The sequence below is a fragment of the Frederiksenia canicola genome, assembly GCF_011455495.1.
GTDB classification, from domain to species: Bacteria; Pseudomonadota; Gammaproteobacteria; order Enterobacterales; family Pasteurellaceae; genus Frederiksenia; species Frederiksenia canicola.
In genome coordinates this window covers 1,903,156-1,960,826 of the sequence record NZ_CP015029.1, presented here as the reverse complement: position 1 = coordinate 1,960,826, position 57,671 = coordinate 1,903,156, and the positions used below count along the sequence as shown (strand labels likewise).

Sequence of the window (57,671 nt, the reverse complement as noted above, 5' to 3'; positions counted from 1 at the left end):
CTCTCGCAAGCAAAGTAGAAGCCCTTCTCGGCATTTCAAACGGCGATGGCGCAATACCACGCCCGTTTCAATCGGAATTTGGTAGCGGTAGAGTTCAGCGGTTTTCATGGGCAAATTTATTGAAAAAAGAATATGGCTTCACAGTATAATATCGGACGAGTTCTGAAAGATAGGTTTAATCATGAAAAAATATTTTGTGTTGCTAAGTATCTGCTGTTCTGTGGAAGCCTTGGCAAATCATGCAAGCTGTTTAGCCGCAGCCTATTCTGCCGTGGAAAAGGTTGATGAACAAACGATTCAATTTGCAAACGGTCAGCAGATGAAAATCGGTGAGAAATCGTCTTTACCTTTTAGTCAGCTATTACAGAATGCCACATTGGCCGATCAGCTTTCGCAGCGTTATCCATTAACATTCAGTGTGCCGAAGCAATATCAAGATGCAGGACGAATTCGTAATGAATTGTTTTTTAAGCATTTATATGGATTTAACCAACAGGAGATCAAGAAGAATCTGGTTTCTGTATATTGGGCTCCAAGCAAATCATCAGTGCAATTTAATCGAAACAATGGAGCGAGTGAGCAGTTACAAAAAGTCGGCAATGAAATTGCTCAGTACCCTGATCTAATCAGCTATGTGAATAAATCATTAGGCAGTTTTCATTTTCGAAAAATTGCAGGCACTACTCGGCTTAGTACGCATAGTTTTGGCATTGCAATTGATTTCCAACTTCCAAAGCCGTTACATAAATATTGGCGTTGGGATGGGTGTAAATCAGAAGATCAGCCTTGCCCTTTTCCAAACGTATTGATGGAAGACGAAAAACTGAAACGAATTGTGATGATTTTTGAAAAACACGGCTTCATTTGGGGTGGGAAATGGGCAAGTTATGATTCAGTGCATTTTGAATATCGCCCAGAGCTACTGATTGCAGCATGTCGGTAGAGAGAAAGCCTTAAAGAGACTTTAAGGCTATTTTTCTTTTAACGGTTAACCATTTCTTCTAACTCACTTTGCAATTCGAGCCATTCCATTTCGACTGCTTCAAGCTGTTTTTTCGTGTCTACTTGTTTGGTGAGCGTTTCTGTCAATTTGGCTTTGTTTTCCGCTTCGTAAAGCTCAGGGCTGGCGAGAGCGGTTTCCAGATCAGCTAAGCAAGCGGTCAGTTTTTCCAGATTGTTTTCCAACTGCGTCAGTTTTTTGCGTAGTGGTGCTGCTTGTTGGCGACGTTCGGCTTCAAGGCGTTTTTGCTCTTTGCGAGTCGCGGCGGAATTATCGTGACAAGCGGTCAGTTCCACTGAATTTTTTGCAAATTCCGCTTTTTTGCTACTTTCAAGCAAGGCATTTTGTTCGTTCAGCCATTTTTGGTAGTCGTCTAAATCGCCTTTAAATTCATCCACTTTGCCATCGTGAACCAGATAAAATTCATTCACGGTGCTGCGTAGCAAATGGCGGTCGTGGGAAACAATCACCAGCGAGCCTTCATATTGGGTGAGGGCTTCGGTCAGGGCTTGACGCATCTCCAAATCCAAGTGGTTAGTTGGTTCGTCAAGCAGCAGTAAATTCGGGCGTTGCCATACAATTAACGCCAGTACCAAACGGGCTTTTTCACCGCCTGAAAATGATTTTACCGCTTGTTTGACTTTATCGCCGTGGAAATCAAAGCCGCCGAGATAGTTTCGCAGCTCTTGTTCCGTTTGTTGGGGTGCAAGGCGAGCGAGATGCCACAAGGCACTTTCCTCGGCTCGCAACGTATCGAGCTGATGTTGGGCGAAGTAGCCAAGCTGCACGCCCTTGGCAAGTTGTGTCTGCCCGGATTGTGCATCAATTTCCCCTGCGAGCAGTTTGATCAAGGTTGATTTCCCAGCTCCATTGCGACCGAGCAAACCGATGCGAGAACCGGGGACTAAATTGAGCTTGACTGAGTGCAATACCGTGCGTCCATCATAGCCCGCACTGACTTTTTCCATTGATAGCAGTGGGCTTGGTAGCGAAAGTGGTTCACGGAAACTGAACGAGAATGGACTGTCGGCGTAAGCGGGGGCAATCAGTTCCATTTTTTCCAAGGCTTTCACACGGCTTTGTGCTTGTTTTGCCTTACTCGCTTTCGCTTTAAAGCGATCGATAAAACGCTGTAAATGAGTAATTTTTTGCTGCTGTTGCTGATAAGCAGATTGCTGTTGAGCCAGTTTGGTTGCTCGTTGAATTTCAAAAGATGAATAATTGCCCGTGTAATCGTTCAATTTATACTGTTCGATATGCAGCACGCGATCGATAATTGGATCGAGAAAGTCACGGTCGTGGGAAATCAGCAACAGCGTGCCACGATAATTTGTCAGCCAACGTTCAAGCCAAATCACCGCATCTAAATCCAAGTGGTTGGTGGGTTCGTCTAACAGTAATAAATCTGAACGACAAATCAACGCTTGAGCGAGGTTTAGCCGCATTCGCCAACCGCCCGAAAAAGATTTCACTGGCAGTGATAGCTGTTCTGTGGCAAACCCTAAGCCGTTGAGTAAGGTGGCAGCACGGGCGTGGATTGTCCAGGCATCAATGGTGTCGAGCTGAGCGTGCAGGATCGCGATCAAATTGCCGTCATTGTTGGCATTGGCTTCAGCAAGTTGAGCATTTAAGGCGGTGTATTCTCGATCGCCTTGAATGACATAATCAATCGCCGAAATATCTAGTGCGGGTGTTTCTTGATTCACCCATGCCAACGCCCAGTTGTGCGGATATTTCGCTTCGCCACCTTCCGCACTCATCTCTTTTTTAAGTAGGGATAGTAATGAGGACTTGCCACAGCCATTTTTGCCGACCAGCCCCACTTTTTGCCCCGTATGAATAGTGGCATTCGCATTTTCGAGCAAAACCGTTTGCCCACGTTTTAAAGTTAAATCAGTAAAGAAAATCATTGAAAATTGACGTTTGTTTATAAGGTTAAATTAAGGCACAATAACCGCATTTGACAAAGACAAGGAAAATCTATGTTTGACTCATTAGTGGTACAGTTTGTGGTACTTTGGGCGGTCATCGACCCGATTGGTTCCATTCCTGTCTATTTGGCCAAAACGATCGGACTTTCGCCAGATGATCGCCGTAAAATCGCCCGTAATGCGGTTGTGATTGCGGCGGGGATTTTACTCTTTTTCTTAGTAATGGGACAATGGTTACTTGAGGCGATGCAAATTCCGCTCTCAGCCTTCCAGATCGCGGGCGGATTGGTGCTGTTGCTGTTTGCGTTGTCGATGATTTTTGGCGAAAGTAAGCCCGACCAAGAAATTAAAATGAAAAGCAATTTGAGCGAATTGGCGGTGTATCCCCTTGCGGTGCCATCTATCGCTTCCCCTGGGGCGATGATGGCGGTAGTGCTTTTGACCGACAACCACCGCTATAATTTAGGTGAACAGTTCGTCACCGCAGGGATTATGTTGGCCATTTTGTTGATTGCCTACCTGCTATTTCTCATCGCAAACCGTATTCAACACTTAATTGGCAATGCGGGAGCGGCGATTATCAGTCGGGTAATGGGCTTGATTTTGTGTGCTGTGGCGATCAACAACATCTTGCTCGGCTTGCGAGATTTTGTGCAGCAGATGTCAGCTGTCGCATCATAACCTATAGGTGGGGAGATATTCCCCACGACAAGCGGTCAGATTTCAGAAAAATATTGCAAATGTGAATCGGCGGACAGATAAGTCCGAACCGACTAGAACGAGAATTCATTATGTCCCTACTTTCTTTATCCCAAGCCCTTGAGCAGATGCTCAAGGCATTGCCGAAGCCGACGGAAACTGAAACGTTACCGTTGAGCCAAGTAGCAAATCGTGTGTTGGCGGAGGCGGTTTATTCGCCGATCAATGTGCCCAGTTTTGATAATTCTGCGATGGACGGCTATGCGGTCAATTTGCAACATTTCAGCGAAAACCAACCGCTTGTGGTAGCGGGCAAAGCCTTTGCAGGGCTGCCATTTACCCAGCCGATCTCTTCAGGGCAATGTGTGCGGATTATGACTGGAGCAAAAATCCCCGAGGGCTGTGATGCGGTGATTATGCAAGAAGACAGCGTGCAAAACGCCGATGGCTCAGTCAGTTTCACTCGTACACCAAAGCCGAACGAAAACATTCGACGAGCAGGCGAAGATGTGCAACAAGGGGCGTTAGTATTGGCGGAAGGCACGCCATTGAGTGTGGTAACTCTGCCACTATTGGCATCGCTGGGAATTACCGGTGTGACCGTTTTCCGCCGCTTGAAAGTGGCGATTTTATCAACGGGCGATGAATTAGTCAGCGTAGGTGAGCCGTTGCAAGACGGGCAAATTTACGACACCAATCGCTTTACCGTCCGTTTATTGTTGGAAAAATTGCATTGTGAGGTGATCGATTACGGCATTTTGCCCGACGATCCTGCTTTATTTGAACAAACCTTCACCGAAGCTCAAAACCAAGCAGATGTGCTGATTACCAGTGGTGGTGTGTCGGTCGGTGAAGCGGATTTTACCAAAACGGTGCTGGAAAAACTCGGTAAAATCGGCTTCTGGAAAATCGCAATGAAGCCAGGCAAACCGTTCGCATTTGGCAAATTGCAAAATGCTTACTTCTTCGGTTTGCCAGGCAATCCCGTTTCTGCCTTGGTTACCTTTTATCAGTTAGTGCAACCTGCGTTAATGAAACTCTCAGGCTTGAATGCCGATAGAATTGCAAATTTCTCGCCAAATCTGACCGCTTGTAGTGCCGAAAACTTGAAAAAAGCCGTCGGCCGCCAAGATTTCCAACGGGGATTTTATTACGCTAACGAAAACGGTGAATTAGAAGTCCGAACCGTTGGCAACCAAAGCTCACATATTTTCAGTGCATTCCATGACAGCAACTGTTTTATCGTACTGGAACAGATGCGTGGCAATGTTGAAAAAGGCGAAAAAGTGATTATTCAGCCGTTTAACAATTTATTAAAATAAAATCCGATGAAAAATAGTGCCCGTGTCTAACGGGTGCTTTTGCTATTAATAAGGCACTCGTCACAGACGATCGCCAGCAAAATAAAAGGAATAACAATGAATACCCTCAAAATCGGCGATCTCGCCCCTGAATTTACGTTGTTGGATCAAAATAATTCTTCCGTTTCATTAAGCCAATTTCGTGGTAAGCGAGTATTGGTCTATTTTTACCCAAAAGCGTTAACCCCAGGCTGTACTACGCAGGCGTGTGGGCTGCGAGATAGCAAAGCAGAGTTGGATGAATTAAATGTGGTGGTGCTTGGTATCAGCCCTGATCAGCCGAAAAAACTGGCACAATTTGTCGAGAAAAAAGGGCTAAATTTCACATTGTTATCCGATCCCGAACACCAAATTGCAGAAGCCTTTGGGGTGTGGGGGGAGAAGAAGTTCCTAGGCAAAACCTATAATGGCATTCATCGTATCAGCTTTTTGGTGGATGCAAGTGGCCGAATTGAAGCGGTATTTGACAAATTCAAAACGTCGGAACATCACCAGATGATCGTTGATTTTGTAAAAGGACAGCAACATGGGGAATAAAGCCATTTTTTTGGATCGTGATGGTACGATCAATATCGATCACGGCTATGTGCATCAAATTGATGATTTTCAGTTTATTGATGGCGTGATTGAGGCCATGTTGAAACTCAAGCAGAAAGGCTATTTGTTGGTGCTAGTCACGAACCAATCAGGCATCGCTCGTGGCTACTTTAGCGAAGATCAATTTCTACAACTGACCGAATGGTTTGACTGGTCCCTTGCGGATAGGGGGGTAGATTTTGACGGCATTTACTACTGCCCGCACCACCCAGAAGGACAGGGAGAATATCGGGAAGAGTGCGATTGCCGTAAACCCAAAGCGGGCATGTTCACCCAAGCGATTGCTGATCTGAATATTGATCCTACCCAGTCGATTATGGTCGGCGATAAATTAGAAGATTTGCTCGCTGCCGAAAATGCGGGCGTAAAAACCAAAATTTTGGTTCGCACAGGCAAAGCGGTAACCCCGGAAGCCGAAGCGAAAGCCGATAAAGTCTTGGATAGCTTGGCAGATTTGCCTGCGTGGCTGTGATTTCTTACTAGGCTTCGTTATCTATTTTTGGTAAAGTATATATATCAAAAAAAACATTTCTGTGTGTAAATTGGAGAAAATTGATATGTATACTTCCAATCTGGCGAATCTCTTACTGAATGTGGATAGCTATAAAGCATCACATTGGCTGCAGTATCCTCCCGAAACCCAATACCTTTCTTACTATATTGAAGCTCGTAGCGGCGAATTGGATGTCGTTATGTTTGGTTTGCAAGCTTTTATCAAAGAATACCTTTCTAAGCCAATTACACAGCAAGATATTGATGAAGCTGAACAACTTTTAACGGCTCATGGGCTACCGTTTAACCGAGCTGGTTGGCAACGCATTTTGCAAAAATATGCGGGGAAGTTACCGCTTGTTATTGAAGCGGTGCCTGAAGGCACCGTGCTTCCCGTAGGGAATGTGGTTTGCCAAATTCGTAATACCGATCCTGAATTTTTTTGGTTGGTTGGCTATTTAGAAACAGCTTTACTCCGTGCGGTGTGGTATCCCTCAACGGTGGCAAGTGTCTCTTATTTCTGTAAACAAAACATTCGAGATGCACTGGTGAAATCAGCAGACCATTTAGACGGGCTTGATTTTCAGCTACATGATTTCGGTGCACGTGGTGCATCAAGTTTAGAAACCGTGGCGTTAGGTGGCTTGGCTCATTTGGTCAATTTCAAAGGCACTGATAGTGTCTCAGCATTGGTGGCGGCGAATCGTTGGTATCACGCTGATGCGATTGCCGCTTTCTCGATTCCCGCTGCAGAACATAGCACGATTACTGCTTGGGGCAGAGAAAATGAAGTCAATGCCTACAAAAATATGGTTGAGCAGTTTGCTGGAGAAGGAAAGATTTATGCTGTTGTTTCAGATAGTTATGACTTATGGAATGCGTTAGAGCACCTTTGGGGCAATGAGCTCAAGCAACTTGTTGAACAACGTGGTGGGCGGTTAGTGATTCGCCCTGATAGTGGTGAACCGACAGAAGTCGTTTGTCGTTGTCTCGAAATTTTGGCTGAAAAATTTGGTTATACGGTAAATAGTAAGGGTTACAAAGTATTGCCTGATTTTATTCGAATTATTCAAGGCGATGGCATTAATCGCCATTCGCTGCCACTGATTTTAGATGCCATTATGCAGAAAGGATTCAGCGTTGAGAATGTTAATTTTGGTATGGGCGGTGGGCTATTGCAACAAATCAATCGAGATACAATGGGCTGGGCGATGAAAGCCAGCAGTATTTGTATTGCGGATCAATGGCGGGATATTTATAAAGATCCAATCACAAGCCAATCAAAGCGATCTAAAAAAGGTGTTCTTGCATTAGTCAAAGAACAGAATGGTTGGAAAACCATTCAACAAGCAGAATTAGGCGAAAGAACCAACCAACTTCGCCCTATTTTTCACAATGGTGAGCTGCTTGTGGATGACAACTTAGAGACGATTCGTCATCGGGTCAACATGGGCTAAAGAAAAAGGCGAGCATTGCTCGCCTTTCATTTGCAAAATTTTCTTCGGATCCTACCGCTTGTTAGTCCAGTTTACGCCATACTTCCGCATCAACGCCACGCTTGAGTAACTCTGGGTGATTTTCAATGTTGAATATTGGTTCTTTACCTGCCTTGACTTGTTGTTGATAGTCTTTCAGCACCAGCCACACGATTGGAGCAAGTAGCACGATGGCGACTAAGTTTATCATCGCCATTGATGCCATTACCGTATCGGCAAATGCCCAGACGATTCCGCCATCACGCACCGCACCGAAATAGACGAAGAATAAGACGACTAAACGGAATACGAGCACGACCCAAGGCTTGTTGCGGATGTAGCGAATGTTGCTTTCTGCATAGGCGTAGTTACCGATGATTGACGTGTAGCAGAACAGTAACAAAATGAAGGCTAGGAAGTGTAAGCCAAATTCACCAACGTGGAATTCCAACGCTTTTTGGGTGAGTGACACGCCACGCAAATGTTCACCGCCGTAGTCGTTTGACATCAAAATGATAACTGCGGTACAGGTACATACCACGATAGTATCCACAAACACACCGAGCATTTGGATCAAACCTTGTGATGCGGGATGCTTCGCATCAGAGGTTGCCGCTGAGTTTGGTGCCGACCCCATACCGGCTTCGTTTGAGAACAAACCGCGTTTAATCCCCATTAACATCGCTTTTGAGAATAATGCCCCAAACATACCACCGGCCATTGCTGAGAAATCAAAGGCACTACGGATGATATTTGCTAACACGGCAGGGACTTTTTCGATGTTCATCCCTAAAATGATCACCGCCATAATTAAGTAGAACAACGCCATGGTAGGTACCACTCTTGATGAAACTTTACCAATACGTTTTACCCCACCGAAAATGATGGCCGCGGTAAGCACCACAAGCCCGATACCGACATAGTCTGCATTCCACTTCCACGCATTGCGGGTGGCTTCCATGATAGAGTTGGCTTGCACGGCATTGAAGGCAAAGCCGAAGGTGAAAATTAAGGTGATTGCAAAGGCAACCGCTAACCAAGGGGCTTTTAAGCCTTTAGAAATATAGTAAGCAGGGCCGCCACGGAACATGCCATTTGGATCACGAATTTTATAGACTTGAGCAAGAGAAGATTCGGCAAACGCACTGCTCATTCCAATTAACGCCGTGACCCACATCCAGAAGACTGCACCAGGGCCACCTAATGCGATCGCTGTAGCCACGCCACCGATATTACCGACACCCACACGGCTGGCAAGTCCCGTCGCAAAGGCTTGGAACGGTGTTAAGGAATCACCACTTGTGGCACGACCAAACCACATTTCTCGCATACTTTGCGGCAGTAAACGCAGTTGCACTAAGCCTGTTGAAATGGTGAAAAAAAGACCTGTTCCTAACAGGGTAATAACCGTAATGTCCCACAATGGGCCATCTACATTGTCCACAATCCATTTTAGACAATTTTCAAATGTGGCAACAATGCCATCCATAAATTAAGACCTCATGTATTTGTAATGAAATTGGCATTCTAAACGCTTTCATAAATTTGAAAACGGTTTTTAAGATTTTTTATAAAAAAAGTAATACTAACGTCGCAAAAAAACATTGCTGATTTCAATGAAACTGCTGTGTAACAGAATAACACCCACACTTATGAGTGCCACGCCTAACAGAAATTTGAGGATCAACACAAGTTGCTGGCTGGTTTGAATAGAAAGATACCAACGGCTGGCTTGCACAGCTTTGTTGCGGGCGAACATCACCAAACAAGCAAACAGGCTGAGCGTTAGCCCTGTGCCGATCGCCATCATCAACGCGGATGCCACGCCCCAGAGATAGAGATCGAGAGTATAAGATAAAAACAACACTAAAATTGCCCCTGTGCAAGGGCGTAGCCCGATACTGAATATCACTGCCCACCTTGATTTCCAATCGTGGATCTGTGCCATTTCTTGCGAACTCGGCAAATGTTTGTGTCCGCAGCTGCAATGTTCGGTGTGAGTATGCCCGTTTGTTACTGGCGACATCGCAGAAATCGGGCGAATTTGGCGGATCGCAAGCGGTCGTTTTCTCACTTTTTTTTGCAAATGGCTTTTGACCGCTTGCCAGATCCAATATGCCCCAAAGGCGATGATCACGGCAAAACTGCCACGTTCCACCCATTTTAGTGTGAGATTGAAATAGTGGCGGGAAAGGGTAAGCCCAACCACGAGTAGCGTTACTAATCCTACCGCGACCAAACCTTGTACAATCGCAGACAGCCACGTGATTTTCAGGGTTTGTGGCAGTTTAGTTTGTTCGAGAGAAAGGTAACTGGTCAAAATAAATTTGCCATGGCCAGGGCCGACCGCATGAAATATACCATACAAAAAGCTGATCAAAAGCAGGCTTGCTCCCGCTTGTTGTGGATTGTCGTGAATCGTGCGAAGGGCGGTGGAAAGTTGGCTGTTAAAACTTTTCTGCCATTCCAACACGTGAAATAAAATCAATGGGTAGAGTTGATAAAGTGCAAAAAGCAGCCCAAAAGCAGCGGCTATGCCAATCGCATATTTTTGTTTTACTGACATTCAATTTTCACCTTTTGTGCAAATTGTGCCCCGAGCGATAAACTATTCTCTGATGGCATATCAGGCGATTCTGTTTTATCCAAACTTGAAGCATAGAGTCTAAGTTGTTGATTCACTTTAGGTTCTTCCAATGAAACCTGGCAGAGATTCTGCTCGCTACTCGTTAAGTCGCTGTATTTTTCATAACCTATATAGAGATAGTAACTTGGCTCAAAGCTGAATAAGCGAAACGATTTGCCTTTGACTGCTTGAGGTTGAGCAAGCGAGAGCGTGAAATGGTAGAAAAGCCGATTGTCTTTAATTGCAATCGAAGGTTGAGTCGGTTTGGATTTGAATTTAATAGGGGTATTTTGTTCATCATATAACTCGCTGAAATAGTGATTATCTACCGCGGATTGATTCAGTTCTTCGGTAATTTTGGTTTCAGCGGCTTTGCGATTTTTGCTTGATTGAATTTCGTAAATCAATTCCGATGAGGTGATTTCATCCAAAATCCAGGTCATTTCAAAGCCTTGTAGCTGCGCATTTTGAATTAAGACCTTGTTTCGCATATCCAAAAAGGCGTGCGGATGGGCGAGCAGCGTGGTAGAAAACAGCGAGAGGAGTAGAGTAAGCAGAGATTTTTTCATGAGCTATCCGAATCGTAAAACATTGTGAGAAACTGACCGCTTGTCAGGCAAAAAAAGTAGGCGGAAGTTCCGCCCACCTGTGATTTTTATAGTCCTGCTTTGAGACTAGCTTCAATAAAACGATCTAGATCGCCGTCTAATACCGCTTGCGTGTTGCGGTTTTCTACGCCCGTGCGGAGATCTTTAATACGAGAATCGTCCAACACATAAGAACGAATTTGGCTCCCCCAACCGATATCGGATTTGCTCTCTTCCATCGCTTGTTTTTCAGCGTTCTTTTTCATCATTTCCATTTCATACAGCTTCGCTTTGAGCTGTTTCATCGCTTGGTCTTTATTTTGATGCTGCGAACGGCCGTTTTGGCATTGCACGACAATACCTGATGGCATATGAGTGATACGCACCGCCGATTCAGTTTTATTGACGTGCTGACCGCCCGCTCCTGAAGCACGATACACATCAATGCGAAGATCGGCTGGGTTGATCTCAATCTCAAAATCATCATCGACTTCAGGATAAACGAACGCGGCACTAAACGACGTATGACGGCGGTTATTCGAGTCAAATGGGCTTTTGCGAACTAAGCGGTGAATGCCTGTTTCGGTGCGTAACCAGCCGAACGCATATTCGCCCGAAATACGAATAGTCGCTGACTTAATCCCTGCCACATCGCCATCTGAGACTTCCATCAATTCTGTTTTAAAGCCTTTACTTTCTGCCCAACGCAAATACATTCGTAGCAACATTTCTGTCCAGTCTTGTGCTTCTGTACCGCCTGAGCCTGCTTGCAAATCGACATAACAATCTGCCGCATCGTGTGGGCCGCTAAACATACGGCGGAACTCAAGCAATGCTAATTTTTCTTGTAATTGATCCGCTTCTTGTTGAGCCTCGTTAAACGTGTCTTGATCTTCCGCTTCGACTGCGAGTTCGATCAACCCCTCCACATCTTCGATTCCTTGTTCAAGGGCATTGATCGTATTCACCACGCTTTCAAGTGTTACCCGCTCTTTACCTAAGGCTTGGGCTTTTTCAGGATCGTTCCACACATCGGGCTGTTCTAATTCGGCATTGACTTCTTCTAGTCGCTCAACTTTCAGATCAAAGTCAAAGATACCCCCGTAACATTGCAGTACGCTGTGCCATATCCGCCAGTTGTGTTTTAATTGGATTTAATTCAAACATATTTGTGTCCTCAGATTTTTAAAAGCGGGCAATTATAGCCCAAGGGGGAAAAAGTGGGAACAAGCGGTGAGATTTCAGGAGAAATTTGCAAATTTTTATCAGGAACTGACCGCTTGCATTGCTATAATCTGCATTAAAATTTCGTGGAAGGAGAAAAAACGGTGAGTCGATCAAGGCCTAAAGTCGTGATTTTAACCGGGGCAGGCATTTCTGCTGAGTCTGGCATTCAAACGTTCCGAGCCAGCGATGGTTTGTGGGAAAATCATCGTATTGATGATGTTGCCACGCCCGAAGGTTTTTGGCGTAATCCTGAGCTCGTTCAGCGGTTTTACAATGAACGCCGTCGAAAACTATTTGATCCTGATATTCAGCCAAATGCGGCTCATTTTGCGTTGGCACAATTGGAAGAAAAGTTAGGTGAAAATTTGCTTTTAATCACCCAAAATGTGGATAACTTGCACGAACGTGCAGGATCGAGAAATCTCATACACATGCACGGTGAGCTGCTCAAAGTACGGTGCACTCATTCAGGTAACATTTATGATTGGCAAAAAGACGTGACGGAAAAGGACCAATGTGAATGTTGCACTACGCCGAGAAAGTTGCGTCCGCATATTGTGTGGTTCGGTGAAATGCCCCTTGAAATGGAACGAATTTATGCCATGCTTAATGATTGTGACTTTTTTATTGCGATTGGTACATCGGGCAATGTTTATCCAGCCGCTGGATTTGTGCAAGAAGTACCAGTTGAAGCAGAAACGATCGAGTTGAATTTAGAGCCGAGCAAAGTCCGTTCCCACTTTAAACAGGCAAAATACGGTAAAGCGAGTGACATCGTGCCAGAGTTTGTCGATGAATTGCTTAAGAACATTGAGAAATAAAGCAAGCGGTTAGCTTTGCAAAACTTTTTGCTGATCTAACCGCTTGTAGCGACATCATTTAGTGTTTTTTCGCCCAATCTAAGAAACGTTTTTGGGTTTCTTTGTCCGCTTGCTGGAACCAATATTGTAACTGTTGTTCAGCGATGTTTTCGCCCTGTACCATCACTTTGCCTTTTGCGGCTTTTCCTGCGGCTACTGGCATCATGGCTGCCATTGGCATAACGGCAAAACTTTTCACTGCCGCAACACCTTCACCAGCATTGTAGGTAGCTAGGTTGCCTTCAATATTCGCATTTGGCATAAAGCCTTCGCCTTTTAAATAATCTTTTTTGTAGTCTAACTGTTTGCCTGATGCGGTTTTAATCGTAAAGGTTGGATTTTCTTTAAACTTCTCCACATCAAATGAGCTACGTAAGTTTGGAGCAATCACTTGAATATCTTCTTGACTGCCGTTGAAAGTGATAACAATTGGAGAAGATTCAAAGAAATTGCTGTCAGAGCCAGATTGGTAAATGCTCGACACTTCAACAACGACTTGGTGTGGATTGTTGTCGTTAATTTGAATGGTGCTTTTTTTCTTAAGTTTATGGCCGTCGAACGCTAAAAAATTCACGTTTGACGAACCAGTAACCGTGCCAGCAACGGCTGAGCCTGTGACAGCTAATGCGGCAACTGTTAAGGCGAGTTGTGCTAATTTCATAAATTCACTCCTGAATGGAAAAAAATTGTGCATATCCTATGCTAAATTTTTGTAAATAGAAAGCAACGAATGCGTTCTCATGTCGATTTTTTGTCTATTTTGTGATAGTTTTCACAAGTTTTTATTTTGAAAGAGAAACCTATGAGTGATGATTCGCAGAGCGTAAATTTGTCTGATAAAAATACGCCAGAAAAAAAATCGTTTTTAAAATCTTTGTTCGGTGGCTTGTTTCAACAAGAGCCGAAAAATCGGGAAGATTTGGTCGAGGTAATTCGGGACTCTGCCGAAAATGAGCTGATCGACAGCGATACTAAAGAGATGATCGAAGGGGTGATGGAAATCTCCGAATTGCGAGTACGAGACATTATGATCCCCCGCCCGCAAATTGTGTTTATTGATGCTGACCAACCTCTTGATGCCTGCGTGGATATCATCATCGACTCGGCCCACTCCCGTTTCCCCGTGATTCGTGATGGTAAAGATACGATTGAAGGCATTTTGCTGGCGAAAGATCTGCTGAAATACCTGCGTTCTGACTCACAACCTTTTGAAATGGCAGAAATCTTGCGTCCTGCGGTGATTGTGCCAGAAAGCAAACGGGTGGATAGAATGCTCAAAGAGTTCCGTTCCGAACGTTTTCATATGGCCGTGGTTGTCGATGAATTTGGGGCAGTCTCGGGTTTGGTGACGATTGAAGATATTTTGGAACAAATCGTTGGTGATATTGAAGATGAGTTTGACGAAGCGGAAATTGAGCCGATTCGCCAACTTTCGCAACACTCTTATGCCGTGTTGGCATTAACCGATATTGAACGTTTCAACCAGCAATTTGCCATTGATTTTGATGATGAAGAAGTCGATACCGTGGGTGGTTTGGTGATGCAAGCGTTCGGACATTTGCCAAAGCGGGGAGAAGAAATTGAGTTGGGGGGAATGGTCTTTAAAGTCACGTCTGCCGACAGCCGTCGCTTAATTCAGTTGCGAGTGACGGTGAGCGATGAGCAGCTCGAATTGATGAATAGCAAAGAGAGCAACGAATGACAGTTGCAAAAAATCAGCAAAAACCGACCGCTTGGCTTGCCTATGCGGTTGCCTTAGTTTCAGGGGGAATTGGCATCTTTGCCTATTCCCCGTTTGATTATTGGTGGATTGCCTTTCTTTCTGCAAGCGGTCTGATTTGGCTGGCGACTTGCAATTCAAAACGCACCGCGTTACTCGGCACATTTTTATGGGGCGTGAGCTATTTTGCTGTTGGCGTTAATTGGGTTCACGTCAGTATGATCCAATTCGGTGGTGTGCCTGAAATCGTTAGTTATTTGGCAGTATTGCTGTTGGCGGCGTATTTGGCGTTATATCCGCTGCTGTTCACTTTTGTGGTACAGCGTTTTCATTGGCAGCATCCTTGGCTATTGGCAGCCGTGTTCACTGTCACCGAATATTTGCGGGGAGTGGTGTTTACGGGCTTTCCGTGGTTACAATTTGGCTATTCACAAATCGATACGCCTTTTGCCAATATAGCGACTCTCTTTGGTGTGGAAGGCTTGACGGCTTTTGTGATGATCGTTAGCGGTTATGTGGTACAACTTGCAAAAAATTCGCACAAACTGACCGCTTGTATCGGCTTGATTGCGGTGCTTGCAGTCAGTTTTACTACAAAACTAGCAAATTGGGTCGAAATCGATCACGGCAAACCAGCGATAAAAATCAGCTTGGTGCAAGGCAATATTGAACAGAAAATGAAGTGGAACCCTGCTCATTTTGAAGACACCTTGCGAACCTACGGACGTTTGATCAACCAAGTGATCGGTGAGAGCGATGTGGTGATTTTGCCTGAATCTGCTCTTCCTGCGACAGAAGAACAGATCGAACCGATTTTGCAGCAGCTAGACCAACTCGGGCGTAAGAATGGTAGTGAAATTATTATCGGCACGCTCTACCGCAACTCAAATGGGGTATATAACAGTGCGGTAATGCTAGGCGGATCAGTGCCTTATGCTATTCACCAATCGCCTCGTTATAATAAACATCATCTTGTGCCGTTTGGGGAATATGTGCCGTTTGGCAATTTGCTGGATTGGATGCGGGAGGTATTTATCCTACCGATCAACTTGTCGCAAGGGGAATTTGTGCAGCCTTCATTGTTGGCGGGCAACCAAAAATTTAATTTAGCGATCTGCTACGAAATCATTTTCGGACATCAACTGCAACAAAATCAGCAAGCACAGCAAGCTGATTATTTATTGACTATTACCAACGATGCATGGTTTGGTGAGAGTAGTGGTCCTTGGCAGCATTTCCAAATGGCAAGAATGCGGGCTTTGGAACTCGGCAAGCCGCTAGTGCGAGCCACTAATACAGGCGTCACTGCATTTGTCAATTTCGACGGAACAGTCACCGCTTTATTACCACAATTTGAAGCTAACACCTTAACCCAAAGTCTCCAAAGTACCAAAGGCGAAACTCCTTACGCACAATTCGGGCGTTGGCTGTGGTATGCCATTTGTGGATTGATTTTGCTTGTGGGGATTGCTCGTCGTAAGTAAATCACGCTTTCCCCTAAAGAGACGAGAGTAGGTGTTTGCAAAAAAAAGAACAAAATTTAATCAATTGAGTGAGTTTTCTGAACTTTTCCTTATTTTAAGGCACTAACCGAGCGTGCATTGAGAAATTAAGAAAGAGAGCAGAGCGTAGAAGTTAGGAGAACGCAAATAGATGAGTGAACAGATAACCGATCAGGCATTGGTTGAACGTGCACAACAAGGTGATAAAAAAGCATTTAATTTACTCGTCGTCCGTTATCAAAATAGAGTCGCAGGATTGCTGACACGCTATGTTGCACGAGATGATATTCCAGATATTGTGCAAGAATCTTTTATTAAAGCCTATCGTTCCCTTGAGTCTTTTCGCGGCGAAAGTGCTTTTTATACTTGGCTTTATCGCATTGCCGTCAATACAGCTAAAAATCATTTAACGGCGTTAGGCAGACGCCCACCAAAAGAAGATATTTTGGCGGAAGATGCCGAGAGTTACGACAGTGGTGTGCATTTGCGTGAAGCTGATACCCCAGAGAATTTAGTGCTTTCAGACGAATTAAAACGAATTGTCTTTGATACGATTGAAAATTTACCTGATGAACTCAAAACCGCCATCACGTTGCGAGAGCTTGAAGGGCTAAGTTACGAAGAAATTGCCGAAGTGATGCAATGCCCTGTGGGAACAGTTCGTTCTCGGATTTTTAGGGCAAGGGAAGCGATTGATGCGAAAGTCAATCCGCTGATGCAACAGAATTAAACCAACACTCAGAATTATCAACTGGAGCATTCTATGCAAAATAGAGAAACGCTTTCCGCCTATATGGACGGACACAATGTCAACGGGGAGTTTACCGAGACAGTGTGTACAAGCAGCGAGTTACAACAAAAATGGGCGAGTTATCACACTATTCGCAGTGTAATGCGTGGCGAAGAGCAAATTTTAGGTGCTGATTTTTCAGCGAAAATGGCCGCATTACTAGAAGATGAAGTCATTGAAGCCGCTCAACCAACAGTAGAGAAAAAAGGCTTATTGCTTAAACTTAAACGTTGGAGCACACCAATTATGCAAGCAGGAATTGCGGCATCAGTCTGCTTAGTTGCAGTGCTCGGTGTGAATATCGTGAACAGCAATAATGAAGTGGCTCAAGTCGAACAGCCTGTGCTGCAAACGTTGCCATTTAGCAATTCAGTACAACAAGTGAGCTACAATGCACCTGCCAAAGAACAGCCGACGGCAGAACAGCTTGAATATCAACAACGTCGTATTAATGCGTTGTTACAAAATCACGAGTTGCAACGCCGTACGAATGTGGGAGCAGTTGTGTTGAGTGAAACAGAAAAAGAAAAATCGCAAATATCTTCAGTAAAAGAGAATCTACCTTCTCAAACTGAAAAATAATGTTGAAGAGATAAAAGAAAAAATGGTTGCTAATGTTAAGCTAGCAACCATTTTTTATGGTTATTTATTCGGTGCTTGTGCTAATAATTTCGTGAGCAATTCCCAGTAAATTTGCACTGCAGGAATATGCACTTTTTCGTCAGGTGAGTGGGCATTGCGGATGGTTGGACCAATAGAAACTAAATCCATTTTTGGATACACTTTTTTGATCAAACCACATTCTAAGCCTGCGTGAATCACTTGGATTTTCGCTTCGTAGCCTAAGATTTCATCGTAGATCGTTTTGGTTAATGCGGTGATCTGCGAATTTGGATCGGGTTCCCAACCAGGATAGCTGCCCGAGAAAGCAACAGTTGCCCCCGTTAATTCTGCCAGAGAGGATAAACGGCTGCGAACGTCTGCTTTGCCGTTTTCAATCAACGAACGAACTAAAATTTTCGCTTTTAACACGCCATTTTCTGTGCGTAAAATCCCGATACTTAATGACGTTTCCACCACATTTTTCACGGCATCACTGTTGCGGATTACACCATTTGGTAACACATTGAGTAGCTGAATCGTTTTATCGCTGCTGGTTTTATCGAACACTTCAGCAGGGATTTCAGCCGTTTCTACGATAAAGGTTAAATTCGGCTCGGCAAGTGCGAGTTCAGCTTTGAGTTCTTGCTCAAAAGTCGCTAAACAAGCGGTCAGTTTCGCCTGATCTTTTGCAGAAAATGCCAACACAGCCACGGCTTCGCGTGGGATGGCATTGCGAACTGAGCCACCACGAATTTCAGCTAATTGGAATGGCACCGCAGCTTTTAATTCCGACAACGTACGAGCGAGTAATTTGATCGCATTCGCACGAGTGGTGTGAATATCGCAGCCTGAATGCCCACCGTGTAAGCCTTTTAAGTTGATTTTTAATGCGGTATCAAACGGATTAGCTTGATATTGCAACGGCAACGTCAATTCAGCATCTTCACCGCCTGCACAGCCGATATAAATTTCGCCGTTTTCTTCGGTATCGGTGTTGATCATCATGTTTGACTTCAGCCAGTTTGCTCTCAAGCCAATCGCTCCTTCCATTCCCGCTTCTTCAGTCATAGTGAGTAAGGCTTCAATTTCTGGGTGAGCGATGTCGTCCGCATCCAGCACCGCTAAGCAAGAAGCCAAGCCGATGCCGTTATCCGCTCCAAGCGTTGTACCTTTGGCTTTTACCCAGTCGCCATCAATGTACGGTCGAATTGAATCTTTTTTGAAATCGTGCTGTGTGCCTTCGTTCGCTTGCGGCACCATATCTAAGTGGGCTTGAATAGCGATAGTTTGGCGATTTTCCATCCCTTTGGTTGCTGTTTTGCGAATTAAAATATTGCCCGCCTCATCTCGTTCCACGAAGAATTGTTTCTCTTTCGCCCAATTCACGATGAAATTGGCAATTTCTTCTTCAAAGTAAGACGGATGTGGAATAGCACAAATTTGATCAAACCATTTCCATAATAGATTTGGTGTAAGTGTTTGAATTTCAGACATATTTACTCCTGTAAGGATAACAAGCGGTCTCTTTTTCGTAAAATTTTGCAAAATTTGCGAAGGAGTCTCACTTTAATTGTAAAAAAAGGCTGAAATGATAGCACGAAACGGCTTTTCGGGTTATCCTTACGCAATTTTTTTATTAGGTGGCTTGTCACCCTTCTTTTTAGGTAGAACTTATGAGCGAAAAATATACAAACGAAAAATACATCGTGACATGGGATATGTTCCATATGCACGCACGCAAATTAGCCAGCCGTTTATTGCCTGCAAAACAGTGGAAAGGCATTGTGGCAGTAAGCCGAGGCGGTTTATTTCCTGCGGCGGTATTAGCCCGCGAGTTGAGCATTCGCCACGTTCAAACCGTCTGCATTGCGAGCTACGATCATGATGATCAAGGCGAATTAAAAGTGTTACACGCTGCAGAATTAGAAAATGGGGGCGAAGGCTGGATTGTTGTTGATGATTTAGTTGACACTGGCAACACCGCTCGTGAAATTCGTAAAATGTATCCACATGCGAAGTTTGTTACCGTTTTCGCCAAACCAATGGGAGCGGGTTTAGTCGATGACTATGTGGTGGATATTCCACAAGAAACATGGATTGAACAGCCTTGGGATTTAGGCATCACTTTCGTACAACCTTTGTCTAAGCAATAAATCCCTTAAGTCCCCCTTTTTCAAAGGGGGATAATTTTTTGCTTAAAACGTATTGACAAGCGGTCACATTTCACTCTTATTTTGCAACTATGAATTTAGGTAATCTTTATATTATTTCTGCCCCAAGTGGTGCGGGAAAATCGTCATTAATCAATGCGTTACTGGCGGATTTACCCCGCACTGAAGTACAACTTTCCATTTCACACACTACTCGTAACCCACGCCCAGCGGAAGAAGATGGCGTGCATTACTATTTTACCAACCACGAGCAATTTAAATGCCTGATCGAACAAGGGCATTTTTTGGAGTGGGCGGAGGTGTTTGGCAATTATTACGGCACGTCGCTACCGATGATCGAACGTAGTCTAGAGCAAGGCATTGATGTCTTTTTAGATATCGACTGGCAAGGGGCTCGCCAAATTCGTGAAAAAGTGCCGAATGTAAAAACGGTCTTCATTCTGCCACCAAGCAAAGCGGAATTGGAACAGCGTTTGATTGGACGTGGGCAAGACTCGGCAGAAACTATCGCTAAACGTATGGCGGAAGCCGTGTCGGAAATGAGCCATTATCACGAGTTTGATTATGTGATTGTCAATGATGATTTCCAAACAGCGTTAAACGAGCTGAAAAGTATTTTAACCGCTGAACGTTTGAAACAAGCGACGCAAGCCGAACGCCATAAATCCTTAATTGCTCAACTTCTTGCTGCCTAAGGCGGCTTGCAAGCGGTCAGATCCTGACAATATTTTGCAAAAAATGTCGGTGATCTGACCGCTTGTAGTTTTACTTTTTATTTACTCACCTTTATCCACTTTTTTCAATTAGTCAACGATAGCTCGGCTTGTCCAAGCACACTATAAAATGCAGAAATGCTAATCTCATCGTTTTTCTTTATTTAGAGCTAGCTTTATGATTCTTAACGAGATGTTAGATGAAATAGCATTATTCGTTTTGATCTTTACGAGTATCTTGATTTTCTATGTAGCTATCGTAAAAAGAGGTCAAAGCCTTATCTCAGATTGGCGAGTTGTCGAAAGACATCTTTGTACTGGAGCACGAAAATGCAAAACTTTGTGAAGAAATGACCGCTTTATACGAAATAGGCTCACTATTTAGCAATGATAGGAGCAATGCCATTGTGGATGAATAGCGGGAAAAACGATCTCTATTTAGATTACTAATCTGTAAACTTTTGCAAAAAATGAATGACCGTTCATTTTCTGCTAGGCGAATGTCGGGCAATTCATTAGAATAGCCCGATATTTTTAATCGAAGGAATTTTTTATGCACATGATGAAATTCACCCTTACTTTAGCTGCAGCATTAACGCTTTCTGCCTGTGCGAATAAAATGAGCCAAGATGGTTCTTTAGGTCAGGCACAACACACTTTCCAACAATATCAAAATATCACTAAGCAATATCAAATTAATGCAAAATGGTGGCAAGGCTATAAAGATCCGAAATTAAATCAATTAGTTGAAACGGCATTAGCGAATAATATCAATTTGGCGAAAGCCGCGATTGCGGTCAATATGGCGTTGTATAACGCTAACTTAGTAGGAGCCAATCTCGTTCCTACTTTTAGTGCTACTGAGCAGTCTTCCGCTTCGAAAGGCGTGGGCTCAACCAGCAATGCAGTTTCAACAGGCGTGTCACAAATCAACCATCAGCTCGGCTTTAATTTGAGCTACACCCTTGATTTATGGGGACGTTTGCATGATGCAGCGAGTGCAGCGGAATGGGAACAAAAAGCGACGGAGGAAGATCTCCAAGCGGCAAGGTTATCATTGATCAATGGCGTGATCAGCAGCTACTACAATTTAGCGTATTTTAATGATGCCATTCGTGTGACTGAGCAGAGTATCAAAGCCTACGAACAGATGAACCGTATTTTAGCGAGTAAATATAAAGTAGGGTTGATCGATCATTTGAGTGTTGAGCAGTCTAATCAAGCGGTGCTTGCGGCGAGAAACACGTTGATCAATTTACGTACGGGGCAGAAAACCGCAGAGCAGACGCTACGCAATTTACTAAACTTAAAACCGAACGAACCGCTTGCGGTGGCGTCAGCCAGCTTGAGCAAAGTGAAATTGCAAAAGGTAGATATGAATGTCCCTGTTTCGGTGATTGCTAACCGTCCAGACATCGTGGCGAGTTTAAACCGTTTGCAAAGTTCATTTAAAAATCTCACGTCCATGGAAAAAAGCTGGTTCCCGACATTAACTTTAGGTGGAAGCCTAACGGGCACGGCAGCCAAAGTGGATAATTTAACCGATAATCCAGTTGGCTCAGCCTTAATTCGTTTTGATTTGCCATTCTTGGATTGGAACCGTGTGTCGAATAACGTGAAAATCTCGGAAGAGAAATATAAGTTAGCGAAACTCGACTATGAGCAAACCATCACCTCGGCACTCAATGAAATAGACAGCTACTACTACGCTTATCAACAATCACAACATCGCTATGCAAATTTACAGAAAAAATATCAAAGTGATAAAAAAATCAGCGGTTACTACCAAAATCGTTATGATCAAGGTATTTCCGAGCTGCGTGATTGGTTAAATGCCTTGAACACGGAACGGGCGTCTGAACTTTCTTTGCTTGAAGCCAAATTCACTCAAATCAAAAACGAAGCGGCAATTTATCAAGCAATGGCAGGGAAATATAGCCGTTAGTTGTTGATAAGTCTGATACAAGCGGTCAGTTTCTCGGAAAATGTTGCAAAAGAATTGCAACATTTTCCTATGCTATTTGAACGGTAATATAAAAAATCCCTTATATTTTCTATAAGGGATTTTTTAGTCGATGTGATTTAGAATCTTAAATTCATACCAGCATTAATGCCTCGTCCACTTTGTGGAATGTAAGACAAGTACGACGTATGGTTATAAACTTTCACATTGAGTAAATTGTTGGCATTGAGATACAGCGTATATTCATTGCTGTTGCCAAAACGCCCGTCATAGCTAACACCGGCATTCCACATGGTATGCCCTGGTGTTGGTGTTTCTAAGCGTGCGACTTTATTTTGTTTGAATACACGATAAATCTGTGTATTGAAACTCACGCCATTGTCAAAATAGGCGTTGAATCTCGCACCTAAACGCATTGCAGGCATACGTGGAGCGTTGCCATCGGGTTGTTTTTCCCAGCCTGTTGGTTTTACTCCTATAGCTTCATAATTTTCATCATAAACTTGCTCATAGCCCGTTGGAAGAGCGGGTAAGTTTTTGAGTTTGCCACGCACATAGTCTCCAAAGACGCCAACTACATAAGCAGATGAAATTTGATAATCCGCCTCCGCTTCTAAACCATAAATATTCGCTTCAGATTGATTGTAACGATATAAACGTAATGGGTAATCATCGGTTAAAGAACGAGTGCAACGCCCATTTTTTCGCCAAGAACAGGTTTTGTCGTTCAGAATCGCAGAATAAATATAATTAGAAAAATCTTGATAATAACCGCTTAACTTAAGCCCTAATTTGTTGCCAGTGTAAGCCCAGCCAAGTTCAATGTTGTTTGAACTTTCTTTTTTCAGATTTTTATTACCCACTTCAAAAGAGTTGGTTGCTAAGTGTTTGCCGTGAGCGTAAAGCTCTTGGGCGTTTGGTAAACGCTCTTGGTGCGAAAAGGTTACATTGAATTGATGTGTATCCGTCGCTTGATAATTTGCCGATAACGCATAAGAGTAAGCAGTAGATTTATGCGGTTTGGTTAGATCGCCAAATGGTTTTTTTTCTGCAGGCACATCAAGGTTGTATTTCATGGTGATTTTTTGACGCTCAATACGTCCGCCAACATCAAATTGTAATTTACCTAATTCGATACGCTCTATTAAAAATAGGCTTTGCTGATCAGTCGTGTGGTCTGATAGCAGGTTTTGACGGCGGTACTCAAGCGTATGGTTATCTAAGGCATAGCTGTCTTGATTAGCTTTGCTGATACCGATTACCCCTGTGACATGACCAATTGGTTGATGAACAAATTCAATACGAGCTGAGTATCCTTTATTTTTGAAAGCGTTATCGGAGATCGCTCCCGATTTTTCATCGTGACGATAATTGACTTTCGCCACTGAAAAACGAATTTTATCTAAGCCTTTCACCGGCGTTTTCCATTCACCACGCAAATCCCAACGTTTTGACTTTAGCAAAATGTGCGGATTATCATGATGAGTATGTTCATGGTTTTTATCATTCGGGCCATGAGAATGTCCATGACCACATAAGTGACCATGGCTATGCCACTCTTTTTTGATACAGTCAATACCTGGGTTATTGTAATCAATATCCGTTTCTTCCATTAAAAATGGATAGTACTGCAAATAGGGTTTACGCCAGTGGGCGTTGGATAATAACACATGTAAATAATAGTCATCATAAAGGTGTGAGTGGGCAGGTAAGCCATATTTATCTTTACGCTCAGTGTAAGCAGCCCCTAAGTAGCCTTTATCTCCAACCCAAGAAAGTCCGAGGCTACCACTTTTGTTTTCCACAAAGCTGTTATCCATTTTCTTATGGATAGTGCCTTGATAGAGGTAAGATGGGGTACGGTAGTCATCTGCTTTTTTCTGTAGGCCTTCAATATGGGCAACGACATTCTTACCTAGACCAATATCCAACGCTACATTCGCTAAACGCTCATGATCAACCGTGCCCGTGCGAACACCGATTTCCCCCTGAACGCCATCAACCGTAGCCGTTGGAATTTTGTTGTCAACCACGTTTACCACACCAGCAGCATTGCCAGAGCTATATAGTAACGTGCTTGCACCACGTAAAATTTCTACTTGTTTTGCCAACAAGCTATCTACTGTAACAGCATGATCGGGTGACATTGATGACATATCGAGTGTTTCGCTACCGCTCGTGAGAATTTTGATCCGTTTGCCTTCTTGTCCCCGAATCACAGGGGCTGATGCACCGCCACCAAACTGGCTTGCGTGAATGCCTGGTTCATTCGAGAGAGCATCCCCAATATTGCTTGCTCGTTGTTTAAGTGCATAAGATTGAATCACTTTTTCACTTGACGCTAAACGACCGCTTAACAAGCTTCCTTGTCGATTGTCGGTTACGCCATGAACAGAGATTTGTTCGAGTTCAAGATGCTCTTGTTTGTCTTGTGCCACTGCGAGCTGGTTGTGAATCCCACAGAGAATACATAATGATAGGTAAGAAATTTTCTTCATGAAGAATTCCATATATTTTTTATGGTTAAAAGGCTCGCTATCATATAGGATAAAATTTATGATGTAAATATAGTGAATTGCGTCGTGATGATGTAATCAATTTGCCTGTGGACTCATTTACAAGCGGTCAGATCCTACGGATTTTTTGCAAATTGTGGTAGGATCCACCGCTTTTTGATTTTCTTGTTTTTATTATGAAATTTATTATTAAACTTTTCCCTGAAATTATGATTAAAAGCGACTCGGTTAGAAAACGCTTTATCAAAATTTTAACCTCGAACATTCGTAACGTGCTGTTGCGTGAAACGGAAAACGTAGCGGTAATTCGCAATTGGGACTTTATTGAAGTGCGTGCCAAAGTGGAGGAAGAAGCGCCGTTAGTGTTGGATTTATTGCAACGCACACCCGGTATTCACCATATTTTACAGGTGGAAGAAACCCCGTTTAAAACGATGCACGATATTTTTGAACAAACCTATACGGCAGTAAAAGACGAGCTAGAAGGCAAAACGTTCTGTGTGCGAGTTCGCCGTAAAGGCAAGCACGAATTTCGTTCATTAGACGTGGAGCGTTATGTTGGTGGTGGCTTAAATCAACGGATTGAATCGGCAAAAGTGCAACTTACCAATCCGGATGTGACGGTGCGAATTGATATTGAACACGACAAAATGTTGCTGATTAAGGCTCGTCACGCCGGGCTTGGTGGCTATCCGATTGGTACGCAAGAAGATGTGTTATCGCTGATTTCGGGTGGCTTTGATTCGGGTGTATCAAGCTATATGTTGATCCGCCGTGGTTCACGGGTACATTACTGCTTTTTCAATTTGGGCGGTGCAGCCCACGAAATCGGCGTGAAACAGATGGCATACCACATTTGGAGCCGTTACAGCAGTTCACATAAAGTACGTTTTGTGGCGATCAATTTTGAAAATGTGGTCGGCGAAATTTTAGAAAACATCGATAACGGGCAAATGGGTGTGGTGCTAAAACGGATGATGGTGCGTGCCGCAAGCAAAATTGCCGAGCGTTTCGACATTCAAGCGATTGTCACCGGTGAAGCACTCGGGCAAGTCTCTAGCCAAACGCTGACGAATTTGCGTTTGATTGATAAAGCCTCGGATACTTTAGTGTTGCGTCCACTCATCACCCACGACAAAGAGCAGATTATTGCGATGGCGAAGCAAATCGGCACTGACGATATCGCTAAATCGATGCCTGAATTTTGTGGTGTGATTTCAAAAAATCCAACAGTGAAAGCGATTGAAAGTAAAATCATCGAAGAAGAAGGCAACTTTAACTTTGATGTGCTTGAACAAGCGGTCCGTTCTGCTCAGTTTTTAGACATTCGACAGATTGCCGAACAGACCGAAAAAGAAGTGATTTCTGTGGAAACGACGTCTGAATTGGGTGAAAACGATGTGATTTTGGATATTCGCAGCCCCGAAGAAACAGAAGAATTACCGTTCAAACTGGAGGGGGTGGAAATCAAGGAACTGCCGTTCTACAAACTTTCCCACTATTTCAGTGAATTAGATCAATCGAAAAACTATTTGCTCTACTGCCAACGTGGCGTGATGAGTAAACTGCAAGCCTTATATCTCAAAGAGAATGGCTTTAGCAATGTGAAAGTATTTCGTTTATAAAACAAAGGGTTCGCTTAGGCGAACCCTTTTGCAAAAAAATGAGTGGAACTGACCACTTGTTATTTCAGTTATTTTTCTTTCCAATAGCCGAGCCATTCTTTTAAGGCGTGCATATTACTATGCAAGGCTCCTGATTGTGGAATGAAATACATCACGTTCAAGACGTAATTCGCTGGCGTGATGCCTGCTCCTACGCTCGCAGGCAAAACCTCAAACCCTTCCCGTTCAAAGAGCAATTTTGCTCGCATCATATGCCACTGATTGGTGACTAACACAATTTTTTTAATCCCTTCTTTGGCTAAAATCTCTTTACTAAAGACAGCATTTTCTCGAGTGGTTCTCGCCTGTTGTTCAAGCCATTGTGTAGGCACGTTGAAAAAGATCTCTAGTTCTCTCCCCATCACTGCCGCTTCTGATGTGCCATTCGGGCTGCTTCCCGTAATTAATAAAGGCAAACCGGTTTCTTTCTGCAAATAGGCTGCGTAGCGAACGCGTTCAAACGCAATTTGATTGGTGGCGAGTTTGGCGTACAACTCTTTGTTATCTCGTAAGCCACCGCCAAGCAACACGATAGCTTGGGCAGAGCGGTAATCTTCAAGGGTTAAATTATCTTCTGTGACCAGTGAGTCGTGCAGTTTTTGTGAAGTGTAGGGAATGCTGAACATATACAAAATGCCAATGCCTAACAGTGAGGTGAAAAGGCTCAAGGTTTTCCATTTCAATTTGGCGAAAAGCAAAGAAAGTAGCCATAAAATCAGAACATTAAATGGCGGTAAAATAACTGCCGTGATAATTTTGGTGAGTTCAAACATAGGATTGTGTCAAGCTAAGTAAAATGTGGTTATTATTCCTAATTGGTTGGTGCTTGTCTATTGTTTAACATCTCTGTTGAAATTAGAATGGCAGGCAATTTCATTACCACAAGCGGTCAGATTTATGAAAAAAATTGCAATTATTCCTGCTCGTGCAGGCTCGAAGGGGATCAAAGACAAAAATCTCCAACTCGTTGGTGGAATCTCGCTAGTCGGGAGAGCGGTTTTAGCGGCGAAAGAGTCGGCAATGTTCGATGAAATTGTGGCGACATCAGATGGCGAAAAAATTTTAGCAGAGGCCGAAAGATATGGTGCGAAGGCGTTACATCGCCCTGTGGAATTGGCACAAAGCGATACTAAAACCATTGATGCCGTGTTGCATTGCTTACAAACGCTAGGAATTACTGAAGGTGTTGCTGCGTTATTTCAACCAACTAGCCCGCTACGCAACGCATTAGATGTGCGTAATGCGATGGAGCTTTATTTATCGGGTAATTGCAAGTCAGTCGTATCGGCTTGTGAATGTGAGCATCACCCATTCAAGTCCTTTTCTTTAGATGGAGATAAGGTGGTGCCTGTGCGTGAATTATGCGACTTTGAAGCCCCACGCCAACAATTGCCGAAAATGTATCGTGCCAACGGTGCAATTTATATCAATGATATTGCCAGTTTATTAGCAGAAAAGAATTTCTTTATTCCGCAAGTGAAATTTTATTTAATGCCAACCTATCGCTCAGTCGATATTGATGCCACTCACGACTTACAACTTGCCGAAAGTTTGATTGAGAAAGAAATTTAATGAAAGCAGTAAAAGATAGCGTTATTTATTTGCTTGGGGAGTTATTTTCCCGAGCAATGCCTTTTTTATTATTGCCCTATTTATCTCGTAAATTAGGCGTAGAAGGCTTTGGTGAGCTTTCTTATTATCAAACCTTTACGGTTTTATTTTTTATTGTTGTCAGTTTAAGCCAAGAAGGTGCGGTCACCCGCTATTTTTATTTTTATGGTAAACGCTCGTTAAATTTGGTTGTATCTTCGGGATATGCATATACTTTATTGAGTGGTGGCTTAATTCTGATTGGGTGTTGGATCGCTCAATCAGAAGTATTAGTTTATGTGGCATTAACGGCTATCTTTCAATCCTTTTTTAGTGTGCAATTGGGTATTAGGCAGTGCCAAAAACAGGCTATTCCTTATACCATTATTCAATTTATTTCGAGTATTTCAGCAGTTATTTATACGATTGTTTTATTAGAGCTATTTGAGCAAAATTTGGTTGAGAAACGTATTATTGCTATTTTATTGGGATATATTACGGTATTTCTTATTTCCTATTTTTTATATAGCAGACAAACTAAATTAAAACGGTATTCTCTTAAAAAATATAAAATTGCCTTAGCTTATTTGTTTGTATTTGGTGTGCCATTGATTTTGCATAACGTAAGCCTATTTTTAAAAGGGCAGCTCGATCGTATTTTTATTTTCCATCAATATAGCCAAACAGAGTTGGGTTTATATGCAATGGGTGCTCAAGTGGCAGCCATTTTGATGGTAGTATTACAAGCAATCAATAAAGCCTTAGTGCCTTATTTTTTTGAGGGATTAAAACAAAACAGAATTGGTATTCAACAGGTGCATAAATGGGCATTGATCTCGCTTGTTGTTGTGCCATTACCTGCACTATTGATGTGGATCATTCCTGAAAGTTTAGTCGTGTGGTTGTTAGGGAGTCAATTTGTAGGTACAAAATATTATATTATCTGCTTTTTATTAGCAGTAGCGTTAATTATTCCTTATTTTATTTTGGTTAATTATCTGTTCTATCATGGGAAAAATAAGCTCATTTCCATTTGCTCAATTTTATCGACTTTAATTTATCTAGGGAGTTTAATTGGATTTACATTAATCCGTATTGAATATGTGCCATTTGCTAGTATTTTAGGTGCGGTTGCAATTATTCCTATCTTATTTTCGATGACGAAAAACGTTGCTTAACAGTTTGAGAGTTCATAATGAATCTAATTATTTGTTATACCCCTTTGCAAGTTTTAATTGCAGAAAAAATTATAGAAAAATACTCGCAAGAGTCTTTTTATGGAGTAATGATCTATTCTGTGGATAATCCAAAATTTCAATTTTATGCAAAGCGTTTAGCAAAGAAATGTGATGTTTTTTTCAGTTTGCATCAACATATTGATCGTTTTAATCTCTTAAAAGAAATTTTTCAAATTAAATGCCAATTTAAAAATAAACAGTTTGATAAAACTTTTGTGGCAAGCATCAACGATATCCAAATTCAATTTTTGCTAAGTAGTGTTGAATTTAATTCACTATATACCTTTGATGATGGTACTGCAAATATTGTGAATACCAGTGTTTATTATAATGATGAACCCAATACCTTTATCCGCAAAGCGATTAATAGACTGTTAAATAATAAATATAGCATTGCAAAACTCAAGATTTTGTCGCATAAACATTATACTATCTATCCTGATTTTCCTAATATTATTGCTAATGCGGAATATATTGATCTATTTAACTTACCTAGCTCATCTGAAATAGATGAGAGTAATGTTGTCAATATTTTATTAGGGCAGCCCGTGTATTTCGATAATCAAGCCAATATTGCATTGGCAGATCGGGTGATTAAGCGGTTTAATATTGACTATTATTTACCGCACCCACGTGAGCAATATAAATTAAATAATGTAAGATATATTGAAACTCCGCTGATTTTTGAAGATTATATGGCTCAATATTTTTCCAACCAGAAATGCCGAGTTTATACTTATTTTAGTAGTGCGGTACTTAATATTAAAAGTCCTAATATCGAAACGATTGGCTTAAGAATTGAAATAGATAATCCAGCTTTTATTAGCTGTTATGATTTATTAGAACAGGCAGATATTCCTGTTATTGATATTCGAGAAGAAAATGAAGAAATACTTAATATCACTAGATAAAGATGAATATCGTCGAGAACGCTTTTTTACTCAGCCAAACACTCAAGATTTCAAGGTGTTTTCTGCCATTAATACGATGAATAGTGAGCTTTCGGAATTATCAGAAAAATTTGATATAAACCAGTTTGAACAACTCTATCATCGTCATGTAACTAAAGGGGAAATTGGTTGTACATTAAGTCATTTATCAGTTTATCAGCAGATTATTGATGATGAAGATATTGCAGAACAAGATTATGTATTAATTTGTGAAGATGATGCCCAGTTTAACCAAGCGTTTCAGCAAAATTTGGATAAGCTATTAAATCAAAATCCTAATGCGGATATTTTATTAGTTGGGCAATCTAAAATTGCGGGATTTAATGATATTGAATTAGAAATTAATTATCCAACCACGTTTAACTTTTTACTTCAACGGTCTGAAGATTGTCGATTTGCTATTTGTTATCCTTATAAAAACTATTTTGCGGGTACCGTAGCTTATCTTATTAAAAAATCAGCCGCAAGACTGATTTTAGAAAAAGTAAAACAGCATAATAAGGCTTATTGGTTAGCCGATGATTTTATTTTATTAGGTGATCAATTTCATCTTGATATTCAAATTGTTCGTCCGCTCATGGTTATTGAAAATCCTTCATTAAATAGTAATTTACAATCTGTTCGTGGTTCCGAAGCAAATAATCTATTGAAAAAAATGCTTAAATATCCACTAAAAAAAATATTAGCAGTAAAGCGTAATTTAGGAAGATTATAATGTCTGTGATATTCAATCTATTTTACATTTATGATCCTTGGTTATTCCATTTCTTGCGAATGGCATTTGTGTCAGGCATTATTGCTATGTTGATGTTAGGCTATCAGTGGTATCAAAAGAAATTAACAAAAGGCATTACTATTCCAGTAGATAGCTTATGGGTTGTCTCTGGGTTTATGTTATTGAGTACAATTCCTGCGTTAATATATGGTACAAAAGATTTTTCAGTACTTATTATGTATTGTAAAAGTCTGATTTTATTTTTATTTGGTATTGCCATTTATAATTTATTTTATCTTAATCAACCACAAAGGTTGGTTAACGACTTTAAAATCGGTATTAGTGTTCAAGCAATTGTTGGCTTATTCGCGTTAGTGGGTGTATCTTCTATGATTGATTTTGCCCTTTCAACTCATGTTGTATTACCTAAATTTTATGGTTCAGAACAGGAATATCGTTTATATAATTTTACTTCATCGGGATTTTTCCAGTTAAGCATTTTCTATTTGATGCTATTGCATTTTCTATTAGCTTATAATGCAAAGCATAATACCATTCATTCTGTGTTTCTATTTTTAATGTTGTGTATTGGGATAGTTTCTGGAAGAACCTTTTTAATGTTATCGGTAATTAGTATCGTACTTTATTTTAAGTGGCGATATATTCCTACATTAATTTTGTTTACTGCAACTTGTCTATTTTTAGCCTTTAATTATGCGGATAATAAATATGTTGAACACGCTTTAGAACCATTAATTAATTTAATTCACGGTACAGGAAGAATTAGTTCTTCAACAGATACCTTAATGCAAAAGCATCTCTTTATCCCTGAATTAAAACAGATTTTAATTGGTGATGGCTACTATTATTCACCAAAAGGCGGGTATTATGGTGGCACAGATTCTGGCTTCTTACGCCAAATCTTATATGGCGGTGTTAGTTATATGTTACTTTGCTTTGCCTTTACTGCTTTTTTTGTCGTGAAAATAGCAAAAAATTGGTTTGATGGTAGCTGGAAATTTATTTTATCTACTTTAGCAATATTAACTATTTTAAATGTGAAAGCCGATACTTACGCCTATCCAGGTATTATGATGATTTTACTGATGTTTTTATCTCTATTTGGATATTCAGGTAAAAATATAGTGCTATTTAAACAAAAGAGTACAACTAATGTTTAGTATTATTGTTCCTTCTTATAATCGTAAGGAAGAAATTCCCTATTTATTAGCTAGTTTAGAGTCACAAACCATTTATAATTTTGAAGTGATTATTGTTGATGATTCTTCTGAAGATCTTGTTGAAATTCAAAAACGCTATCCATTTCCAGTGAATTTGATTCGTAATCAACAAAATCAAGGGGCAGCAGAAAGTCGGAATATTGGAGTAAAACACTCACAATATGATTGGCTACTTTTTTTAGATGATGATGATCGTTTTTTACCTGAAAAATGTGAGCTATTAGCGAATGTAATTGAACAAAATCCACAGGTGAATTTCATCTATCATCCTGCGGAATGTATTATGGTTAATGAAGGATTTTCTTATTTTACTCATCCTTATTCGAATGTTCAGGAACTGACTTTAGATAATATTTTAAAGGCAAATAAAATTGGTGGGATGCCAATGATAGCAGTGAAAAAAGATCTTTATCTTAAAGTTAATGGATTATCAAGCGATTTACATTCATTAGAAGATTATGAATTTGTATTAAAAGTCGTTTCAGATGAAAGCTTCCGACCGTTTTATTTGGAGAATGCATTAAGTCAGTGTACGTTTCATACAAAACGATCGAGCGTATCCACTCATCATCAACATACTGAAAAAGCAATTGAATATATTGCGAATAAATATGTAAAAACGCCACAGCAAAAAAGTAATTTTGCATTTAATACTCAGTATATGCTGGCGTATCCTTATATTATGAATTTATCACGCAAAGCGGCTAAATATTATTTTGAGTTATTTAAGCAAAGTAAAAGTATGAAATATTTAATGATTACAATGATTACGCTAATTTCACCTAAATTAGCCATCAATATAAAAAGGTTTATTTAATGCAATTTTCCGTGCTAATGTCCTTATATGTTAAGGAAAATCCGCAATTTTTACGGGATGCCTTGCAGAGTTTAGCGGACCAAACTCGCCCCGCCGATGAAATTGTATTGGTTTTTGATGGCAAAATTACCCCTGAATTAGAGCAAGAAGTGCAAAATTTTACCGGAATCTTACCGCTTGTGATTGTTCGGTTAGAGCAAAATCAAGGCTTAGGCAAGGCGTTAAATTACGGTTTAACGCAATGTTCGTACGAATGGGTTTTCAGAATGGATACCGATGATATTTGCGTGTCAGAGCGGTTTGAAAAGCAGGTTGATTTCATTGAGAAAAATCCTGATACCGTCATCTTTGGTGGACAGATTGCTGAATTTGGTTCAAATATCAACGACATCGTGAGTTATCGCCGAGTGCCGACGAGTAACGATGAAATCCGTCAATTCACCCAACAACGCTGTCCGTTCAATCATATGACCGTGGCGTACCAGAAGTCTGCAGTGCTAGAGGTCGGTGGTTATGAAGATTTGCAGGAAGATTATTATTTGTGGATCAAATTAGTTGCACTGGGCAAAAAAGTGGCAAATTTGTCAGAAGTATTAGTTTACGCCCGCGTGGGCAATGGAATGGTTGGTCGCCGCCGTGGTTTGCCGCAAGCCAAAGCGGAATGGCGATTATTTAAATTGAAATATCGATTGGGTTTGCAAGGCTTGGCAAGTGGGCTAGTCACCTTTTTAATACGAGCCTTGCCTCGTTTATTGCCCGTTTCTGCATTGCGTTTTGTATATAAATTTACTCGAAAATAGTATGAAAGCGATTTATTTAGCCTCAAATAGTCCACGCCGTTGGGAATTATTGCAATCTCTTGATTTACAGCTGCATCGTATTACGGGAGAAGTTGATGAAACCCCATTGCCGAATGAGAAGGCGAAAGCTTACTGTTTACGTATTGCCTTAGCGAAAAATCAGGCGGCACAAGCGGTCAGTTTAGCGGAAAAGTTTGCAAATCTGCCGATTTTGACAGCAGACACTACCGTTTCGATTGATGGCAAGATTTTAGGCAAGCCGAAAGATAAAGCCGAGGCAATTGCCATGCTGCAACAGCTTTCAGGGCGTACACACCAAGTGTTTACCGCTATTTGTGTGAGCCATAACGGTGAACAATTTGAATGCGTACAAACCAGCGAGGTGACTTTTAAAACCTTGAGCGAAGCAGAAATTTTGGCGTATGTCGACACTGGCGAGCCGATGGATAAGGCGGGGGCTTATGGCATTCAAGGTGTGGGTGGGATTTTTATTTCCCATCTTGAAGGCAGTTTTACTGGTGTGATGGGCTTACCGTTGTTTGAAACCGCAGAATTATTACGACAATGTGGCGTAGAAATTCTCAATTAACTAAATTGTAAGCCGAAACGCTCTAACTCTAACCAAATCTCATCACTAAACTCTTGTTTTACTTGCTTTTCTAGCTGAGCAAGTGTTTGGATCAAGCTGTACAACTTGGTATAAGTAAAGCGATTAACTGCACTTTGATAAAATGGTCGGCGATTCTGCCACACTTTCAAACGGTCAAATTCCGCCCGCAAATTACCGTTATATAACGGCTGAAAGCCCTTTATCGCCTGTGGCGAGCGGGTGATTTCAAGCAAAATCATTAGCTCTTTTTGGATCACTCGCAGTAACACCACGGTCTGGACTTCTTCATTTTTGAGATGATGCAAAATGCGAGTAGCACGTCCGATTTTGCCGTCAAGCAAAGCATCAATCCATTGAAATGGTGTGAATTGTGCAGACTGTTCAATGATCTCTTGGGCTTTGCCCAAGCTAATTTTTCCTGAAGGGGTTTGTAATTGCAGTAGCTGCAATGCCTGTTTCAACGCAAGCAGATTGCCTTCATAGCTGTAACATAGCAACTTCATCGCTTCAGGCTCAAGGGTTAAATTCATTGCTTTGGCTCGATGTTGTAACCAAACTGGTAACTTCGACACATCAGGTGTCTGGCAGTTAATCAGTATGCTTTGAGTAGCGATTTGACTAAACCAGCCTTGTTTTTCCATAGGCTTGGTGAGTTTTGGCAGATGCAAAATAAACAGTAAGTCAGGATTCGACAACGCAAGTAACTCAGCAAGCTGCTTTTGCTGAGTGGTAGTGATGTTATCGGGAAGGGTGAGAACGAGAATTTGGCGGCTCGCAAAAAGGCCGTAAGATTGGGCTTGGTCGAACAGTTTTTCCCAAGCCGTATCGTTATTGATCGTAAATTCGTTTTTTTCTTCAAAGCCTTGCTGACGAGCGGATTGAACGATTTTGTCCTTGCTTTCCCCCACCAACAATAAATCTTGTCCTACAAGCAAATAGAATGGTTGTAAACCTTTGCTCAGGTTGGCATCGACGGCTTCCGAAAAAATCCGTTGCAACATTGTTATTTCACTTTTGAAAGTTCGCTATGCAATCCAGCGATTTTGATCAGTAACTGACGAGAAGCTTGCTCATACATTTGACGTATAATGCTCTCTTTTTCTTCTGATTTCGCCAAGGCAGCACGGGAATCGTCAAAGAAAGTGCGATGTACCGACACTTCAAGTGGATAGCTTGCTTTTTCAGGCACAGAAACCGTGGCTTTTACCGTTAGGCTAAGAATTTTTTCCGCTTCACGTGCTTGTTTAAACACCGATGCCACACGGGAGGTCGTTTCCGTTGAATTTAAACGCAACGTGGCGGTGCGGATTTTGCTCTCTGCGGGGACAATCGTAATGTCGTTTAATAACAACTGGTTACGCAAAATGCGAGACATATCACTGTTTTGGTCAGCACTTTCGTAACGTAGAGTACGAAGTTCTTCAGGGAATAATTCGTTGTTTTTAAATTGCCAACCGCAAGCGGTTAACAACAGCACAACAAGAACGGACAGTTTTTTTAACATAGGAAGATCCTTGGTTTTTCTTTTTTGCTATGTAGTAGCTTATCAGCAATACATCATAACAATTGATGGGCTTAAGCCTATCCTACTGCCTTGCCGTAGGCGGGGTAGGAGTCGATTTGCAAAATTTTGTTCAAATCTTACCGCTTGTTGCCCTCTCTGCAAAAATACGGGAGGTATTCCTGCGGCCTCTCTCCCGTAACCGGGAGAGAGCTGAGTCATTACTTCGCCACAAAACTCAACATTTTAAATGGAATATAGATGGTTTTGATGATGTTCAAGCCGTCTAAATGGCGGGTCACGTTTTCATCGGCAAGGGCTGCGGTTTTCACATCGTCTTCGCTTGCATCCGCTGGCACGGTGACTTTGCCACGTACTTTGCCGTTTACTTGTACCACGACTAATTTTTCATCTTCGACCATTGCCGCTTCGTCTGCTTGTACCCAAGGGGCGAAGTCGATGCTGCTGTCGTTGCCGAGCGCTTGCCATAACTCGAAACAGATGTGCGGAGTGATTGGGTAGAGCATTCGTACCACCGCACTTAGGGCTTCAGCCATTACAGCTTTGTCTTGACCGTCCGCAAGTGGGGCTTTGGTCAGTTTGTTCATCAACTCCATAATCGCAGCGATAGCGGTGTTGAAGGTTTGACGGCGACCGATGTCATCGCTCACTTTTGCAATGGTTTTATGCATATCACGGCGAAGGGCTTTTTGAGCTGCCGATAACGCAGTTGGATCGACCGCGGCTTTTGCTGGATCTTTTTGGTATTCAAACACCAAATTCCACAAACGGCCTAAGAAGCGTTTCGCCCCTTCTACGCCTGACTCTTGCCATTCTAGCGTCATTTCCGCAGGGGATGCGAACATCATAAACAAGCGAACGGTATCCGCACCGTATTTTTCCACCATTTCTTGTGGGTCGATACCGTTGTTTTTCGATTTCGACATTTTGGTCATTCCGGTGTGAACAAGTTCACGTCCTTCTTTATCAAAGGCTTTGATGATACGACCTTTTTCATCACGTTCTAAGGTCACTTCCGTTGGGCTGACCCAAATACGCTCGTTGGTTGGGCTTGTATAATAAAACGCATCGGCAAGTACCATGCCTTGACAAAGCAATTTATCGGTTGGTTCATCGCTGTTCACCAAACCGGCATCACGCAATAATTTATGGAAGAAGCGGAAGTAGAGCAAGTGCATCGTAGCGTGTTCGATCCCGCCGATATATTGATCGACTGGTAACCAATAATTTGCTTCTTCACTGTCAAGCATTCCCTCGTGGTATTGCGGGCTGGTGTAGCGAGCGTAGTACCAAGAAGATTCCATAAAAGTGTCGAAAGTATCGGTTTCTTTATATGCGGGTTCGCCGTTAAAGGTTGTTTTTGCCCAGTTTGGATCCGCTTTGATTGGGCTTTGTACGCCGTTCATCACCACATCTTCTGGCAGAATAATGGGTAAATCTTGCATTGGTGCAGGCACAACATCGCCATTTTCAAGGGTGAGCATTGGAATTGGGGCCCCCCAGTAGCGTTGGCGAGAGACGCCCCAATCACGCAAGCGATAATTCACTTGGCGTTTACCGACACCCATTTGGTTGAGTTTATCCGCAATACCGTTAAAAGCACCATCAAAATCTAAGCCATCGAACTCAGCTGAATTAACCGCAATGCCGTGTTCGGTCAATGCCGCTTTTTTGAAATCCCACTCACTGTGATCAAGCGGTCGGATTACTTGCTTAATTGGCAAATCGTATTTTAACGCGAATTCGTGGTCTCGTTCATCGTGAGCTGGCACCGCCATTACCGCCCCTGTGCCGTAGTGCATCAACACAAAGTTCGCTACCCAAACGGGCAATAACTCGTTGGTTAATGGGTGAACGGCATATAAGCCCGTAGGCATACCTTTTTTCTCCATTGTGGCAAGTTCTGCTTCTGCTACTTTGGTATTTTTCGCTTCTTGAATGAATTGAGCCAATTCAGGATTGCCTTGAGCCGCTAAACTCGCAAGTGGGTGAGCGGCAGCCACAGCAATATAACTTACGCCATAAAAGGTGTCTGGACGAGTGGTATAAACCGTCACTTGCTCATTTAATTCATTGATATCAAAGGTAATCTCAACCCCTTCAGAACGGCCTATCCAGTTACGTTGCATGGTTTTTACTTGATCCGGCCAGTTTGGTAGAGTGTCCAAATCGCCTAAAAGCTGCTCTGCGTAATCGGTGATTTTGATGAACCATTGCGGAATTTCACGTTGCTCCACAGGAGTATCACAACGCCAGCAGCAGCCTTCATGGACTTGTTCGTTTGCCAATACCGTTTCATCGTTTGGACACCAGTTCACCGTTGAGGTTTTTCGATAAACCAAGCCTTTTTTATATAACTCGGTGAAGAACCATTGTTCCCATTTGTAGTAATCAGGTTTGCAAGTGGCTATTTCACGATCCCAGTCAAAACCGAAACCGAGCAATTGCAACTGTTTCTTCATATATTCGATGTTTTCGTATGTCCATTTTGCGGGTGCGGTTTTGTTTTTGATCGCCGCCCCTTCCGCGGGCAAGCCGAAGGCATCCCAACCAAACGGTTGCAACACATTTTTACCAAGCATTCGTTGATAACGAGACACAACATCGCCGATGGTGTAGTTACGCACGTGGCCCATATGCAGGCGGCCTGATGGATAGGGGAACATAGATAAACAGTAATATTTCTCTTTGGTTGTGTCTTTAATTGCTTTGAACACCTTATTTTCAGCCCAGTATTGCTGAACTTTAGGCTCAATCGCACTCGGATTATAGTGTTGTTGCATTATTTTTAACCTTAAATTTGTCAGAAAAAATTGCTACATAGAATAGCGTAAAACTGGGACTTTTTGAATTGCAAGCGGGTAGATTTGCAGAATTTTTTGCAAATCAAAAGAAAATGATATTGATTCTTATTTATTGCTTATATATACTTCATGGCGTTTTTTTTCATAGCGTAAATATAACCCCAAATGGAGCAATTATGCACTTCAATAAAAATAAGCTGACTGCCGCAATTTTAGTCGCAGCCTCTTCTAGTCTTTATGCGAATCAATCTGCAACCTTAGATGTGGTGGAAGTTACCGCCCATTCAGGTACTAAATATGCGACAGATGTGATTACCCTAGAGCAACGCAACCGCAGTACTGAAACGGATTTGCGTGGTCTATTCCAAGCAGAACCATCGATTGAGTTTGGTGGTGGTAATGGTACATCTCAGTTCCTAACCATTCGTGGGATGGGCCAAAACTCGGTAGATATTAAAGTGGATGGTGCTTCTTCGGATAGCCAAATTTTATATCACCAAGGTCGTTTCATCATCGATCCATCATTGCTGAAAAGCGTTTCTGTCCAAAAAGGTGCTGGTTCTGCCAGTGCGGGCATTGGTGCTACTAATGGTGCGATTGTAGCGAAAACTGTGGATGCCTTAGATTTATTGAAAGGCAGTGATCGTGATTTTGGTTTCAAGGTAAACGGTGGCTATGCAAGTAATGATGGTCATTCTTACGGTGCAAGCGTATTCGGTAAAGCAGGCAATTTTGATGCGTTACTTTCTTTCAATCGTAATGATGAAGACAATTACAAAGCGGGTAAACGCTATCAAAATGGTTTAAATGGTGATAGCAAAGTACCTTATAGCGCATTAGATAAGCGTAACTATATGGCAAAATTAGGGGCAACTTTCGGTGATCACCGTATTGTATTAAGTCACTTACAAGATCAGCATCGTGGTGTAAGGGTAGTGCGAGAGGAGTTTATTGCATTTTCAGATGCTAATGCACCAAGAGATAGCCTTAAATTACAAGGAAAAGGATCTCAAGCACCTACTTATCGTGAAACAACTTTAAGCAATACGAACCTTGAATATACGGGTAAAAATTTAGGTTTTGTCAGTGAACTAACAGCGAATGCGTATTTGATGAAGAATAAGCGTTATTCAGCTAATGATAAAGATTGTGGTTATTGTGGCAATGTAGATGGCCCAACAACGACAGTAATTGAAACAAAAGGGGCTAACGTTAATCTTGATTCTTACATTGGTGAGAATGTATTAGTCAAATATGGTTTGAATTATCGTAACCAAGAAGTGAAGCCTGGAGCTATTACTGGAACATTCTTTAAACATAATCCTGAAAAAACTGATACTGGAGTTTATGTAGAAGCTATTAGTGGTATCAGTGATTTCACCTTAACTACAGGTCTACGTTATGATCACTTTAATTACAAAGCAAGTGATGGTGTACAGGCATCGGGATCAAAATTAAATCCAAGTGTTGGTTTAATTTATCAAGCAACGCCAGAACTTAGCTTTAGTGCAAACCATAACTATGCGTCACGTAGCCCTCGTTTACATGATGCTTTAATGGTAGGACTTGAAGATCGAAAAGTATCTATCTCCCCAACGATTAAAGCAGAGCAGGCACGTAATACGGAAATTGGCTTTAGCTATAAAAATGGTGGATTCTCATTTGATGCTGGTTACTTCTGGCAGAAAGTTGATGATTTAATTGTTAGCCCACAACTGAAGCATAATGCACAAGGTAAACCAATTCGGGGAAGTGGTATTGCTGTCAATAACGGCTATTCAAAGAATCATGGTTATGAGTTAAATACTTCTTATAACTATGAAGGCTTAACCGCTCGTTTAGGTGTTGCATATAGCAAACCAAGATTCTATTTAAATACGGCTGACAAGAGTGTAAACCCTGAGTTTGCAGTACAAGCAGGTCGTACTTGGACAGCAGGATTAGCCTATCGCTTTGATAACCCAAGCTTAGAATTAGGCTGGAAAGGGCGTTATGTGCAGGATGTTAATAATATTGCTGTGGTTGTTGGTGGTTCAGCAGTAAGTCGTGATAGCTATATTGTTCACGATTTCCACCTCAACTGGAAACCGCTTAAACAGGAAAACTTAAATGTGAACTTTGCGTTGAACAATGCATTTAATAAATTCTATTATCCACACAGCCAACGTGGTACAACCTTACCAGGCGTAGGTCGTGATTTCCGAGTGAATGTGAACTACACGTTCTAACAAGCGGTTAGATTAGAACGATAAAATGCAAATAGCGATTGGTAAATGCCAATCGCTATTTTTTTTGCAAAAAATCTGTTGGAAGTGACCGCTTGTATTGCTCAGCCAAACGGTCTTATTGGATTGTATTATTGAAGGGAAGAGGCTTTCGGTTTTTTCACCTTAATACCTTTCGCTGCCGTTGGAATAACTTCAACGCCTTCTGGGTGGTTTTCCAACGCAATTGCTAACACTTCATCAATGGTTTCGACAGGGTGAATTGCTAGAGCGGCTTTCGCATTGTCTGGGATTTCTTCGAGATCTTTTTCGTTCTCTTTCGGAATAATCACGGTTTTAATCCCACCACGATGTGCAGCTAACAATTTCTCTTTCAAACCGCCAATTGGCAATACTTTACCACGTAAGGTGATTTCGCCCGTCATCGCCACATCGGCCCGCACAGGGTTGCCAGTTAGGCTTGAAACGAGAGCAGTACACATTGCGATCCCCGCACTTGGACCATCTTTTGGTGTTGCCCCTTCGGGCACGTGAACATGAATATCGCGTTTTTCGTGGAAATCGCTGGCGATGCCCAGTTTTTCTGCTCTAGCTCGCACAACCATCATTGCCGCTTGGATTGACTCTTTCATCACATCGCCGAGCGAGCCAGTGTAGGAGAATTTGCCTTTACCCACCACCGATGCGGTTTCAATGGTAAGCAAGTCCCCGCCAACTTCCGTCCACGCCAAGCCAGTGACTTCACCAATGCGGTTTTTGCTGTCCATTTTGCCATAGTCGAAACGTTGTACGCCTAAGTAATCTTTCAGATTGTCTTGGCTGACGGTAACGGATTTCAATTTTTTATCCATTACCAACGCTTTGACCGCTTTACGACAGATTTTAGCGATTTCACGCTCTAAATTCCGCACGCCTGCTTCACGAGTGTAGTAGCGGATAATGCCTAAAATGGCACTATCTTCGATGGTTAATTCATTGTCTTTGATGCCATTATTCTCTTTTTGTTTGGCGATTAAATGCTCTTTAGCAATGTGCATTTTCTCGTCTTCGGTATAGCCAGAAAGGCGGATGACTTCCATACGATCGAGCAACGCAGGTGGAATATGCATTGAGTTAGACGTTGCCACGAACATCACATCGGACAAATCGTAATCCACTTCTAAGTAGTGGTCGTTAAACGCTTTATTCTGTTCAGGATCAAGTACTTCCAACAACGCAGAGGCAGGATCGCCACGCATATCCTGTGCCATTTTGTCGATTTCATCAAGCAAGAACAGCGGGTTACGCACGCCCACTTTTGCCATTTTCATCATTAACTGACCTGGCATTGAACCGATGTAAGTGCGGCGATGACCGCGAATTTCCGCTTCATCACGCACGCCACCTAACGCCATTCGTACATATTTACGTCCTGTGGCGTTGGCGATCGACTGACCAAGAGACGTTTTTCCCACCCCTGGTGGACCGACCAAACAGAGAATTGGGCCTTTGAGTTTGTTCAAACGGCTTTGCACCGCAAGGTATTCTAAAATGCGTTCTTTAACTCGCTCTAAGCCGTAGTGATCTTTATCCAACACGGCTTGGGCTTTTTGCAAATCTTTCTTCACAACTGACCGCTTGTGCCACGGCATTTGCAAAATCCAGTCGATATAGCCACGCACCACGGTTGCTTCAGACGAACTTTGTGGCATTGCTTTGAGTTTGTTGAACTCATTATCGACTTTCTCTTTCACTTCCGTTGGCAATTTTGCCTCTTCAATCTTCGCTTTGAGTTTGTCGAGTTCCGACTGCTCTTGTTCTTCTTCACCACCGAGCTCTTTGCGGATCGCCTTGATCTGCTCATTCAGATAGTAATCCCGCTGATTTTTTTCCATCTGCTGCTTAACGCGATTGCGAATACGACTTTCCATTTCGAGCGTATCCATTTCGGTCGCCATTGCCACTAACAAGGCTTCAAAACGGGCTACCAAATTCACTTCTTCAAGCAATGCTTGCTTTTGTTTCACGGGGGCAACTAAATTCGCAGCCATGGTGTCTGCCAAGCGATCTTCTAGCGTGATTTTTTGCAATTTTGGCAAAATTTCCGCAGGGATTTTTTTATTGCTTTTTAGGTAATTTTCAAATTCGCTGAGAGTGGTTTTGGCAATGGCTTTTAGTTCATCGTTTTCTTCATATTCAGAAATTAACGGCGTAACACCCGCCCAGAAGCCGTTTTCATCGTCGCGAATGTGTTCAATTTTGCCGCGAACTTGCCCTTCAACCAGTACTTTTACCGTGCCATCAGGCAGGTTCAACATTTGAATGATGTTCGCCATTACGCCGACATCATAAATATCTTCTGTGGTGGGATCTTCGTTATTTGGATCTTTTTGGGTAACTAGAAACAGTTGTTTGTTGGTTTCCATTGCCGCTCTAAGGGCTTGGATTGATTTGTCTCGCCCAACAAACAACGGCATCGCCATAAATGGAAACACTACCACATCACGTAGCGGTAATAATGGTAATTCAATCGGTTTTTTCTTTCTTGCCATTTTCTTGCTCTCTATTTGCTAAAACTGTTCGAAAAATGTAATTCGCCCATTATGGGGGCGGAATTGTGAAATGCAAGGGATGGATGAGAAAAATCCCTAAGGTTGTTGAGAGTGAGTGTGTTATTCACAAATTTGCAAAAAATCTGTGAAATCTGACCGCTTGTATTTCAACAATCCCCCAAAAAATGGTATATTCATCCCCAATTTTTTGAATGAATTTGAGAGAAAATGGCGAATTATCAGGATATTTCCATTGCGTTGGCAGGCGTGTGCCAAGCAGCGAATTTAGTGCAGAAATTTGCACATGGTGGTGTGGCAGATCGTGACAGCCTTCGCCATAGCTTACAGAGTTTATTGGTGATGCAGCCAGAATCTACTTTAGCGGTTTTTGGCCATCAACTTACCAATCTCAAACTGGGGTTAGAAACGGTTCAAGCACAGCTGAGTTCACAGCAAGGACCATTGGATGCGGAAATCGGTCGATATTGGATCGGTGTGTTAGCCCTAAGCCAAAAACTGGATAAAAATCCGCAAGCTAAAAGCCAATTGGCACAACGTTTACAACAGCTTGAACGCCAACTGTCGCTTTATGAAGGCGATATTTTACATGAACAGATGATTGCCAATATGGCAGCGATTTATAGTGACATCATCAGCCCGCTGGGTTCGCGTATTCAAGTGATTGGCGATCGTGATGTGCTTTCTCGCACGGATATTCAAAACCGTATTCGTGCTACCTTGCTCGCCGGTATTCGGGCGGGCATTTTATGGCAACAAGTGGGTGGGAGCCGTTGGCAGTTTTTCTTCTCTCGTCGCAAAATTCTGAATGCAACACAATCTTTATATTCCTCGTTATAACTGGAGAACATTTCTATGCAATTAAATGCTTTAACGGCATTGTCCCCGATCGATGGTCGTTATCAAGACAAAGCAGCGGCTTTACGTCCGATTTTCAGCGAATTTGGCTTGTTGAAATTTCGTGTGACGGTTGAAGTGCGTTGGCTACAAAAATTGGCTTCTCACGCACAGATTCAAGAGGTTTCCGCATTGTCAAAAGAAGCAAACGATTACCTCGATAGTATTGTGGCGAATTTTTCTTTAGCAGATGCCGAGCGAATTAAAACGATTGAACGCACGACCAATCACGATGTGAAAGCCGTGGAGTATTTCTTAAAAGAGAAAAGCAAAGCATTGCCAGAGCTGGCGAAAGTAAGCGAATTTATCCATTTCGCTTGTACGTCTGAAGACATCAACAACACGTCGCACGCGTTAATGCTCAAAACTGCCAAAGAAGAGGTGCTATTGCCAGAATGGAAAAACGTGATCGATGCGGTGAAAGCATTGGCGGAGCGTTACAAATCTATTCCGTTACTTTCTCGCACCCATGGTCAGCCCGCCAGCCCAACCACCATCGGTAAAGAGATGGCAAACGTGGCATACCGCTTGCAACGTCAATATAGACAGCTCGAAAATTTAGAGATTTTAGCCAAAATCAACGGGGCAGTCGGCAACTACAATGCTCACCTTTCTGCTTATCCAGAAATTGACTGGCACACTTTCAGTCAAGAGTTTATCGAAAGCCTTGGTGTAACGTGGAACCCGTACACCACCCAAATTGAGCCACATGATTACATTGCCGAATTTTTTGATTGTGTCGCACGTTTCAATACCATTGTGATTGACTTTGACCGAGATATGTGGGGCTACATCGCTTTAAATCATTTTAAACAACGCACCGTTGCAGGCGAAATCGGCTCAAGCACAATGCCGCACAAAGTGAATCCAATCGACTTTGAAAACTCCGAAGGCAACTTAGGCTTGGCGAATGCGGTGATGTCTCATCTTGGAGCGAAATTGCCAATTTCTCGTTGGCAACGTGATTTAACTGATTCAACGGTATTGCGTAACTTAGGTGTTGGTTTGGGTTATGCGTTGATCGCTTACGCTGCAACGCTTAAAGGCATCAGCAAATTGGAAGTGAACGAATCACATTTGCGTGATGAACTCGATCAAAACTGGGAGGTGCTTGCCGAGCCAATTCAAACGGTAATGCGTCGTTATGGGATTGAAAAACCATACGAGAAACTCAAAGAACTCACCCGCGGCAAACGTGTGGATGGTAATGCAATGCGTCAATTTATTGACGGCTTGGACTTGCCAGCCCATGAAAAAGAACGCTTAAAACAGATGACACCAGCAAGTTATATTGGCTATGCAGTAGAGCTTGTTGAGAAGCTATAAGCGATTTTTGCTATTCATACGGGCGGGTTAAGAACCGCCCCTACGATAAGATGGACGAACATCATAAGCGGTTAGGTCTCCATAAAATATGACAAACTAAATGATTGCAAAATTTTACTCAAAAGTGACCGCTTGCAAGCGGTCACTTTTCGGAAAAGTTTTGCAAAACGAGAAACTATGAAACAAACCTTTCGACATAACAGAATTATTGAATTGGTCAATCAGCTTGGCTATGTCAGCACGGAGCAGCTGGTGGCAGAGCTGGACGTCAGTTCACAAACAATTCGCCGAGATTTGAATGAATTGGCGGAGAATAATTTGATCCGCCGTCATCATGGTGGGGCAGCATCGCCATCGACAACAGAAAATAGCGACTATTCCGATCGCAAATTTTTCTTTTCCGAACAAAAAAGCCGTATCGGCAGGGCGGTCGCGAAGATGATTCCGAATGGAGCATCGCTGTTTATTGATATTGGTACGACACCTGAGGCCGTAGCGTATTCGCTGCTTTCCCACAAAGATTTACGGGTGGTGACGAACAATCTCAATGCAGCACATATTTTGCTGCAAAAAGAAGATTGCCACGTCACCATCGCAGGCGGTGAATTACGGGCAGACGGGGGTATTATCGGCGAAGCAACCGTCAATTTTATCAACCAGTTCCGCCTGGATTACTGTATTTTGGGCATTAGTGCGGTGGAACGTGATGGCTCGATGATGGATTACGATTATCACGAAGTACAAGTGAAACGGGCGTTAATGCGAAATGCCCGCAATATCGTGCTTGTGACCGATCATTCCAAATTCACTCGTAATGCGATCGTGCGACTCGGTGAACTCAAAGAAATCAATTACTTATTCACCGATAAACCATTGCCATCAGAATTACAGCTTTATCTCAGCCATAGCGATGTGGCGATTTATATCTGCAACGAAGACGAATGAAATCTCATTTTACCCAAGACAAATGGCTTGCCTATATGCAGCTGATGCGGTTGGATAAACCCATCGGCACGTTGCTGTTGTTGTGGCCAACCCTCTGGGCGTTGTTTACTGCTGCAAACGGCATACCACCATTGCCGATTTTAGCGATTTTCATTGCTGGCGTGGTCGTGATGCGAGCGGCAGGGTGCGTGATTAACGATTATGCCGACCGCCATTTTGACGGCAAAGTAAAACGCACTCAAAATCGACCGCTTGCAACGGGCAGGGCGACTGAAATGGAGGCGAAAGTGCTATTTGGCGTGTTGATTGCCATCGCTTTTTTACTAGTACTGATGCTGAACCGCTACACTATCGGGTTGTCGTTTATTGCGGTTGGATTGGCGATGGCATACCCTTTTATGAAACGCTACACCCATTTGCCGCAGCTGGTACTCGGTGTGGCGTTTGGTTGGTCAATCCCGATGGCATTCGGGGCAGTAAGCGAAAGTTTGCCACTTTCGTGCTGGCTTTTATTCATTGCAAATTTGCTTTGGACTGTTGCCTACGACACGCAATATGCGATGGTTGATCGTGATGATGATTTACGCATTGGCGTGAAATCCACTGCGATTTTATTCGCTCAATATGACAATAAAATCATTGCCTTGCTGCAATTTCTCGCATTAGTTTTCTTGAGCCTATTTGGCTATGTGCAGCAGTTTGGAGTGCTTTATTTTATTGCGTTAGCCATCACTGCAGTGTTATTTATTTATCAATGCAAACTGACCAAGCAACGTGAGCGAGAAGCCTGTTTCAATGCTTTTCTTAACAATCATTATGTGGGAATGGGAGTGTTCATTGCGGTTTTGGTTGGCATTTATTTGAGCTAATTGCCGAAAATAAATGCAAGCGGAACTTTTTCCCGATTTTCCGCTTGCATAAATAAAAGAAGATTTCTATAATCTTGCACGTTTTGTTACTTTCTAAAAGCCAGTGTGACGAAATTGGTAGACGTAGCGGATTCAAAATCCGCCGGTGAATAACCGTGTCGGTTCGAGTCCGACCACTGGCACCAACTATCCTTTCTTACCTTATCATAATCTCTCAAAAATTTCCTATAAGACCTAATAATGACAAGAACTTCAATCCTTTTACTTGATCTATCTTATCTTTTTCTATTGTATCTATTCAAGAATTTTGTCCACTGGATGTGTATGGAAAAGCATTTTTTATGTATCAAGAGATGCTTTGGGCGTGAATTAAATGGCAGTTAAACGCTATCAAGTGTGTAATGAAATAGTAATACAACATGGTGAGATAATAAGGATTGTGCTAACTAACAGTTTGATTTTTAAGCGAAATAGAACAAAAAGCATAAAAAAAACCCGATACCAAAAGGGATATGATATCGGGAGGAGGTCTTACCTAAGGAAATGAAAAAAACTTGCTATCTGAATTCAAGCATTTAGCGAATAATCAGACTTTCTCTTATATAAAAAGTTCATTAAAAATCAAAAAATTTTTAGATTCTTTTTGAAAAGTAAAGCCTGATGATATTTCTTTATCCTTCAAGTTATTTAAAATCAATGGGTTACTTGTTAATTACCAACCTTTCACCATACCGCCTTTAAAGACTTCGTTGGCTTTGTTGAACACTTCGTCTGATTGGTAGGCTTTAACGAAATCTTTTACGATTTCTTTGTCTTTGTTATCCACACGAGCAACAATTAAGTTTACATAAGGCGACTCTTTGCCTTCTACAAACATGCCATCTTTATTTGGGCTTAAACCGATTTGACCTGCGTAAGTGGTGTTGATGATAGAAAATGCCACATCGTCCAGCGTACGTGGTAATAGCGGAGCCTCAATTTCTTGAATGTCCAAATTTTTTGGATTTTCAACAATATCTACACGGGTTGAAAGCAAGTTGTTGCTGTCTTTTAATTTGATAAGCCCTTGTTTTTCCAATAAAATCAATGAGCGACCTAAGTTAGTTGGATCATTTGGCACGGCAATCTTATCGCCGTCTTTTAATTCAGTGATCGATTTGATTTTTTTCGAATACGCAGCGATGGGGTAAACAAAGGTATTGCCAACGGGTGTGAGTTTATAGCCTTTATCGGCGATCTGTTTATCTAAATACGGCTTGTGTTGGAATGCATTTACGTCTAAATCGCCTTTGTTTAAGGCTTCGTTTGGCGTAGCGTAGTCGGTGAAAATCACTAACTCGATATCACGATTGTATTTTTCTTTCGCGACTTTCGCTGCAACTTCCATCACTTCGTGTTCAGGGCCTGAAATTACGCCCACTTTGAGTTTTTCGGCTTTATCGTTACAAGCGGTCAATACCAAGCTAGAAAGTGCCGCTAATCCAAGTAATTTTTTAAAGTTCATTTTAAGGTTCCTCATAATTAGGGTGGGTCTTTTGACCCACCCAAAAGATAACAAGCGGTTAGATTTTAGGAGAAATTTGCAAATGGGGAGGTCCTACCTACAAATCGGGATCTACCAACCTTTCACCACGCCATTGTTAAATAATTTCAACGCTTCTTGATACACTTCATCTGTTTGGAATGCTTTAACGAAAGTTTGTAATCGAGGGTCGTCTTTATTGTCTTCACGGCTTACCACTAAGTTCACATACGGTGATTCTTTTGATTCCACAATCACGCCATCTTTTTCAGGGCTTAAACCTGCTTGGCCAGCGTAAGTGTTGTTGATGATTGAAAGATCGACATCGTCTAACGAGCGGGTTAATAATGCCGTATCAATTTGTTTGATTTGGATATTTTTCGGGTTATCTACAATGTCGTTTTCAGTCGAAAATAAGTTTGTTGGATCTTTCAGTTTGATCACGCCGTTTGCTTGCAATAATAACAAGGCTCGGCCTGTGTTACTTGGGTTATTTGGAATTGACACAATCGCACCGTCTTTTAATTCATCTAACGTTTTGATTTTTTTAGAATACCCCGCAATTGGCCAAATGAATGTATTGCCGATGATCGCCATTTTATAGCCACGATCTTTGCTCTCTTGCTCTAAATATGGCACAGTTTGGAACGCATTTGCGTCTAAATCTTTGGCGTGTAATGCAGCATTCGGTTGGGTGTATTCGGTGAATTGTACTAATTGCACGTCCAACCCATATTTTTCTTTAGCGATTTTCACCGCAACTTCGGTCATTTGGGCTTCAGGGCCTGTCATTACACCGATTTTTAATGGTTGTGCAGGGGCTACTTCGGCTTTTTTCTCTTCTTTACAGCCAGTGAGCACAAGGGTTGAAACTAAAAGCGTTCCGAGTAGTTTTTTGAAGTTCATTGTGTTTTCCTTATCAGATATAGGGGCAGACCTATGTGTCAGCCCGTGAGATTGATTTTATAAGCTAAGTAGGGGGGGCTTGCCCCACCAAAAATAACAAGCGGTTAGATTCTCAAAGAATTTTGCAAATGGTGGGGCAAACCCACCCACAAATTGATTTCTACCACCCTTTTACCACGCCATCTTTGAAGTGTTTTTGGGCTTCTTGGAACACTTCTTCTGTTTGGTAGGCTTTTACGAAGTTTTTCACGGCATCACTATCTTTATTGTTGGTGCGAGCAACGATAATGTTCACATATGGTGAATCTTTGCTTTCAACAAATACACTGTGATCCGTGGTGTTTAGTCCCACTTGCCCTGCATAGGTATTATTCACGACGGCTAAATCCACGTCATCTAACGCTTTCGCTGCCACCGAAGTATCCACTTCTTGAATTTTCAAGTTTTTCGGATTTTCAACGATATCGAGAGACGTTGAGAATAAGTTGGTGCTATCTTTGAGTTTAATTAAGCCTTGTTTTTCAAGCAAAATTAAAGCACGAGCTAAGTTACTTGGATCATTTGGCACCGCAACAACGGCACCATTTTTTAATGCATCGATTGATTTAATTTTTTTTGAGTAGCCTGCAAGGGGATAAACGAAAGTATTACCAACAATCACTAAGTTATCTAACTTTTTGGTAGCAGAGTCTTTGTCTAAATACGGCTTGTGTTGGAAGGCGTTGGCATCTAAATCGCCTTTGCTGGTTGCCGTGTTTGGTAACGCATAGTCGTTGAAAAGCACAAATTCGACATCTAAATCGTATTTTTCTTTTGCGATTTTCGCAGCAACTTCCGCCACAACGTGTTCAGGACCAGACATCACGCCAACGGTGATTTTGTCTTTGGCGAATGCTGTGCCGCTGAAGGCTAAAGCGGAAACTAATGCGGTTTTTAAGAATTTGTTTAACATAGGAAACTCCTGTTTGATGTTGTGTTGATTTGCAAAATTTTTATTCAAACTGACCGCTTGTATTCCCCCCTTTTGAAAAAGGGAGGTTGCGGATTTAACGATGATCGTATTTCTTCGCCAAGTTATCGCCAATTTTTTGGCTGACCATCACGATTGCCACGATAATAATGGTGGCGATCCATTTTACATAGACCATATTACGATGTTCACCGTAGCTGATCGCTAAGTTACCCAAGCCACCGCCACCAACAGCACCTGCCATTGCGGAGTAGCCGATCAACGCCACTAAGGTGAGCGTAATGCCGTTGATTAAAATCGGTAGCGATTCAGGTAGATAGAATTTCGTGACCACCTGCCAGTTATTTGCGCCCATTGATTTTGCCGCTTCAGTTAAGCCGCTTGGGATTTCAAGCAATGCGTTAGCAGTTAAACGGGCGAAGAATGGAATAGCGGAAACACTCAATGGCACAATTGCCGCTGTTGTTCCGAGCGTTGTGCCTACGATTAAACGAGTAAATGGCAGCAAGACCACAAGTAAAATGATAAATGGCACAGAACGCCCGATGTTGATAATAACATCAAGCACTTGGTGTAAAGCTTTGTGCTCAAGGATTTCCCCCTTGCCAGTTAGAAATGCCACAAAGCCGATCGGGAGACCGATCACCACGGCTAATAACGTGGCTACAAAGCCCATATAAAGTGTTTCTAACGTGGACATTGCAACCAATTCCCACATTTTCGGGGTAAGTTCGTTTAAAAAATCAGTCCACATAGCCAAGCACCTCAACTTTCACATTATTATCAATTAAATAGAATTTCGCTTCATTGATTTTGTCTGCTTCGCCTTCCACTTCGGCGATCACAAAACCAAATTTTACTCCGCCTGCATAATCGATTTGCGACATTAAAATACTGAAATCAATGCCGAACTTTTTCGAGGCGTGTGAGAGAAGCGGTGCATCCACAGAACGCCCCGTAAACTCAAATTTAATAATGGGTTTGCCGTTTGGCGTTGGGGTTGGCGAAAGCTGCTCGGTATATTCTGCGGGCAATTCAAAATGGAAAGTCGATTGAATAAAGCGTTGTGCGAGTTCCGTTTTGGGATTGGAGAAAATTTCACTGACCGAGCCGCTTTCAACTAAGCGACCTTGGTCAATCACCGCTACACGATCACAAATGCGTTTTACCACGTCCATTTCGTGCGTGATCAATAAGATCGTTAGCCCTAAACGCTGGTTGATCTCTTTGAGTAATTGCAGGATCGACTGTGTTGTTGCTGGATCGAGAGCACTGGTTGCTTCATCGCATAATAAAACATGCGGATCGCTTGCTAAAGCACGAGCAATCGCAACACGCTGTTTCTGACCGCCTGATAAATTGCTAGGATACACATCACGTTTATCTGCTAAGCCTACTAATTCCAGCAACTCACTGACTTTTTTCTCAATCGTCTGTTTATCGGTATGGCTTAACTCCAACGGTAATGCCACGTTGTCAAATACCGTACGGGAAGAAAGCAAATTAAAATGTTGGAAAATCATCGCAATGTTGCGGCGAGCTAAAATCAGCTCTTTTTCTGACATTGCGGTTAAGTCTTGTCCATCGACAATCACTTGACCCATTGTTGGGCGTTCAAGCAAATTCACACAGCGGATCAGGGTACTTTTACCTGCACCGGATGAGCCGATCACCCCATAAATCGTGCCTTTTGGCACCTCAAGGTTCACATTGTCGAGTGCTGTAATTTTCTGCCCTTTGACCTCAAACTGTTTGCTGATCTGTTTCAGCTCAATCATCGTTTTATCCACACCTTCATAAAAAATAATGTTTGGCATTTTAGACGTCTAGATTGCTATATGTCAATTCACTCTGTCGATTTTTTTATAATTAAATCGCATAACGTAGTGATTTCGTCCACCACAACGACAAGCGGTGAGATTTTCAAACCATTTTGCAAATCTCAAATGCCTTGATTTTGCAAAATCTCACCCCATATTACGTCAATTATTTTTACGATTTTGCACAGATTTATCATTTGGAGAGAAAATGAAAACTGAAATTCGTCAACACTTAAACGATCTACAAATTGCCATGCGATTGCATTCACTTTGGGAAGAAACGCCACCCTCAGAAGAGGCCTTGGCGAGCGATGAGCCATTTTGCGTTAGCACCTTGTCGCCAACCCAATGGCTACAATGGATTTTTATTCCGCGAATGAATGCACTGCTTGATGCCAATGCAGAGATCCCCCGCAATTTTGCGATTACCCCCTATTTGGAAGAAGCAGTACAAAACGAAACGCACTTAGAAGCGCTGCATTTACCGCTCTTGAAGCTCGAAAGACTGCTGAAAGCGGACTAACAAGCGGTCAGTTTCGGGGAAAATTTTGCAAATGATATTGGATATTTTGTATCAAGATAATGAACTGGTGGCGATCAATAAACCTGCGGGAATGTTGGTGCATCGGAGTTGGCTCGACAAACACGAAACCTTGTTTGCGATGCAAACCTTACGAGATCAGCTCGGGCAGCGCGTTTTCCCGATTCATCGCTTGGACCGCCCGACTTCTGGTGTGTTGCTGTTTGCCTTGAATAGCGAAATGGCTCGCATGATGAGCCAACAATTTGAACAGCATCAGATCGAAAAAAGCTATTTGGCGGTGGTGCGAGGCTACCTGCTGGGCGAAGATCGGATCGACTATCCGCTGAAAGTGCAGTTAGATAAAATCGCTGATAAGTTTTCGCAAGAAAAGGAAGCACAGCAAGCCGTTACAGATTATCGATCATTAGCAACGGTTGAAATGCCTTATCCTGCGGGTAAATTCGCCACCGCCCGCTATTCGTTGGTGCAGCTCTTTCCCAAAACAGGGCGTAAGCACCAACTTCGCCGCCACCTCAAACACCTATTTCACCCTATTATTGGCGATACTCATTATGGTGATTTGCATCAAAATCGGGCTTTGACGGCAAATACTGGTTGCGAGCGGTTGTTTTTACACTCAAACCAACTACAATTTACCCATCCAAAAACGTTGCAAAAAATCAGCATAAATGCTCCGCTGGATACCCAGTGGCAGCAACTTTTTTCGCAATTTGGCTGGAATTTTCCGCAATTTGATTAGACTAATGGAAACGCAAAATGGATAATAGCTTACTTTCTTTAAGCCACGAGCAACAACAGCAAGCCGTGGAGCAAATTCAACAGCTTATGCAGCAGGGCGTGAGCAGTGGCGAAGCAATTGCCATTGTCGCCCAAGCTTTGCGAGAACAGCATCAAATGAAAACGGAGAAAATGGAATGAAGAAAATCATCGCGTTATTTTTAAGTGTGATCTCAGCTTTCTCATTTGCACAAGAAGTCGTGATTATTCCGATTGTTGCCGAACAACAAATGGCCAATTTACCTAAAGATTATCCACCTATATTAAAATTGGCAGTAGTTGACATTAGCGATGGCACATTGAATGAAATTCAAGATAAAAAATATTCAATAAAAAATAGCGGGCATAATTTATGTTGGATCGTATTCAATATGCCATTTTCACCCAGTAATCAAATAACTGAAGTATTTTCTTCCCCTAAAAAAGCAAATTTTTCTGATCCAAATGGTTCAAGAAAGGTCTCAAAAAATGGAAAAAACCATACGATTTCAATTGATTTACCGAGCCAGAATGATCAATTTATTCAAAGATGTTGGAAATTTGATCAAAAAGATCCAGTTGGTAAATATACTCTTTCGATAAAAGTTAACGGTATTAATTTCCCCGCACAGACATTTGAGGTGATTAAATAAACATAAAGGCGTTAAAACGCCTTTATATTTTATTAGGATTTCGCATAATACTTTTTAATAAGTAACATATTTTGCTGAAGATAATGTTGACTTGTTAAATAATCAATATGTGCTAATTTTGTTTGAGTTAGGTATTGGTAATAATCAATCAGCGAGCTATCTTGTGTTAGTCTGATAAAATCAGCCACTTGTTGGGTAAGCTGATATTTTTCAATATCGGTTAATTCAGGCTGACAAGCGGTCAGTTTAGTCATTTCTTTTGCCATTTTTTCTGTGTTACCAACCAAGTATCCACGCTGTGCCTTACTTAAACTACTTAACCACATTCCGTCTGCTTTTGGCATTGCCAATAACAGATCAAATAAATCCGCTAAGTTTCCCTGCTTTAATTCAAATTCCACTTCGCAAATAGCTTCTTCGCCTTGTAAATTTTTAATTAAACCTTGATCCAATGCAATTTCAATTTCCGATTGTTGAAAACGAATCAGCCATTGTGTGCGAGTAAAATCCGTACTAAAGGTTGGTAATAGTTGCTTGTCTAAAATAGAATTATCTTCTAATTGCAAATTATAATGAGAAACTAGCCGCTTGAAATCCAGTTGATGAGTGTCTAATGCTAAATTATATTCAGGGCGAATATGCAGCCCACCAACGATATCGCCTTTCATTTTCAACGTGATTTCGTATTTATTATTTTTTGTTCTTACTCGTAATCCCATTTTGTTTTTAGCAAAATAGAGATCATTTGAATCATAATAAGTGTTACCTAAATGAGTTATCTCAGAATGTAAAATCGTTTGTTGATTAAAGTAGTCTGTTAATAATGTAATATTTTCAGGTAATAACATTATTTTTAATTCAATTTCGTTTTCCATTATCTATTTTTCTCACTATTCAAGCCTAATAAAAAAGCCTATCGAGTAGATAGGCTATGTGTTATATTTTAGAAAGAATTGTTTATTAGGTCAAACTCACTATGTTCACACAAATCCAAAACCAATTACATAAATTTGTACAACGTGGATTAGATAACCATCTTCGCCTTGCGGTAACAGGGCTGAGCCGTAGCGGGAAAACCGCGTTTATTACCAGCTTTGTGGATCAGCTTCTACATATTAATCAACAAGATAACTCGCATTTATCGCTTTTTTTACCTGCTCGTAATGGGCAAATTTTATCAGTGAAAAGAGTGGAGCAGCATGATTTGACCATTCCCCGCTTTGAATACGACAAAAACCGCCAAGGTTTTGAAGCAGAGCCACCCGTTTGGTCGCCATCGACAACGGGGATCAGCGAAATTCGCTTGGCCATCCGCTATCAACGCCGTAATAGCCTGTTACGTCATTTAAAAGAAACCGCAACACTTTACCTTGATATTTTTGATTATCCGGGGGAATGGTTATTAGATTTGCCGCTACTTTCTCAGTCGTTTAAAGCATGGTCGCAAGCACAGCAAGTCGTACACAAAGGCAAGCGGGCAGAATTGGCGGAACATTGGCAAACGCAGGTAAAGCAGCTCGATCTCACTGCCAAAGCGGACGAAAACCAGCTTGCCAAACTCAGCGAAGATTACACCGCTTACTTGCTCGAATGCAAAACTGAAGGAATGCAATATATCCAACCGGGGCGATTTGTGTTACCAAACCACGATCGAGGGGCACCCGTATATCAATTTTTCCCGCTACTTGATTTAGCGGAAAGTGACTGGGAACAGCTTGAAAAAGGCCCAAGTCACAGTATTTTTCACACCTTGAAAAAACGCTATCAGCACTACCAACAAAAAATCGTTAAGCCATTCTATGAAGATTATTTTTCGCAGTTCGATCGCCAAGTGATTTTGGCGGACTGTCTCACACCACTTAATCACAGCCAACAAGCTTTTATTGAAATGAAAATTGGCTTGCAACAACTTTTTAAACACTTTCACTATGGCAACCGATCGCTATTTCGCCGCTTGTTTTCATCGAATATCGACAAATTACTTTTTGTTGCTACAAAAGCCGATCATATCACGAGCGATCAGGTGCCGAATTTAGAGAGTCTGATGAAACAACTCGTGCAAGAAGGTGGACGGCATGCAGAATTTGACGGGATTCAAACGGATTACAAAGCGATCGCCTCGGTACGAGCAACTGATTCTGTTATTGCGACTCAAAATGGCCAATCTTTCAAGGCAATTCAAGGCATACGCTCTAGCGATAAAAAACGAGTAACTCTTTATCCTGGCAGTGTGCCAAGCCGTTTACCTGATGCGAATTATTGGCAATACAACCGCTTTGATTTCGACCAGTTTGAACCGAAACGGATCGATTTCGATCAACCGATCCCACATTTACGAATGGATGCAGTTCTGCAGTTTTTGTTGGCGGATATGTTAGATTAGTCGAAAGCGGTGCTTTTTAGACAGTTTTTTGCAAAATATCCTGTGGATCTGACCGCTTGTCCGTTCAAACTTTCCGTGATTTCAGGTACAATTCGACCATTTTTGAGTAACAAATTCACATTATGAGCAAAAAACCGAAAGTAGCGAGCAATACGATTGCGTTAAATAAACGGGCTCGCCACGACTATTTTATTGAAGATGAAATTGAGGCTGGGCTTGAGCTGCAAGGCTGGGAAGTAAAAGCCTTGCGTGCGGGCAAAGCGAACATTGGCGATAGCTATGTGATTTTCCGCAACGGAGAAGCCTATCTGTTTGGGGCGATGATTACCCCGCTGAATGTGGCATCCACCCATATTGTGACCGACCCAACTCGTACGCGTAAGTTATTGTTAAATAAGCGAGAGTTGGATTCCTTATTTGGTAAAGTAAACCGAGATGGCTTTACGGTAGTAGCGTTATCCCTCTACTGGAAAAATGCATGGGCTAAAGTCAAAATCGGTTTAGCGAAAGGGAAAAAACTGC

54 protein-coding genes and 1 tRNA gene (2 of these 55 only partly in view) are annotated in these 57,671 nt (G+C 42.1%); 35 read left to right on the top strand and 20 right to left on the bottom strand.

Going from position 1 to position 57,671, the window contains the following annotated elements; genetic code table 11:
* A protein-coding gene (menC, locus tag A4G17_RS09355; protein WP_123955855.1) for an o-succinylbenzoate synthase crosses the window boundary here: on the bottom strand, positions 1 to 108 show its beginning. 870 nt of this gene lie to the left of the window's left edge; only the first 108 of its 978 coding nucleotides appear in the window; its start codon is at positions 106 to 108; its stop codon lies beyond the left edge, outside the window.
* A gap of 73 nt (positions 109 to 181) precedes the next feature.
* Between menC and A4G17_RS09350 the strand changes: the two genes are divergently transcribed.
* Positions 182 to 943, top strand: a complete 762-nt coding sequence (locus A4G17_RS09350; RefSeq protein WP_123955856.1) for a M15 family metallopeptidase — start codon at positions 182 to 184, stop codon at positions 941 to 943.
* A 38-nt stretch (positions 944 to 981) separates the two neighbouring features.
* Here A4G17_RS09350 and A4G17_RS09345 read toward each other — a convergent pair whose 3' ends face one another.
* Positions 982 to 2,910: an ABC transporter ATP-binding protein gene (locus A4G17_RS09345; protein ID WP_123955857.1), complete on the bottom strand. Its 1,929-nt coding sequence runs from the start codon at positions 2,908 to 2,910 to the stop codon at positions 982 to 984.
* A 72-nt stretch (positions 2,911 to 2,982) separates the two neighbouring features.
* Here A4G17_RS09345 and A4G17_RS09340 point away from each other — a divergent pair, with 72 nt between their 5' ends.
* The 5 genes from A4G17_RS09340 (at position 2,983) to A4G17_RS09320 (ending at position 7,537) form a co-directional block, all read left to right on the top strand.
* Entirely contained in the window at positions 2,983 to 3,612 is a 630-nt protein-coding gene (locus A4G17_RS09340) for a MarC family protein (RefSeq protein WP_123955858.1), read from the top strand.
* Positions 3,613 to 3,722: 110 nt separating this feature from the next.
* Positions 3,723 to 4,952, top strand: a complete 1,230-nt coding sequence (gene moeA / locus A4G17_RS09335) for a molybdopterin molybdotransferase MoeA (protein ID WP_123955859.1) — start codon at positions 3,723 to 3,725, stop codon at positions 4,950 to 4,952.
* A 96-nt stretch (positions 4,953 to 5,048) separates the two neighbouring features.
* Positions 5,049 to 5,528, top strand: coding sequence for a thioredoxin-dependent thiol peroxidase (bcp, locus tag A4G17_RS09330; protein WP_123955860.1), 480 nt, complete (start codon positions 5,049 to 5,051; stop codon positions 5,526 to 5,528).
* Complete coding sequence (gmhB, locus tag A4G17_RS09325) at positions 5,518 to 6,060, top strand: D-glycero-beta-D-manno-heptose 1,7-bisphosphate 7-phosphatase (RefSeq protein WP_123955861.1); 543 nt, start codon at positions 5,518 to 5,520, stop codon at positions 6,058 to 6,060. Before bcp ends, gmhB begins: the two co-directional genes overlap by 11 nt.
* Positions 6,061 to 6,145: 85 nt before the next feature.
* On the top strand, positions 6,146 to 7,537 hold the full coding sequence (locus A4G17_RS09320) for a nicotinate phosphoribosyltransferase (protein ID WP_123955862.1): 1,392 nt from the start codon (positions 6,146 to 6,148) through the stop codon (positions 7,535 to 7,537).
* A gap of 61 nt (positions 7,538 to 7,598) precedes the next feature.
* Here A4G17_RS09320 and A4G17_RS09315 read toward each other — a convergent pair whose 3' ends face one another.
* From A4G17_RS09315 to prfB, 4 genes are all read right to left on the bottom strand, one after another.
* On the bottom strand, positions 7,599 to 9,044 hold the full coding sequence (locus tag A4G17_RS09315; RefSeq protein ID WP_123955863.1) for an alanine/glycine:cation symporter family protein: 1,446 nt from the start codon (positions 9,042 to 9,044) through the stop codon (positions 7,599 to 7,601).
* Between the two features lie 96 nt (positions 9,045 to 9,140).
* On the bottom strand, positions 9,141 to 10,121 hold the full coding sequence (locus A4G17_RS09310) for a nickel/cobalt transporter (protein WP_123955864.1): 981 nt from the start codon (positions 10,119 to 10,121) through the stop codon (positions 9,141 to 9,143).
* A complete protein-coding gene (locus A4G17_RS09305) occupies positions 10,112 to 10,750 on the bottom strand; it encodes a DUF1007 family protein (RefSeq protein ID WP_123955865.1) in 639 nt (212 codons plus the stop codon). The genes A4G17_RS09310 and A4G17_RS09305 overlap by 10 nt, the downstream gene beginning before the upstream one ends.
* A gap of 86 nt (positions 10,751 to 10,836) precedes the next feature.
* Positions 10,837 to 11,935 (bottom strand): peptide chain release factor 2 gene (gene prfB, locus A4G17_RS09300; RefSeq protein WP_123955866.1). Its coding sequence is split into 2 segments (ribosomal slippage): positions 10,837 to 11,859 and positions 11,861 to 11,935, totalling 1,098 coding nucleotides; the frame shifts between segments, so codons are not numbered across the junction.
* Between the two features lie 161 nt (positions 11,936 to 12,096).
* On the opposite strand from prfB, the gene cobB reads away from it, so the two are divergent.
* Positions 12,097 to 12,816, top strand: coding sequence for a Sir2 family NAD+-dependent deacetylase (cobB, locus tag A4G17_RS09295; RefSeq protein ID WP_123955867.1), 720 nt, complete (start codon positions 12,097 to 12,099; stop codon positions 12,814 to 12,816).
* A 58-nt stretch (positions 12,817 to 12,874) separates the two neighbouring features.
* Here the strand turns inward: cobB and A4G17_RS09290 are convergent, their stop codons facing one another.
* The gene (locus tag A4G17_RS09290; protein WP_123955868.1) at positions 12,875 to 13,516 is read right to left on the bottom strand and encodes a curli polymerization inhibitor CsgI-related protein; all 642 of its coding nucleotides are present in this window, start codon (positions 13,514 to 13,516) and stop codon (positions 12,875 to 12,877) included.
* A 141-nt stretch (positions 13,517 to 13,657) separates the two neighbouring features.
* Between A4G17_RS09290 and corC the strand changes: the two genes are divergently transcribed.
* The 4 genes from corC (at position 13,658) to A4G17_RS09270 (ending at position 17,449) form a co-directional block, all read left to right on the top strand.
* Positions 13,658 to 14,557: a CNNM family magnesium/cobalt transport protein CorC gene (gene corC / locus A4G17_RS09285; RefSeq protein ID WP_123955869.1), complete on the top strand. Its 900-nt coding sequence runs from the start codon at positions 13,658 to 13,660 to the stop codon at positions 14,555 to 14,557.
* Positions 14,554 to 16,059: an apolipoprotein N-acyltransferase gene (gene lnt, locus A4G17_RS09280; protein ID WP_123955870.1), complete on the top strand. Its 1,506-nt coding sequence runs from the start codon at positions 14,554 to 14,556 to the stop codon at positions 16,057 to 16,059. The genes corC and lnt overlap by 4 nt, the downstream gene beginning before the upstream one ends.
* A 169-nt stretch (positions 16,060 to 16,228) precedes the next feature.
* Positions 16,229 to 16,807 carry an RNA polymerase sigma factor RpoE gene (gene rpoE, locus A4G17_RS09275; protein WP_123955871.1) on the top strand — a complete coding sequence of 193 codons (579 nt, stop codon included), beginning with the start codon at positions 16,229 to 16,231 and terminating at the stop codon, positions 16,805 to 16,807.
* Between the two features lie 33 nt (positions 16,808 to 16,840).
* Positions 16,841 to 17,449, top strand: a complete 609-nt coding sequence (locus A4G17_RS09270) for a sigma-E factor negative regulatory protein (protein ID WP_123955872.1) — start codon at positions 16,841 to 16,843, stop codon at positions 17,447 to 17,449.
* Between the two features lie 60 nt (positions 17,450 to 17,509).
* Here A4G17_RS09270 and A4G17_RS09265 read toward each other — a convergent pair whose 3' ends face one another.
* Positions 17,510 to 18,964 (bottom strand): aminoacyl-histidine dipeptidase, encoded by a 1,455-nt coding sequence (locus A4G17_RS09265; protein WP_123955873.1) that lies wholly within the window; start codon positions 18,962 to 18,964, stop codon positions 17,510 to 17,512.
* 179 nt (positions 18,965 to 19,143) lie between these two features.
* On the opposite strand from A4G17_RS09265, the gene gpt reads away from it, so the two are divergent.
* The 3 genes from gpt (at position 19,144) to tdeA (ending at position 22,299) form a co-directional block, all read left to right on the top strand.
* Complete coding sequence (gene gpt / locus A4G17_RS09260) at positions 19,144 to 19,623, top strand: xanthine phosphoribosyltransferase (protein WP_123955874.1); 480 nt, start codon at positions 19,144 to 19,146, stop codon at positions 19,621 to 19,623.
* 89 nt (positions 19,624 to 19,712) lie between these two features.
* Positions 19,713 to 20,336, top strand: coding sequence for a guanylate kinase (gene gmk / locus A4G17_RS09255; protein WP_123955875.1), 624 nt, complete (start codon positions 19,713 to 19,715; stop codon positions 20,334 to 20,336).
* Positions 20,337 to 20,907: 571 nt separating this feature from the next.
* Positions 20,908 to 22,299, top strand: coding sequence for a toxin/drug exporter TdeA (gene tdeA / locus A4G17_RS09250; RefSeq protein WP_123955876.1), 1,392 nt, complete (start codon positions 20,908 to 20,910; stop codon positions 22,297 to 22,299).
* Between the two features lie 137 nt (positions 22,300 to 22,436).
* Here tdeA and A4G17_RS09245 read toward each other — a convergent pair whose 3' ends face one another.
* Complete coding sequence (locus A4G17_RS09245; RefSeq protein ID WP_123955877.1) at positions 22,437 to 24,815, bottom strand: TonB-dependent receptor; 2,379 nt, start codon at positions 24,813 to 24,815, stop codon at positions 22,437 to 22,439.
* 194 nt (positions 24,816 to 25,009) lie between these two features.
* On the opposite strand from A4G17_RS09245, the gene thiI reads away from it, so the two are divergent.
* Positions 25,010 to 26,458 (top strand): tRNA uracil 4-sulfurtransferase ThiI, encoded by a 1,449-nt coding sequence (thiI, locus tag A4G17_RS09240; RefSeq protein WP_123955878.1) that lies wholly within the window; start codon positions 25,010 to 25,012, stop codon positions 26,456 to 26,458.
* Between the two features lie 68 nt (positions 26,459 to 26,526).
* Here the strand turns inward: thiI and A4G17_RS09235 are convergent, their stop codons facing one another.
* Positions 26,527 to 27,270, bottom strand: a complete 744-nt coding sequence (locus A4G17_RS09235; RefSeq protein ID WP_123955879.1) for a YdcF family protein — start codon at positions 27,268 to 27,270, stop codon at positions 26,527 to 26,529.
* 124 nt (positions 27,271 to 27,394) lie between these two features.
* Here A4G17_RS09235 and A4G17_RS09230 point away from each other — a divergent pair, with 124 nt between their 5' ends.
* From A4G17_RS09230 to A4G17_RS09195, 8 genes are read left to right on the top strand one after another with little or no spacing between them, the layout of a single operon-like run.
* A complete protein-coding gene (locus A4G17_RS09230) occupies positions 27,395 to 28,069 on the top strand; it encodes an acylneuraminate cytidylyltransferase family protein (protein ID WP_123955880.1) in 675 nt (224 codons plus the stop codon).
* Complete coding sequence (locus A4G17_RS09225) at positions 28,069 to 29,265, top strand: oligosaccharide flippase family protein (RefSeq protein ID WP_123955881.1); 1,197 nt, start codon at positions 28,069 to 28,071, stop codon at positions 29,263 to 29,265. The genes A4G17_RS09230 and A4G17_RS09225 overlap by 1 nt, the downstream gene beginning before the upstream one ends.
* Positions 29,266 to 29,282: 17 nt before the next feature.
* The gene (locus A4G17_RS09220; protein WP_123955882.1) at positions 29,283 to 30,236 is read left to right on the top strand and encodes a glycosyltransferase family 52; all 954 of its coding nucleotides are present in this window, start codon (positions 29,283 to 29,285) and stop codon (positions 30,234 to 30,236) included.
* A complete protein-coding gene (locus A4G17_RS09215) occupies positions 30,208 to 30,990 on the top strand; it encodes a glycosyltransferase family 25 protein (RefSeq protein ID WP_123955883.1) in 783 nt (260 codons plus the stop codon). Before A4G17_RS09220 ends, A4G17_RS09215 begins: the two co-directional genes overlap by 29 nt.
* Complete coding sequence (locus A4G17_RS09210) at positions 30,990 to 32,171, top strand: hypothetical protein (protein ID WP_123955884.1); 1,182 nt, start codon at positions 30,990 to 30,992, stop codon at positions 32,169 to 32,171. Before A4G17_RS09215 ends, A4G17_RS09210 begins: the two co-directional genes overlap by 1 nt.
* A complete protein-coding gene (locus tag A4G17_RS09205) occupies positions 32,164 to 33,048 on the top strand; it encodes a glycosyltransferase family 2 protein (protein WP_123955885.1) in 885 nt (294 codons plus the stop codon). The genes A4G17_RS09210 and A4G17_RS09205 overlap by 8 nt, the downstream gene beginning before the upstream one ends.
* Positions 33,048 to 33,848 carry a glycosyltransferase family 2 protein gene (locus A4G17_RS09200; RefSeq protein WP_123955886.1) on the top strand — a complete coding sequence of 267 codons (801 nt, stop codon included), beginning with the start codon at positions 33,048 to 33,050 and terminating at the stop codon, positions 33,846 to 33,848. The genes A4G17_RS09205 and A4G17_RS09200 overlap by 1 nt, the downstream gene beginning before the upstream one ends.
* A 1-nt stretch (position 33,849) precedes the next feature.
* The gene (locus A4G17_RS09195; protein WP_123955887.1) at positions 33,850 to 34,437 is read left to right on the top strand and encodes a Maf family protein; all 588 of its coding nucleotides are present in this window, start codon (positions 33,850 to 33,852) and stop codon (positions 34,435 to 34,437) included.
* Here the strand turns inward: A4G17_RS09195 and holA are convergent.
* From holA to leuS, 3 genes are all read right to left on the bottom strand, one after another.
* Complete coding sequence (holA, locus tag A4G17_RS09190) at positions 34,434 to 35,456, bottom strand: DNA polymerase III subunit delta (RefSeq protein WP_123956679.1); 1,023 nt, start codon at positions 35,454 to 35,456, stop codon at positions 34,434 to 34,436. The genes A4G17_RS09195 and holA overlap by 4 nt on opposite strands.
* A gap of 5 nt (positions 35,457 to 35,461) precedes the next feature.
* Positions 35,462 to 35,962 carry an LPS-assembly lipoprotein LptE gene (locus tag A4G17_RS09185; RefSeq protein ID WP_123955888.1) on the bottom strand — a complete coding sequence of 167 codons (501 nt, stop codon included), beginning with the start codon at positions 35,960 to 35,962 and terminating at the stop codon, positions 35,462 to 35,464.
* A 218-nt stretch (positions 35,963 to 36,180) separates the two neighbouring features.
* On the bottom strand, positions 36,181 to 38,763 hold the full coding sequence (gene leuS / locus A4G17_RS09180) for a leucine--tRNA ligase (protein ID WP_123955889.1): 2,583 nt from the start codon (positions 38,761 to 38,763) through the stop codon (positions 36,181 to 36,183).
* 197 nt (positions 38,764 to 38,960) lie between these two features.
* Here leuS and A4G17_RS09175 point away from each other — a divergent pair, with 197 nt between their 5' ends.
* Entirely contained in the window at positions 38,961 to 41,012 is a 2,052-nt protein-coding gene (locus A4G17_RS09175) for a TonB-dependent siderophore receptor (RefSeq protein ID WP_123955890.1), read from the top strand.
* Positions 41,013 to 41,140: 128 nt separating this feature from the next.
* Here the strand turns inward: A4G17_RS09175 and lon are convergent, their stop codons facing one another.
* On the bottom strand, positions 41,141 to 43,540 hold the full coding sequence (lon, locus tag A4G17_RS09170) for an endopeptidase La (protein ID WP_123955891.1): 2,400 nt from the start codon (positions 43,538 to 43,540) through the stop codon (positions 41,141 to 41,143).
* A gap of 228 nt (positions 43,541 to 43,768) precedes the next feature.
* Here lon and hflD point away from each other — a divergent pair, with 228 nt between their 5' ends.
* The 5 genes from hflD (at position 43,769) to A4G17_RS09145 (ending at position 47,780) form a co-directional block, all read left to right on the top strand.
* Positions 43,769 to 44,398 (top strand): high frequency lysogenization protein HflD, encoded by a 630-nt coding sequence (gene hflD / locus A4G17_RS09165; RefSeq protein WP_123955892.1) that lies wholly within the window; start codon positions 43,769 to 43,771, stop codon positions 44,396 to 44,398.
* A gap of 15 nt (positions 44,399 to 44,413) precedes the next feature.
* Entirely contained in the window at positions 44,414 to 45,781 is a 1,368-nt protein-coding gene (gene purB, locus A4G17_RS09160) for an adenylosuccinate lyase (protein WP_123955893.1), read from the top strand.
* Positions 45,782 to 45,958: 177 nt separating this feature from the next.
* Positions 45,959 to 46,726 (top strand): DeoR/GlpR family transcriptional regulator, encoded by a 768-nt coding sequence (locus tag A4G17_RS09155; protein WP_123955894.1) that lies wholly within the window; start codon positions 45,959 to 45,961, stop codon positions 46,724 to 46,726.
* The gene (gene ubiA, locus A4G17_RS09150) at positions 46,723 to 47,595 is read left to right on the top strand and encodes a 4-hydroxybenzoate octaprenyltransferase (protein WP_123955895.1); all 873 of its coding nucleotides are present in this window, start codon (positions 46,723 to 46,725) and stop codon (positions 47,593 to 47,595) included. The genes A4G17_RS09155 and ubiA overlap by 4 nt, the downstream gene beginning before the upstream one ends.
* Before the next feature lie 99 nt (positions 47,596 to 47,694).
* Positions 47,695 to 47,780, top strand: a tRNA-Leu gene (locus tag A4G17_RS09145).
* A 527-nt stretch (positions 47,781 to 48,307) separates the two neighbouring features.
* Here A4G17_RS09145 and metQ read toward each other — a convergent pair.
* The 5 genes from metQ to metN all read right to left on the bottom strand — a co-directional run bounded on the left by metQ (position 48,308) and on the right by metN (position 52,771).
* Positions 48,308 to 49,099: a methionine ABC transporter substrate-binding lipoprotein MetQ gene (gene metQ / locus A4G17_RS09140; RefSeq protein ID WP_123955896.1), complete on the bottom strand. Its 792-nt coding sequence runs from the start codon at positions 49,097 to 49,099 to the stop codon at positions 48,308 to 48,310.
* A 111-nt stretch (positions 49,100 to 49,210) separates the two neighbouring features.
* The gene (locus A4G17_RS09135; RefSeq protein WP_123955897.1) at positions 49,211 to 50,023 is read right to left on the bottom strand and encodes a MetQ/NlpA family ABC transporter substrate-binding protein; all 813 of its coding nucleotides are present in this window, start codon (positions 50,021 to 50,023) and stop codon (positions 49,211 to 49,213) included.
* Positions 50,024 to 50,183: 160 nt separating this feature from the next.
* A complete protein-coding gene (locus A4G17_RS09130; protein ID WP_123955898.1) occupies positions 50,184 to 50,975 on the bottom strand; it encodes a MetQ/NlpA family lipoprotein in 792 nt (263 codons plus the stop codon).
* A gap of 94 nt (positions 50,976 to 51,069) precedes the next feature.
* Positions 51,070 to 51,747, bottom strand: coding sequence for a methionine ABC transporter permease (locus A4G17_RS09125; protein ID WP_123955899.1), 678 nt, complete (start codon positions 51,745 to 51,747; stop codon positions 51,070 to 51,072).
* Positions 51,737 to 52,771 carry a methionine ABC transporter ATP-binding protein MetN gene (gene metN / locus A4G17_RS09120; protein WP_123956681.1) on the bottom strand — a complete coding sequence of 345 codons (1,035 nt, stop codon included), beginning with the start codon at positions 52,769 to 52,771 and terminating at the stop codon, positions 51,737 to 51,739. Before metN ends, A4G17_RS09125 begins: the two co-directional genes overlap by 11 nt.
* 250 nt (positions 52,772 to 53,021) lie before the next feature.
* Between metN and A4G17_RS09115 the strand changes: the two genes are divergently transcribed.
* Genes A4G17_RS09115 through A4G17_RS09100 form a run of 4 tightly spaced genes read left to right on the top strand, consistent with a single transcriptional unit; the run spans position 53,022 to position 54,766 of the window.
* Complete coding sequence (locus A4G17_RS09115) at positions 53,022 to 53,336, top strand: YqcC family protein (protein ID WP_123955900.1); 315 nt, start codon at positions 53,022 to 53,024, stop codon at positions 53,334 to 53,336.
* Between the two features lie 31 nt (positions 53,337 to 53,367).
* A complete protein-coding gene (gene truC, locus A4G17_RS09110; protein WP_123956683.1) occupies positions 53,368 to 54,096 on the top strand; it encodes a tRNA pseudouridine(65) synthase TruC in 729 nt (242 codons plus the stop codon).
* 17 nt (positions 54,097 to 54,113) lie between these two features.
* Positions 54,114 to 54,275: a YoaH family protein gene (locus A4G17_RS09105; protein ID WP_123955901.1), complete on the top strand. Its 162-nt coding sequence runs from the start codon at positions 54,114 to 54,116 to the stop codon at positions 54,273 to 54,275.
* Positions 54,272 to 54,766: a pseudouridine synthase gene (locus tag A4G17_RS09100; protein WP_123955902.1), complete on the top strand. Its 495-nt coding sequence runs from the start codon at positions 54,272 to 54,274 to the stop codon at positions 54,764 to 54,766. The genes A4G17_RS09105 and A4G17_RS09100 overlap by 4 nt, the downstream gene beginning before the upstream one ends.
* Positions 54,767 to 54,798: 32 nt before the next feature.
* Here A4G17_RS09100 and A4G17_RS09095 read toward each other — a convergent pair whose 3' ends face one another.
* On the bottom strand, positions 54,799 to 55,641 hold the full coding sequence (locus A4G17_RS09095) for a CYTH domain-containing protein (RefSeq protein WP_123955903.1): 843 nt from the start codon (positions 55,639 to 55,641) through the stop codon (positions 54,799 to 54,801).
* 101 nt (positions 55,642 to 55,742) lie between these two features.
* On the opposite strand from A4G17_RS09095, the gene A4G17_RS09090 reads away from it, so the two are divergent.
* Both A4G17_RS09090 and smpB read left to right on the top strand, forming a co-directional pair.
* Complete coding sequence (locus A4G17_RS09090) at positions 55,743 to 57,149, top strand: YcjX family GTP-binding protein (RefSeq protein ID WP_123955904.1); 1,407 nt, start codon at positions 55,743 to 55,745, stop codon at positions 57,147 to 57,149.
* A 119-nt stretch (positions 57,150 to 57,268) separates the two neighbouring features.
* On the top strand, positions 57,269 to 57,671 hold the 5' portion of the coding sequence (gene smpB / locus A4G17_RS09085) for an SsrA-binding protein SmpB (protein WP_236941048.1). The gene runs 77 nt beyond the window's last position; the window shows 403 of its 480 coding nt (coding positions 1-403); the start codon lies at positions 57,269 to 57,271; the stop codon falls past the right edge of the window.

Excerpts from the sequence above, each read along its gene's own strand:
- thiI (WP_123955878.1), top strand. The coding sequence starts at position 25,010 with ATGAAATTTATTATTAAACTTTTCCCTGAAATTATGATTAAAAGCGAC.
- metN (WP_123956681.1), bottom strand. The coding sequence starts at position 52,771 with ATGATTGAGCTGAAACAGATCAGCAAACAGTTTGAGGTCAAAGGGCAG.
- truC (WP_123956683.1), top strand. The coding sequence starts at position 53,368 with ATGATATTGGATATTTTGTATCAAGATAATGAACTGGTGGCGATCAAT.
- A4G17_RS09305 (WP_123955865.1), bottom strand. The coding sequence starts at position 10,750 with ATGAAAAAATCTCTGCTTACTCTACTCCTCTCGCTGTTTTCTACCACG.
- A4G17_RS09195 (WP_123955887.1), top strand. The coding sequence starts at position 33,850 with ATGAAAGCGATTTATTTAGCCTCAAATAGTCCACGCCGTTGGGAATTA.
- A4G17_RS09130 (WP_123955898.1), bottom strand. The coding sequence starts at position 50,975 with ATGTTAAACAAATTCTTAAAAACCGCATTAGTTTCCGCTTTAGCCTTC.
- metQ (WP_123955896.1), bottom strand. The coding sequence starts at position 49,099 with ATGAACTTTAAAAAATTACTTGGATTAGCGGCACTTTCTAGCTTGGTA.
- A4G17_RS09105 (WP_123955901.1), top strand. The coding sequence starts at position 54,114 with ATGGATAATAGCTTACTTTCTTTAAGCCACGAGCAACAACAGCAAGCC.
- A4G17_RS09205 (WP_123955885.1), top strand. The coding sequence starts at position 32,164 with ATGTTTAGTATTATTGTTCCTTCTTATAATCGTAAGGAAGAAATTCCC.
- gmk (WP_123955875.1), top strand. The coding sequence starts at position 19,713 with ATGAATTTAGGTAATCTTTATATTATTTCTGCCCCAAGTGGTGCGGGA.
- A4G17_RS09230 (WP_123955880.1), top strand. The coding sequence starts at position 27,395 with ATGAAAAAAATTGCAATTATTCCTGCTCGTGCAGGCTCGAAGGGGATC.
- A4G17_RS09245 (WP_123955877.1), bottom strand. The coding sequence starts at position 24,815 with ATGAAGAAAATTTCTTACCTATCATTATGTATTCTCTGTGGGATTCAC.
- A4G17_RS09220 (WP_123955882.1), top strand. The coding sequence starts at position 29,283 with ATGAATCTAATTATTTGTTATACCCCTTTGCAAGTTTTAATTGCAGAA.
- A4G17_RS09095 (WP_123955903.1), bottom strand. The coding sequence starts at position 55,641 with ATGGAAAACGAAATTGAATTAAAAATAATGTTATTACCTGAAAATATT.
- gmhB (WP_123955861.1), top strand. The coding sequence starts at position 5,518 with ATGGGGAATAAAGCCATTTTTTTGGATCGTGATGGTACGATCAATATC.
- A4G17_RS09215 (WP_123955883.1), top strand. The coding sequence starts at position 30,208 with ATGAAGAAATACTTAATATCACTAGATAAAGATGAATATCGTCGAGAA.
- lnt (WP_123955870.1), top strand. The coding sequence starts at position 14,554 with ATGACAGTTGCAAAAAATCAGCAAAAACCGACCGCTTGGCTTGCCTAT.
- A4G17_RS09185 (WP_123955888.1), bottom strand. The coding sequence starts at position 35,962 with ATGTTAAAAAAACTGTCCGTTCTTGTTGTGCTGTTGTTAACCGCTTGC.
- A4G17_RS09210 (WP_123955884.1), top strand. The coding sequence starts at position 30,990 with ATGTCTGTGATATTCAATCTATTTTACATTTATGATCCTTGGTTATTC.
- A4G17_RS09115 (WP_123955900.1), top strand. The coding sequence starts at position 53,022 with ATGAAAACTGAAATTCGTCAACACTTAAACGATCTACAAATTGCCATG.
- tdeA (WP_123955876.1), top strand. The coding sequence starts at position 20,908 with ATGCACATGATGAAATTCACCCTTACTTTAGCTGCAGCATTAACGCTT.
- rpoE (WP_123955871.1), top strand. The coding sequence starts at position 16,229 with ATGAGTGAACAGATAACCGATCAGGCATTGGTTGAACGTGCACAACAA.
- purB (WP_123955893.1), top strand. The coding sequence starts at position 44,414 with ATGCAATTAAATGCTTTAACGGCATTGTCCCCGATCGATGGTCGTTAT.
- A4G17_RS09320 (WP_123955862.1), top strand. The coding sequence starts at position 6,146 with ATGTATACTTCCAATCTGGCGAATCTCTTACTGAATGTGGATAGCTAT.
- lon (WP_123955891.1), bottom strand. The coding sequence starts at position 43,540 with ATGGCAAGAAAGAAAAAACCGATTGAATTACCATTATTACCGCTACGT.
- A4G17_RS09315 (WP_123955863.1), bottom strand. The coding sequence starts at position 9,044 with ATGGATGGCATTGTTGCCACATTTGAAAATTGTCTAAAATGGATTGTG.
- A4G17_RS09225 (WP_123955881.1), top strand. The coding sequence starts at position 28,069 with ATGAAAGCAGTAAAAGATAGCGTTATTTATTTGCTTGGGGAGTTATTT.
- A4G17_RS09350 (WP_123955856.1), top strand. The coding sequence starts at position 182 with ATGAAAAAATATTTTGTGTTGCTAAGTATCTGCTGTTCTGTGGAAGCC.
- hflD (WP_123955892.1), top strand. The coding sequence starts at position 43,769 with ATGGCGAATTATCAGGATATTTCCATTGCGTTGGCAGGCGTGTGCCAA.
- gpt (WP_123955874.1), top strand. The coding sequence starts at position 19,144 with ATGAGCGAAAAATATACAAACGAAAAATACATCGTGACATGGGATATG.
- leuS (WP_123955889.1), bottom strand. The coding sequence starts at position 38,763 with ATGCAACAACACTATAATCCGAGTGCGATTGAGCCTAAAGTTCAGCAA.
- A4G17_RS09175 (WP_123955890.1), top strand. The coding sequence starts at position 38,961 with ATGCACTTCAATAAAAATAAGCTGACTGCCGCAATTTTAGTCGCAGCC.
- A4G17_RS09290 (WP_123955868.1), bottom strand. The coding sequence starts at position 13,516 with ATGAAATTAGCACAACTCGCCTTAACAGTTGCCGCATTAGCTGTCACA.
- A4G17_RS09235 (WP_123955879.1), bottom strand. The coding sequence starts at position 27,270 with ATGTTTGAACTCACCAAAATTATCACGGCAGTTATTTTACCGCCATTT.
- A4G17_RS09100 (WP_123955902.1), top strand. The coding sequence starts at position 54,272 with ATGAAGAAAATCATCGCGTTATTTTTAAGTGTGATCTCAGCTTTCTCA.
- A4G17_RS09135 (WP_123955897.1), bottom strand. The coding sequence starts at position 50,023 with ATGAACTTCAAAAAACTACTCGGAACGCTTTTAGTTTCAACCCTTGTG.
- ubiA (WP_123955895.1), top strand. The coding sequence starts at position 46,723 with ATGAAATCTCATTTTACCCAAGACAAATGGCTTGCCTATATGCAGCTG.
- moeA (WP_123955859.1), top strand. The coding sequence starts at position 3,723 with ATGTCCCTACTTTCTTTATCCCAAGCCCTTGAGCAGATGCTCAAGGCA.
- A4G17_RS09270 (WP_123955872.1), top strand. The coding sequence starts at position 16,841 with ATGCAAAATAGAGAAACGCTTTCCGCCTATATGGACGGACACAATGTC.
- bcp (WP_123955860.1), top strand. The coding sequence starts at position 5,049 with ATGAATACCCTCAAAATCGGCGATCTCGCCCCTGAATTTACGTTGTTG.
- A4G17_RS09125 (WP_123955899.1), bottom strand. The coding sequence starts at position 51,747 with ATGTGGACTGATTTTTTAAACGAACTTACCCCGAAAATGTGGGAATTG.
- A4G17_RS09200 (WP_123955886.1), top strand. The coding sequence starts at position 33,048 with ATGCAATTTTCCGTGCTAATGTCCTTATATGTTAAGGAAAATCCGCAA.
- A4G17_RS09090 (WP_123955904.1), top strand. The coding sequence starts at position 55,743 with ATGTTCACACAAATCCAAAACCAATTACATAAATTTGTACAACGTGGA.
- A4G17_RS09345 (WP_123955857.1), bottom strand. The coding sequence starts at position 2,910 with ATGATTTTCTTTACTGATTTAACTTTAAAACGTGGGCAAACGGTTTTG.
- A4G17_RS09155 (WP_123955894.1), top strand. The coding sequence starts at position 45,959 with ATGAAACAAACCTTTCGACATAACAGAATTATTGAATTGGTCAATCAG.
- A4G17_RS09340 (WP_123955858.1), top strand. The coding sequence starts at position 2,983 with ATGTTTGACTCATTAGTGGTACAGTTTGTGGTACTTTGGGCGGTCATC.
- corC (WP_123955869.1), top strand. The coding sequence starts at position 13,658 with ATGAGTGATGATTCGCAGAGCGTAAATTTGTCTGATAAAAATACGCCA.
- A4G17_RS09265 (WP_123955873.1), bottom strand. The coding sequence starts at position 18,964 with ATGTCTGAAATTCAAACACTTACACCAAATCTATTATGGAAATGGTTT.
- A4G17_RS09310 (WP_123955864.1), bottom strand. The coding sequence starts at position 10,121 with ATGTCAGTAAAACAAAAATATGCGATTGGCATAGCCGCTGCTTTTGGG.